We start from the raw sequence: 56944 nt of genomic DNA, 5'->3' as shown, positions 1-56944 counted from the left end.
CCTGGAGCTACTACACGATGAAGGCGTGGACCACGCTGTTCGGGCGCAGCCGGCGCAGCGAGAACGTCTTCAAGGTCGTGTTCTGCTCCTTCACGGTCGTCGGCACGGTGATCTCCTTCGGCTCGGTCATCGACTTCGCCGATGCGATGCTCTTCGCCTGTCTCGTGGTCAACCTCCTGGCGTGCTACCTGCTGTTGCCGGTGGTCCGGCGCGAGCTGCGTGAGTTCCGCGAGGGCCTGCGCTGCGGGGACATCGCGAAGGTCCCGGCCGACGAGCGCGCCGACACGTGAGGGCTTTCACAGAACGCCTCTGAACCGGGGGCTTACCCGCCAGTAGCATTTGTGCCATTCTCTCGGCCATGACCGCAGCGAACGCCCAGATCAGCCAGACGCTCGTCCTGCCCTACCTCAACCACGCCGTACGCATGTATGAGGAGGGGTACGCCTCGCGTGCCGACATCGACGCCGGGATGCGCTTCGGCTGCGGCTACCCGGTCGGGCCCCTGGCCACCATCGACGCGACCGGCGTCGACGTCGTCCGGGACGCGCTGGCCGCGCGGTACGCCGAGACCGGCGACCCGCTGCACAAGCCCGCCGACCTGCTGGAGAAGCTGGTCGCGGAGGGGCGCACGGGCCGGGCCGCCGGTCGCGGGCTCTACACGTACGCCGACGGCGAGGTCGTCGACGACGAGGAGGCCCCGTCGGCCGACAGCGCGCCGCAGCTGCGCCATCAGATCAGCACCGTGGGTGTCGTCGGCACCGGGACGATGGCCTCCGGGATCGTCGAGGTCTTCGCCAAGGCGGGGTACGACGTCGTCTACGTCGGCCGCAGCGATGAGAAGGTCGCCGGTGTGCGCGCCGGCATCGAGAAGTCGCTCGACAAGGCGATCGCGAAGGGCAAGTTCGAGGAGTCGGCGAAGGGCGACGTGCTCGCCCGGCTGACCCCGGCGACCTCCCGCGAGGCGCTCGCCGACGTCGACCTCGTGGTCGAGGCGATCGCCGAGGACCTGGCGGTCAAGACCGAGCTCTTCGCCGACCTGGACCGGATCTGCCGAGCCGGCGCGATCCTGGCCACGACCACCTCCTCGCTGCCGATCACCGCGTGCGCCGACGCCACCTCGCGCCCCGAGGCGGTCATCGGCATGCACTTCTTCAACCCCGCGCCGGTGATGAAGTTGGTCGAGGTCGTCACCACCGACGCGACCGCCGCCGACGTCGACGAGACCGTGCGCGCGCTGTGCAAGGCGGTCGGCAAGGTCGCGGTGTCGTGCGGTGACCGCGCCGGCTTCATCGTCAACGCGCTGCTGTTCCCCTACCTCAACGACGCCGTCAAGCTCGCCGAGGCCGGTGAGCACGACCTCACCACCATCGATGAGGCGATCAAGGCGGAGGCTGGGTTCCCGATGGGGCCGTTCCAGCTGCTCGACGTGGTCGGCAACGACGTGTCCCTGGCGATCCAGAAGGAGCTCTTCGAGGAGTTCAAGGAGCCGGGTCTCGCCCCGGCCGCCACGCTGGAGCAGGTCGTCGCCGAGGGCCGGCTCGGTCGCAAGACGGGCAAGGGCTTCCACGACTACAGCTGAGGGATGTCGGTTGGGTCGGCGGCGGCCGGGGACAATGGGCCCATGACCGCCGCCGACGCCGATCCGGACAACGACCAGCTGCACACCTTCGAGCACGGCGAGCACGGCTCGCGGGTGGTGTTCTGTCACGGCCTGTTCGGCCAGGGGCGCAACTGGTCGACCCTGGGGCGGTCGCTGGCCGAGGACCACCGGGTCACGCTCGTCGACCTGCCCCACCACGGACGCTCGCCGTGGCGCGAGCGCTTCGACTACGTCGACATGGCCGACGAGATCGCCGCACTGTGCGACGCCGACGACCCGGTGACGCTGGTCGGTCACTCCATGGGCGGCAAGGCGGCGATGATCGCCGCGCTGCGCCACCCCGAGCGGATCGCCCGGCTGTGCGTGGTCGACATCGCTCCCGTCGCCTATGCCGGTGGCCGGGGGGAGTTCGAGGGCTTCGTCGAGACGATGCGCGCGATGGACCTCGACGCGCTGCCCGACCGGTCCGCGGCCGACGCGGCGATGGCGGAGACCGTCGAGGACCCGGGCGTGCGGGCGTTCCTGCTGCAGAACCTCCGCCGGGAGGGTAAGGGCTGGCGCTGGCAGATGAACCTGCAGGTCCTCGGCGACCAGCTCGACGACCTCGGCGGGTGGCCCGCCGACCGGCTGGGCGACGTCACGCCGTACGACGCTCCGGTGCTGTGGATCGCCGGGGCCGACTCCCGCTACGTGCGCGACGAGCACGTCGACGCGATGCGTGCGTTGTTCCCCCAGGCACAGCGCGTGCGGGTGAAGAACGCCGGCCACTGGGTGCACTCCGAGCAGCCGGCGGTCTTCGAGCAGGTGCTGCGGCGCTTCCTCGCCGCCTGAACTCAGTCCTCGGCCGGCTTCTCCGGCTGCGCCGGGCGCTCCGAGGGTGCGTCGGTGGCGTCCTCGGCGAAGCCCGCGACGACGTCGCGTAGGGCACCGAGCTGAGCGACGATCGCGTCGCGACGCCGAGCGACCCGGTCGACCTCGGCGCGGAGCGAAGCGAGCTGACGCTCCGCCTCGGCCTGGCCGCTGGCGGTGATGCTCGCGGCCTGGGACTTGGCGGTCGTGACGATCTGCTCGGCCTCGCGGCGCGCTCGGCTCAGGGTCTGCTCGGCTTCGGAGAGCGCGTGGTCGCGCTGTGCGGTGGCCTGGGCCGTGGCCTCGCGGGCGCGCTGCTCGGCGGCGTTGGCGCGGGCCTCGGCGTCGGCGACGAGCTGCTGGGTCTGGGCGAGCGCCGACTCGTGGTGGTCTGCTGCCTCGCGCGCCAGGCGCTCCTTCTCGACGGCCAGCACACGCCGCGCCTCCTGCAGCTCCCGGTCGGCGGAGGCCTGGACCTTCTCGGCCTCGCGCTGCGCGGTGGTGCGCAGCGTGGTGCTCTCCTGCTCGGCCGCCAGGCGCAGCTGCTCGGCCTCGCGCTTGGCCGAGGCCAGCAGGTCCTCGGCCTCGCTGCGGGCCGACGCGCGCTCCTGCTCCACCGCTGCCAGCGCCAGCTGGCGGGTCTCCTCGAGGTCCTTGAGCTGCACGATCCGCATGTCCTCGGCCTCACGCGCCGCGTCGGCGCGCAGCGCCTCGGCCTCGCGGGTGGCCTGCTGGCGGATCTCCTCGGCCTGAGCGCGCGCCTGCACGAGGACCTCGTCGGCCTGCTCCTCGGCGAGCCGCAGCATCTCCGAGGCGCGGCCACCGAGGCCGGCGTACGTCGGGTTCTTGTGCTCGGCGATCTGGGTGCGGGCCTCGGCCAGCTGCTCCTCGAGGGCCCGGACCCGCTGCTGGGCCGCCTCGGTGCTCTCGGCCAGCGCGCGGCGCTCCGCGTCGAAGGCAGCGACCGCCCGGTCGACGGCGGCCTTGTCATAACCGCCGCGACGCGCGACCGGGAACCCGTCGGGCTTGGGCGGCAGGACGGGGGCGTTCTCGCGAGGCGCCGCGGCTCCCGGCTTCACCGCCGGGATGACCTGGGTGGGCTCGTCCGACGCTCCGGACGACGGCTGGTCGTCGAAGATGGACAGGCCGCTGCGGTCGCTCATGGATCCCCTCACCTCACGCGTGGACGTCTGGGACAAAGACTACGGGCGGGTGCGGGCTGTCCCCAGCCCAACACCCGCCCGTTCAGCCGACGTTCAGACTCACACGCCGCGGAAGCGGTTGATCTCCGTCTCGTGCTTGGCGCGCTTCTCGTGGTCGCGGACGCCCAGGCCCTCCTCGGGGGCCAGGCAGAGCACGCCGACCTTGCCCTGGTGGGCGTTCTTGTGGACGTCGAGCGCGGCCTGGCCGACGTCGTCGAGGCGGTAGGTCCGCGACAGGGTGGGGTGGATCTTGCCCTGCATGACCAGGCGGTTGGCCTCCCACGACTCGCGGTAGTTGGCGAAGTGCGAGGAGATGATCCGCTTGAGGTTCATCCACAGGTAGCGGTTGTCGTACTCGTGCATGTAGCCCGAGGTCGAGGCGCAGGTGGTGATGGTGCCGCCCTTGCGGGTCACGTAGACGCTCGCGCCGAAGGTCTCGCGGCCCGGGTGCTCGAAGACGATGTCGATGTCCTCGCCGCCGGTGAGCTCACGGATCTTGGAGCCGAACCGCTTCCACTCGCGCGGGTCCTGCTGCGTGCCCTCGTCGTTCCAGAACTTGTAGCCCTCGGCGTTGCGGTTGATGATCAGCTCCGCGCCCATGCTGCGGCAGATGTCGGCCTTCTCGTCGCTGGAGACCACGCAGATCGGGGTGGCGCCGCCGTTGAGGGCGTACTGCGTCGCGAAGCCGCCCAGGCCGCCGGAGGCGCCCCAGATGAGCACGTTGTCGCCCTGCTTCATGTTGCCGCCGTTGGCGGAGACGAGCTGGCGGTACGCCGTGCAGTTGACCAGGCCGGGGGAGGCGGCCTCCTCCCAGGTGAGGTGGTCGGGCTTGGGCATGAGCTGGTTGGCCTTGACCAGCGCGACGTGCGCCAGTCCGCCGAAGTTGGTCTCGAAGCCCCAGATCCGCTGCTGCGGGTCGAGCATCGTGTCGTTGTGGCCGTCGGAGTCCTCGAGCTCGACCGACAGGCAGTGCGCCACGACCTCCTGGCCCGGCTTCCACTTGGTCACGCCGGGGCCGGTGCGCAGGACGACGCCCGACAGGTCGGAGCCGACCACGTGGTAGGGCAGGTCGTGGCGCTTGGTGAGCGGCGAGAGCCGGCCGTAGCGCTCGAGGAAGCCGAAGGTCGAGACCGGCTCGAAGATCGAGGTCCACACGGTGTTGTAGTTGATCGCCGAGGCCATCACCGCGACGTAGGCCTCGCCGGGCCCGAGCTCGGGGAGCGCGACGTCCTCCACGTGCAGGGACTTGCGCGGGTCCTTGTCGCGGCTCGCGACGCCCTCGAACATGTCGACCTCGTCCTTGTGCACCGTGGCGGCGCGGTAGGACTCGGGCAGGGCCAGGTTGGCGAAGTCCTCGGGGGCGGTGTCGCCCGCCATGATCGCGTCGAGGATCTGCTGCACGGATGTCTCCTGGAGGCTCGGGGCACGGACGTTGCGCGGAATCTACTAGCGAGTAGGGAGGCTGTCAGCCCCGTGTGAGCGAAGTCTCGCCGGGGCACCGTCCCGAGCATGGATTCCGAGATCACCCTGACCGTCGACGGCCGGTCACGGACCCTCACCGTCGATGCCCGCACGACCCTGCTCGACGCGCTGCGCGAGCGGCTGGCCATCGTGGCGCCGAAGAAGGGCTGCGACCACGGGCAGTGCGGCACCTGCACGGTGCTGCTCGACGGCCGTCGCCACCTCACCTGCCTGACGCTCGCCGTGGCGGTGGACGGTGCCGAGGTTGTGACCGCCGACGGCCTGGGCGGAGCGGACGGTTCGGGTGGGGAGGAGCTGCACCCGGTGCAGGAGGCGTTCCTCGAGCACGATGCGTTCCAGTGCGGCTACTGCACCCCGGGCCAGGTCTGCTCGGTCGTCGGGCTGCTCGACGAGGCCGAGGCAGAAGGCGGGGTCGCGGAGCTCGACGACGACACGATCCGGGAGCGGATGAGCGGCAACCTCTGCCGGTGCGGGGCGTACGGCGGGATCCTCGCCGCGATCCGCCAGGTCCAGCAGTCGACCCAGCAGTCCGGGCAGGAGGTGCGCGCATGAGGGAGCTCGCCTACCACCGGGCCACCGACGCGGCCGAGGCGGTCGCACTGGTCACCGCCAACCCGTCCGCCCGGTTCCTCGCCGGAGGCTCCAACCTGGTCGACCACCTGAAGCTGGGCATCACCGAGCCGGAGCTGCTCGTCGATGTCAGTCGGCTGCCGCTGGACCGCGTCGAGGACCTGCCGGACGGGGGCCTGCGGATCGGAGCGAACGTCCGCAACAGCGACCTCGGCGCCCACCCGCGGGTGCGCACCGACTACCCGGTCGTCGCCGAGGCCGTGCTGGCCGGCGCGTCACCGCAGATCCGGCACCAGGCGACCACGGGCGGCAACCTGCTGCAGCGCACCCGGTGCGTCTACTTTCAGGACGCCTCCACCCCGTGCAACAAGCGCGAGCCCGGCTCCGGCTGCTCCGCGATCGGCGGCTACGGCCGCTACAACGCCGTACTCGGCGCGAGCCCCGACTGTGTCACGACGCACCCCTCCGACCTGGCCGTCGCCCTGGCCGCAGTGGACGCGCGCGTCGTGGTCCTCGGCACGGACGGTGAGCGACGTCTGCCGATGTCCGAGCTGCACCGGCTCCCGGGTGATGAGCCGCAGCGCGACACCACGCTGGCGCACGGCGAGCTGATCACCGCGGTCGAGCTCCCGGCCGATCCGGTGGTGCAGGTCTCCGGCTACCACAAGGCACGCGACCGCGCGTCGTTCGCGTTCGCGCTCGTGTCGGTCGCCGCCTGTCTCGACCTGGACGGTGACACCGTGCGCGACGTGCGCATCGCCTGGGGCGGTGTCGCCCACAAGCCGTGGCGGGCGACCCGCGCCGAGGAGGCGCTGCGCGGGACGCGGTTCAGCGAGGACGCGGCACGCGACGCAGCGACGCTCGAGCTCGAGGCCGCCGAGACCGACGAGGAGACGGCCTACAAGGTGCCGATGGTCCGCAACGCCACGGCACTGGTGCTCGGCCGGTTGGCCCGCGCGACCACGGAGGGGGCAGCCTGATGAGCGACCAGGTCCAGCACGCCACCCGCCCCGTCGAGGCGGTCGTCATGGGCACGCCGGTGCGCCGGCTCGACGGCCGCGAGAAGGTCACCGGGCAGGCCCGCTACACCGTCGAGCAGTCGGCGGGCCCGGAGGTGCCGGGCGATCCGCTGCACCTGTGGCTGGTGACGTCCACCATCGCCCGCGGGCGGGTGACCGCGATCGACACCTCGGCCGCGCTCGACCACGCGGGCGTGGTCGCCGTCGTCGACCACACCAACGCACCCCGGCTGGCCGACACCGCCAACGGCGAGCTGGCGATCCTGCAGGACGACCGGGTCCAGTTCCGCGGCCAGATCGTCGCCTGCGTGCTCGCGGAGACCTCCGAGAGTGCCCGGGAGGGTGCCCGGCTCGTGCGGGTCGTCTACGCCGCGGAGCCGCACGAAGCACAGTTCCGGGCCGAGGACGCGACCGACCGTCCCGACGAGGTCAACGGCGGGATGGAGACCGACACCACCGACGGCGACGTCGAGGCCGGACTGGCCGGGGCCGACGTGCGGGTCGAGCAGACCTACGCCACCGCCTACGAGCACAACAACCCGCTCGAGCCGCACGCCACGGTGGCCTGGTGGGAGGAGGCCGACGGCCGGCCCCGGCTCTCGATGTTCGACTCCACCCAGGGCGTCCACTCCGTCGTGAGCACGCTGGCGCCGATGCTGGGCCTCGAGCCGGACCAGGTGCGGGTGCGAGCGCCGTACGTCGGCGGCGGGTTCGGCAGCAAGGGGGAGGCGCACGCCCCGGTGATGGCGGTCTGCCTGGCCGCGCGCACGACGCAGGGTCGCCCCGTACGGCTCGCGGTGACCCGGCAGCAGATGTTCGACCTGACCGGCTACCGCACCGCGACGGTCTCCCGCGTGCGCCTGGGGGCCCGGGCCGACGGCACGCTGCTGGCGATCGACCACCAGGCGCTGTCGCAGACGTCGCGGGCACGCGAGTTCGCCGAGCAGACCGCCGTACCGGCCCGCACGATGTATGCCGCTCCGCATCGCCGTACGTCGCATCGCCTCAGTCGGCTCGACGTGGCCGTGCCTTCGTGGATGCGCGCCCCGGGCGAGATGCCCGGCATGCACGCGCAGGAGGTCGCGATGGACGAGCTCGCCGAGGCGTGCGGGCTGGACCCGATCGAGCTGCGCGTGCGCAACGAGCCCGCGACGGACCCCGAGACCGGCAAGCCCTGGGGCGACCGCCGCCTCGTCGAGTGCCTGCACCGGGGCGCGGAGGCCTTCGGCTGGGCCGAGCGTCCGCGCGAGCCACGGGCGACCGCCGACGGCGAGTGGTGGGTCGGCACCGGGGTCGCGTCGGCGACCTACCCCGCCTCGGTCGCGCCGGGCAACGCCGCGCGCGTGACCGCGTTGGCCGACGGTCGCTACGGCGTGGCCATCGGTGCCGTCGACATCGGCACCGGCGCCCGCACCGTGCTGGCCCAGATCGCCGCCGACGCGCTGGGTTGTCCCGTCGAGGCGATCGACCTCGAGATCGCCGACTCGAGCCTGCCTGCCGCGACGGTCGCCGGCGGCTCCTCGGGCACGACCTCGTGGGGCAGCGCGATCGTCGCGTCCGCCCAGCGGTTCCGCGCCGACCACGGTGACACTCCCGACCCGGGGGTCCACACCGTGGCCGCAGCGGCCGAGGACTCGACCCGCGCCGACTACGCCCACCACTCCTTCGGCGCGGTCTTCGCCGAGGTGCGGGTCCACCGCTACACCGGAGAGATCCGCGTGCCGCGCCTGCACGGGGCGTACGCCGTCGGCCGGGTGCTCAACCCGGCCACGGCCCACTCGCAGCTGGTCGGTGGCCTGGTGATGGGCTTGTCGGCCGCGCTGTTCGAGCAGACCCACCGCGACCCGCGGTTCGGCCACTTCGTGACCCAGGACCTCGCGACCTACCACGTCGCCACCCATGCCGACGTGCTCGACGTGGACGCCACGTGGCTCGACGACGCCGACCTGGTCGCGACGCCGATGGGTGCCCGGGGCATCGGCGAGATCGGCATCGTCGGGACGTCGGCCGCGATCGCCAACGCCGCCTACCACGCCACCGGGGTGCGGGTGCGCTCCATCCCCGTGACGGCCGACCGCTTCATCGACTGAACGGGGAGATGGTGACGGGGGAGGACACGCCGAAGCTCGGCGAGGCCGCTACGAGGGCGAGCCGTCGGTCCGCGATTCTCGGCGCCATCTTCCTGATGGCGACCAGCGCCATCGGGCCGGGGTTCATCACGCAGACCGCGACGTTCACGATCGAGCTGGGCGCCGCGTTCGCCTGCGCGATCGTGCTGTCGATCCTGGTCGACATCGCCGTACAGATGAACGTCTGGCGGGTCGTCGGGGTCGCGGGCCGGCGCGCCCACGAGCTCGCCAACGAGGTCGTGCGCGGAGCCGGCTGGATCCTGGCCGCGCTCGTGCTGGTCGGCGGCCTGGTCTTCAACGTCGGCAACGTCGCGGGCAGCGGACTCGGGCTCGACGCGCTGCTCGGTCTCGACCCGCGCATCGGCGGTGCGATCTCCGCCGCCCTCGCCTGCGGCATCTTCGTGAGCAAGCAGGCCGGCGTGGCGCTCGACCGGCTGGTGGTGGTCCTCGGCCTGGTGATGGTCGTGGCCACCGCGATCATCGCGGTGACGAGTTCACCGCCGGTCGGGGAGGCGCTGCGCAACGTCGTGATGCCCGAGGAGTTCTCCGTCCTCGCCGTCACCACGATCATCGGCGGCACGGTCGGCGGTTACATCACCTATGCGGGCGCCCACCGGTTGCTCGACTCCGGACGCACCGGCGTCGAGAGCGCCCGCGAGATCGGGCGCAGCTCCGTCGTCGGCATCCTCGTGACCGGCGTGATGCGGGTGGTGCTGTTCCTCGCGATCCTCGGGGTCGTGGCGGGCGGCGCGAGCATCGACGAGACCAACCCGGCGGCGAGCGCCTTCGGCGCGGCCATGGGAGAGGTCGGCATGCGCGTCTTCGGCCTGATCCTGTGGGCTGCTGCGCTCACGTCGGTGATCGGGGCGTCGTACACCTCGGTCTCGTTTCACCACCTCCCGCACGCCGGAACGGCGACGCAACCTCCTGACCGTCGGCTTCATCGTCGTGACGACCGTGGCCTACCTGCTCGTGCAGGAGCCGCCGGTGACGTTGCTGGTCTTCGCCGGTGCGTTCAACGGGATCATCCTTCCGCTCGGGTTCGGCGTCCTGCTCTGGATCGCCTGGCGGCGCCGCGACCTGCTGCACGGATACCGCTATCCCGTGTGGCTGCTGGCCGCGGGCGTGGCAGCGTGGGCCTTGACGCTGTATCTCGCCTACAACGCGATCACCCCGCTCGCCGACCTGTGACAAAAGACCTGTGAAGGAGTGCGCCCGATGACGAGCATCGACCTCAACAGCGACGTGGGGGAGTCGTTCGGGCGCTGGCAGCTCGGTGACGACGCGGCCGTGCTGGCCGAGGTCTCCAGCGCCAACGTCGCCTGCGGCTTCCATGCCGGTGATCCCCGCACCCTGCGCCGGACGTGTGCCGTCGCGGCCGAGCACGGCGTGACGATCGGCGCCCAGGTGGGCTACCGCGACCTGGCCGGGTTCGGACGCCGGTTCATCGACGCCGAGCCCGACGAGCTCGCCGCCGACGTGCTCTACCAGATCGGCGCGTTGGAGGCGATGGCACGACCGGCCGGCGTGCAGGTGCGCTACGTCAAGCCGCACGGCGCGCTCTACCACGCGACGGTCGACCGGGTGGACCAGGCGCGGGCGGTCGTCGAGGCCACGCGGGCCTACGACCCGACGATGGCGATCCTCGGCCTGCCCGGCTCGGCGCTGCTGGCCGAGGCGGAGGCAGCGGGCCTGCGCACGGTGCGCGAGGCCTTCGCCGACCGGGCCTACACCCGCGAAGGTCAGCTCGTCTCGCGCCGCGAGCGGGGTGCGGTGCTGAGCGACGCCGACGAGGTGGCGCGCCGGGTCGTGCGGATGGTGACGGACGGCGAGGTCGAGGCCGTGGACGGCTCGGTGGTGAAGGTGGAGGCCGACTCGATCTGTGTGCACGGCGACTCGCCGGGCGCGGTGGAGATGACCGTCCGCACCCGCGCGGCCCTGCGTGAGGCCGGCGTCGAGGTCCGGTCGTTCGCATGAGCGCCCCGACCTTCCTCCCGTACGGCGACGCCGGAGTGCTCGTGGAGGTGGACGACACCGCGGCGGTGCTGCGGTGGTCCGACGCCCTGCAGGCCCACCGACCTGCGGGCGTCGCCGAGATCGTGCCGGCCGCGCGCACCCTCCTGGTCGTGGCCGAGCCCGGCGCCGACCTCACCGAGCTGCGCAGCGCGCTGGGCGCCCTCGACGTACCGAACTCGGGTGCGGTCGAGGACGCGGGACCCGACGCCGAGGTGATCGAGATCCCCGTGCACTACGACGGTCCCGACCTGGCCGACGTCGCGCAGCTGACCGGGCTGAGCGAGGACGAGGTCGTCGCAGCCCACACCGGCGAGCCGTGGCGCGTGGCCTTCGGCGGGTTCGCCCCGGGCTTCGGCTACCTCAGCGGCGGCGACCCGCGTCTGGAGGTGCCGCGCCGCGACGAGCCGCGCACCAGGGTGCCGGCCGGTGCCGTGGGACTGGCCGGGACCTCCAGCGGCGTCTACCCGCGGGAGTCGCCGGGCGGCTGGCAGCTGATCGGCACCACGGACGTCGCGCTGTGGGACCTCGACCGGGACCCGCCCGCGCTGTTGCGGCAGGGCGCGCTCGTGCAGTTCACGGTGGCCCAGAGCCCGGGTGCACAGCGATGACGGTGCGACTGCGGGTCCTCGCCACGGGTCCGCTCGCGCTGGTGCAGGACGAGGGGCGCCCGGGACTGACGGGCGTCGGCGTCGGTCGCTCCGGAGCGGCCGACCGGACGGCGTACGCCCTCGCCAACCGGGTGGTCGCCAACCCGCCGGGTCTCGCTGCTCTCGAGGTCACGCTGGGCGGGTTGGAGGTCGAGGTGCTCGGCGGCAGCCTCACCGTATGTCTGACCGGCGCACCCGCGCCGCTCTTCGTCGATGACGTACCCGCAGGCACCCATGCCCCCGTCACGGTGCCCGAAGGCGGCCATGTGCGGGTCGACCCGCCGCCGGTCGGGCTGCGCTCCTACCTCGCCGTGCGTGGAGGAGTCGACGTCGCGCCGGTGCTCGGCTCGCGCAGCCACGACGTGCTGGCCGCCCTCGGCCCGGCGCCGCTCGCCGAGGGCGACGAGCTGCCGGTCGGCCCGACCCCGCCCGAGCACCCCGCGGTCGACCAGGTCGCGCCCCCGCGCTATGACGACGACCCGGTGGTGCTGCGCGCGGTGCGCGGCCCGCGCGACGGTTGGGTCGAGGACCCCGACGTGCTGGTCGCCACGACCTGGACCGCAACCGAGCGCACCAACCGGATCGGGATGCGGCTGTCGGGAGGAGCCGTCCAGCATGCCGAGGGCGCCGGCGAGCTGCCGAGCGAAGGCGTGTGGCGCGGGGCGATCCAGGTGCCACCGAACGGTGAGCCGGTGGTGTTCCTCGCCGACCACCCGGTCACCGGCGGCTACCCCGTCGTCGGGGTCGTGGTCGACGCCGACGTCGACCGGGCCGCGCAGGTGCGGCCCGGGCAGCAGGTCCGGTTCCGCTGGGTCAGTGGCGCCTGATCAGTGGTCCTGATCAGTGGTCCTGGGCCGGCTCGACCAGCTCGACGAGGACGCCGCCGGCGTCCTTGGGGTGCACGAAGTTGATCCGCGAGTTCGCGGTGCCGCGCCTGGGTGCGTCGTACAGCAGCCGCAGACCCCGCTCGCGCAGGATCGCCGAGACCTGCTCCACGTCGGTGACGCGGTAGGCGAGCTGCTGCAGGCCGGGCCCCGAGCGGTCGAGGAACTTCGCGATGGTCGAGGACTCGTTGAGCGGCGCGAGCAACTGGATGCAGGAGCCGGAGTCGCCGACCTTGACCATCGCCTCGCGGACGCCCTGTTCCTCGTTGGTCTCCTCGTGGGCGACCTCCATGCCGAACGCGTCGCGGTAGAACGCGATCGCCTCGTCGAGGTCGGGCACGGCCACGCCGACGTGGTCGATGCAGAGGAAGAGGTGCTCGGGCACGGAGAGAGGAGCGGTCATGAAGGCATCGTCGTACGCCGCGGGCGCCGGCGGAAGCCCCCTGCCGGGACTGTGACGAGCCCTACACGCGGCGTCGCTGCACCCCCTCCCCAGGGCCCGTACCGGCGGGTAGTGTCACAGCCGCGCTCATCAGTCGAGAACTCCAGGAGGCACCCCCATGTCCGGATCCGTGATCGTCGCCGGAGCACGTACGCCGATCGGTCGGCTGCTGGGCGGACTGAAGGACCAGTCCGCCGCCGACCTCGGTGGTGTCGCCATCAAGGGCGCGCTCGAGAAGGCCGGCATCACCGGCGAGCAGGTCGACTACCTGATCATGGGCCAGGTCATCCAGGCCGGCGCCGGGCAGAACCCCGCCCGCATGGCGGGTCACAAGGGCGGCATCCCGATGCACGTCCCGTCGATCACCATCAACAAGGTCTGCCTGTCGGGCGTCAACGCGATCGCGCTGGCCGACCAGCTGATCCGCGCCGGCGAGCACGACATCATCGTGGCCGGCGGCATGGAGTCGATGACCAACGCCCCGCACTTCCTGCCCAAGTCCCGCGAGGGCGCGAAGTTCGGCGACGTGAAGCTCGTCGACTCGATGGCCTACGACGCGCTGTTCGACCAGTTCACCAGCCAGGCGATGGGTCTGCTGACCGAGGAGTGCAACGCCGCGGCGCAGAACCTCACCCGCGCGGAGCAGGACGAGTTCGCCGCCCAGTCGCACCAGAAGGCTGCCCGCGCCTGGAAGGACGGGGTCTTCAACGACGAGGTCGTGCCGGTCGAGATCGCGACCCGCAAGGGCACGGTGACGGTCTCGGAGGACGAGGGTGTGCGCGGTGACACCACCGCCGAGTCGCTGGGCTCGCTGCGTCCGGCCTTCAGCAAGGAGGGGACCATCACCGCGGGGTCGTCCTCACAGATCTCCGACGGTGCCTGCGCCGTGGTCGTGATGAGCAAGGCCAAGGCCGAGGAGCTCGGCATCGAGTGGCTGGCCGAGATCGGTGCCCACGGCCAGGTCGCCGGCCCCGACTCCACCCTGCAGCTGCAGCCCGCGGCCGCCACGGCCCTGGCCTGCGAGAAGGAGGGCATCAAGCCCACCGACCTCGACCTGGTGGAGTTCAACGAGGCCTTCGCTGCCGTCGGCATCTCCTCGGCCCGCGAGCTCGGGCTCGACGACGCCAAGGTCAACGTCAACGGCGGGGCGATCGCGCTCGGCCACCCGGTCGGCATGTCCGGCGCCCGCATCGTCCTGCACCTCGCCCTGGAGCTGAAGCGGCGCGGCGGCGGGGTCGGCGCCGCCGCGCTGTGCGGTGGTGGCGGGCAGGGCGACGCGCTGATCGTGCGCGTTCCTGCGTGACCCGAGCCGGCTCGGTCCCCGAGCTCGTGACGGCCGCCCGCACCGGACAGGTGCGGGCGGTCGCCCGTCTCATCTCCTTGGTCGAGGACGCCTCGCCGCTGCTGCGCGAGGCGATGGCGGCCCTGGCGCCGTACGCCGGCAACGCCCACGTCGTCGGCATCACCGGGGCCCCCGGCGTCGGGAAGTCGACCACCACGTCGGCGCTGGTGCGCGAGCTGCGCTCTCGCGGGCAGCGGGTCGGGGTGCTCGCCATCGACCCGTCCTCCCCGTTCTCCGGCGGCGCGCTGCTCGGTGACCGGGTGCGCATGGGCGACCACGCCACCGACGCCGGTGTCTACATCCGGTCGATGGCCTCGCGCGGTCACCTCGGCGGGTTGTCGTGGGCGACGCCGCAGGCGCTGCGGGTGCTCGACGCGGCCGGCTACGACACGGTGATCGTCGAGACCGTCGGGGTGGGGCAGAGCGAGGTCGAGGTCGCCGGCCTGGCCGACAGCACGATCGTGCTGCTCGCGCCGGGGATGGGCGACGGGATCCAGGCCGCCAAGGCGGGGATCCTCGAGATCGGCGACCTCTACGTCGTCAACAAGGCCGACCGCGACGGCGCGGCCGCCGTACGCCGTGACCTGCGCTCGATGCTCGCGCTGGCCGATCGCGCCGAGGGCAGCTGGCGCCCGCCGGTGCTCACCGCCGTGGCGACGAAGCACGAGGGCCTCGACGAGGTCGTCGACAAGCTCGAGGCGCACCGCGCCTGGCTGGCGGAGTCGGGTGCGGGGACCGACCGGCGGCGCCGCCGGGCCCGCGAGGAGGTCGCGGCGATCGCCGTCACCGAGCTGCGCAGCCGCTGGGACACCCTGAGCGGCAGCGTCGAGCTCGACACCCTCGCCGAGGACGTGCTCGCCGGCAGGCTCGACCCGTACGCCGCCGCCGACGCCCTGCTGGCCGCCTCGGACTAGTCAGTGGTCGGTCTCAATCCTGGGTGTCGGGCGCCTGCTCGTGGTGGCGGCGACCCTGCGTGCGGCGGTCCTCCTTCATCTGCGCCTCGTGGACGTGGCGGCGCCCGCCCATGAGCGTGTCGCGGATGAGCTTCTCCGCCTCGCGGAACGCGGTGTAGTAGCCGTCGTCGTACTCCTCGACGACCTGGAAGGTCCAGCGGCCCTCGAGCACGTTGCGACCCTTGAGGTCGGTCTCGACCCGGTCGGCGAGCTCGTCGTGGCCGGCCTCGCGCAGCAGCGCGACCGCGTCCCCGACCTGCAGGTCGGCGGTGCCGGTGAGCTGGTGGAAGCTGTAGAGGTGTCCCCGGGCACGCTCGGTGGTCTCCAGTGCCTCGGAGAGCTTGCCGGCCGCCGCCACCGTGGCCTCGTCGGGGCCCTGCTCGAGCTTGTCCTGGACCTCGGCCTCGCCGACGCGCAGGTCGTCGGTTCTCGCATCTGCCATGGCTCCTGCCTTCCCCGCCGGTGCGCCTCCCACGCGTCGGGGCGCGGATTTGCTACAAAGTCGACCGGTGCGTCCGGACCCTCCGGCGCCGGCACCCGATCGAGCAGGAGTTGACGTGAAGAAGCTGGTGCTCCTCGTCGTCGTCCTCTTCGTCGGCTTCTACCTGATGACCCAGCCCGACAGCCTCGCCGACCTCGCGCAGGATGGGCTCGCCAACGCGTGGCAGATGCTGACGCGGCTGTTCGAGTCGGTCATCGACTTCGTCGACGCCCTGGGTTCCTGAGGCACCATGGCGGGCCTGCTGCGCCGCACGTTCGCCGAGCCGCGCATCGGTCGGCACCTCCTGCGCGACGAGGGCGAGGTCATCGTCGACGAGGTGCGCAAGCACTGGGTGGTCTACGTGACCCCCGTCCTCGAAGGTCTCCTGGGGCTGGCCGTGCTGGTCGCGTTCCCGTTCGTCGACATCGACCTGGCGTGGTTCCCGCTCCTGCTCGGCCTCGGCCTGCTCGCGCACGCGGGGTGGCGGGCGCTGAGCCGGCACATGGACCGGTTCGTGGTCACCAACATGCGGGTGTTCCGCGTGCGCGGCGTGCTGGCGCAGACGCTCGCGACGATGCCGCTGGGCCGCATCCTCGACATCACCGTCCACAAACCGCTGACCGGCCGGCTGTGCGGCTACGGGCACTTCGTGTTCGAGTCGGCCGCGCAGGAGCAGGGACTGCGCGACATCTCCCACGTCGGGCGGCCCGACGAGCGCGACCTGGTGATCCAGCGCGTGGTCCAGCGGTCCGGTCTGCGCGGCCCGAGGGTGAACTGAGCCCCCGCGTGGGTAGGGGGCCGACGACGTCCAGGACGGAGGCTCGATGACCACTCTCCCCAGCGTGCTGGCGGCGCTCCCACCCGACCCCCGGGTGGTGGTGGCCGGCAACTTCGCGACCCCGTGGCGGTTGCTCGGCGAGATCGACGCCGCGCTGGCGTCGTACCGGCTGTGGATGCTCAACGCCCAACCCGGCATCCCCACCCGCGAGGGCGTGACCCTGGAGACGCCGTTCGTGGGCGCGGGCATGCGCAAGCAACCGGGGTTGCGGTACTTCCCCGCGCGACTCTCCGTCGTGCCGCGGTTGTTCGAGGTCAGCTGCCCTCCCGACCTCGTCGTCCTGCACGTCGCCCCGCCGCGCGACGGGATGGTGTCGCTCGGCACGGAGGTCAACGTGCTGCCCGCAGCGATCGAGCAGGTGCGCCGGCGTGGCGGCGCCGTCATCGCGCAGGTGAACCCCCAGATGCCCTACACGTACGGCGACGCGCTCGTCCCGCGCTCCGAGATCGACCTGCTCGTCGAGGACGACACCCCGCTCCCGGTGCCGCCGGTGGTCGAGGTGGGGGAGTCGGCCGCGCGCATCGGCGACCTGGTCGCGCGCCGGGTCCAGGACGGCGCGACCCTGCAGGCGGGCATCGGGGCGATCCCCGACGCCGCGCTCGCGGGCCTGCGCGATCGTCGCGGCCTGGGCGTGTGGACCGAGATGTTCTCCGACCGGGTGCTGGAGCTGGAGCTCCTCGGCGCGCTCGACGTCGAGCGCCCGATCGTGAGCTCCTTCGTCTTCGGCTCCGCGGAGCTCTATGCGTGGCTCGACGGCAACGAGCGCGTGATCATGCGGCGTACCGAGGTCACCAACACCCCGGCGCGGATCGCGGCCAACCCGCAGATGACCAGCATCAACAGCGCGTTGCAGGTCGACCTCTTCGGCCAGGCCAACGCCTCCCGCATCCGGGCCCGGATCCACTCCGGGTTCGGTGGCCAGACCGACTTCATCGTGGGCGCGCTGCACAGCGCCGGGGGACAGGCGATGATCGCGCTGCGCTCGTGGCACCCGAAGGCGCAGGTGTCGACGATCGTGCCGCTGGTCGACGAGCCGGTGACGTCGTTCCAGATGCACGCGGTGATCACCGAGAACGGCGCGGCGGAGATGTTCGGCCACGACGAGCGCAGCCAGGCGCGTCACCTCATCGAGCACGCGGCCCACCCCGACGTGCGCGAGGAGCTGTGGGAGGAGGCCCACCACCTGGGCCTGTAAGGAAGGTTCCCGTGAGTGTCGTGGGGCCTCGGGTCAGCTGGCTGGTCGTAGTTCGACCTCGAGGCCGAGTGCGCGTAGTTGTTTGAGGGCTCGTCGTTTGATCTGGTCGGGGTGGCTGAGCTCGCCTGAGCATCCGGCAAGATTGGGGCATGAGCCAGCAGCCGTTCTCCCGTCCCGGTGCGATCGACCTCTCCGCGCTCAAGCGCCCCGCCCCGCCCGCGGGTGGCGCGGCGCCCGCAGGGGGAGGGGGTGGCGGCTCGGCGTACGCCGTGCAGGTGGACGAGCAGAACTTCCAGGAGGTCCTGGAGAGCTCGATGACCGCGCCGGTCGTCCTGGTCTTCTACTCCGCCTCGCGGATGCCCGAGAGCGCGCAGCTCGCCGACGACCTCGAGACGGTCGGCAACGAGCTCGACGGCCGGATCCTGGTCGCGAAGGTCGACATCGACGCCGCGCCGCAGATCGCGCAGGCCATGCAGATCCCGTCGATCCCGCTCGTGGCGCTGGTGCTGCAGGGGCGCCCGCAGCCACTGTTCCAGGACATCGTGCCGCTCGAGGAGCTGCGCACCGCCATGGGCCAGCTCATCCAGCAGATCACCGCCCAGGGCGTGTCCGGGCGACACCAGCCCCGCGGCGCCGCACCGGCCGAGGAGGGCGAGGAGCCCGAGACCGACCCGCGTTTCGCCGCCGCCGAGGACGCGCTCATGGCCGGTGACGCCGACGCCGCCGTGGCGGAGTACCAGCGCCTCGTCGACGCCAACCCGGCAGACGCCGAGGCCGCCGCCCGGCTCGCGATGGCGAAGGTCCTGCAGCGCACCCAGGGCGTCGATCTCAACGCCGCCCGCGAGCAGGCCGCGCAGAACCCCACCGACCTCGCCGCCCAGACCCTCGTCGCCGACCTCGACCTCCTCGGGGGCCACGTCGACGACGCCTTCAACCGGCTCATCGACCTGGTCCGCCGCACGGCCGGCGACGACCGTGACAAGGCCCGCCAGCACCTGCTCGACCTGCTCGCCGCCGTCGGCAACGACGACCCCCGCGTCCTGCGCGCCCGCCAGAACCTCGCTTCCGCCCTGTTTTGACCGAGCAGCGGACCGCGAGGAACGAGCGGTCCGCGTCGCGAGGGCAGGTCGAGTGGCCGCGCCAGCGAGGGACGAGCTGGCGACCGGCTGTATCGAGACCCCGGCCGCGAGGTGCGAGCGGTCCGCGTCGCGAGGGCAGGTCGAGTGGCCGCGCCAGCGAGGGACGAGCTGGCGACCGGCTGTATCGAGACCCCGACCGCGAGGAACGAGCGGTCCGCGTCGCGAGGGCAGGTCGAGTGGCCGCGCCAGCGAGGGACGAGCTGGCGACCGGCTGTATCGAGACTGTGAGTCTTCTCCGTAGCCGCCCTCGGGTGGTGAGGTAGGGCTGGCAACTAGCGGTGTGACCCGTATCGAGACCGGCTTCGTGCCTTTCTCTGGACTTGTCCGCTGCTGGTTGCCGGCCCCGGTCCTCAACGGAGTGATGGCCTGATCAGGAGCTTGACCGTGCGGTGTTCACCCACCGCACGTGTCCCATCACAGTCCTGCTGAATCTCCGCCGAGGACCGGAACCGTCCACGTCCCCGGTTCAAGGAGAACGCAGTGACAAGTGTGCTGAAACTGTCCGAGGTTGTCGATGTCGTCATCGGTGTCGACACCCACGTCCAGACCCATGCCGCCGCAGCCGTCGATGCCCGCACCGGCGGCGTGTTGGCCCAGATCACGATCGAGGCCACCGGCGAGGGCTATGCCGAGCTCGTCGAGTTCGCCGACCAGGTCGCAGAGGAACACGGCGCGCTGCGTGCGTGGGCGATCGAGGGCACCGCCAGCCACGGCCGTGGACTCGCGGTCCACCTCTCCGGCGCTGAGGAGTTCGTCATCGAGCTCGACCGGCCCGAGCGTGCTGCGCGTCGCGGCGGGGTGAAGTCAGACCCGACCGATGCGATCCGGGCCGCCCGCGAAGCCCTGGCACGGGCCCGGCTCGCCACCCCACGTGGTGGCGGCCCCGACCCTGACCATGCTGCGACCCGCCAGGCGTTGGCGACCCGGCTGGCGATCCGCCGCTCCGCGGTTCAAGCCGCTAGTGATGCGCGCCGGCAACTGTTCTCCGCGGTGCTGACCGCACCCGAACCCGTGCGTGCTCGGCTGCGGGGGTTGAAAGCCAAAGCCCTGATCGCGAAGGCTGCGTCGTTGCGCACCACCGCTGCGTGGGCCAACGTCGATGTCGAGACCGCCACGACCGTGGCGTGCTTGAAGACCTGGGCCCAACGCATCCAGGCCCTCACCGCCGAAGCCGAGGCGCACGAACGCCAGATCCGTGCCCTGGTGCGCTCCTGGCGCCCTGACCTGCTCGCCCAACCCGGTGTCGGACCAATCGTGGCCGCGACCGTGCTCTGCGCGTGGGGCTACGCCGGCCGGATCCATTCCGAAGCAGCTTTCGCCAAACTCGCGGGCACCAGCCCGATCGAGGCCACCAGCGGCCAGATCCATACCCGCCACCGGCTCAACCCCTACGGCGACCGACGCCTGAACTGCGCCCTGCACACCATCGCCATCACCCGCCAACGCCACGACCCCGCCACCCGCGCCTACACCGAACGCCGCACCCGCGAAGGCAAGAACCCCCGCGAGATCCGACGCTGCCTCAAGCGCTACATCGCCAGAGACCTCTACCGGCTCCTCGAGAACCCCCGCAAAGGCCTTGACGCAACATAGGAGCGTCCCCGGCCGCGAGGTGCGAGCGGTCCGCGTCGCGAGGGCAGGTCGAGTGGCCGCGCCAGCGAGGGACGAGCTGGCGACCGGCTGTATCGAGACCCCGACCGCGAGGTGCGCTTCGATGGTCGGCGTCTGTAAGGAAGGTTCCCGTGAGTGTCGTGGGGCCTCGGGTCAGCTGGCTGGTCGTAGTTCGACCTCGAGGCCGAGTGCGCGTAGTTGTTTGAGGGCTCGTCGTTTGATCTGGTCGGGGTGGCTGAGCTGGTAGTGATCAGCGCCGAGATCGCGATAGGCGACGTCGTCGGTGAGCATGTGCCAGACCGAGGTCAGGATGGAACGCTCGATCGCGACGATGGCCCGTAGGCGTCCGCGGCGGGCAGCGATGCGGCGATAGCGGGCGGCCAGGTAGGTGTTCTTGCTTTTGGACGCAGCGAGCGCTGCGCTTCCGAGCGCGCCTTTGAGGTAGGAGTCCCCGGGGCGAGTCGTGCCCTGTTTCTTGCGGCCTGCGGACTCGTTCTGGCCCGGCGCGACCCCCGCCCAGGCCGCTAGGTGTGCTGGGGAGGGGAAGTTGCTCATGTCGCCGCCGGTCTCGGCGATGATCACATCGGCCACGATCACCGAGACCCCGGGAATGGTGATCAGCAGGTCGCGGAGATGCCGAAAGGGTTCGATCATCACCTCGATCCGCTCATCGAGGGTGGCGATGGCTTGGTCGTGTTGTTCGATGCGGTCCAGGTGCAGACCGATCATGAACGCGTCGTGATCGCTGAACCGGCCGGTGAGGGCGTCGATGAGCTGGTCTCGCTTGGCGCGCATCGTGCCCAAAGCCAGGTCCGCCAGGACCTCGGGATCACGCTCACCAGCCACGAGGGCTTTGAGCATCCGACGGGCCGAGACACCGTTGAGGTTCGAGGCCACGACCGAGAGCTTGATCCCGGGTGATTCCAGCCGCTTCTCCAACCGGGTGGTCTCACGGACCCGCTCACGGGCGATGATCGTGCGAGTCCGGGTGAGGTCACGAAGTTGTCGAACCTGCGGCGGGGGCACGAACGAAGCACGCACCAGACCGTGCGCGGCCAGGTCGGCCAACCACACAGCATCGGAGACGTCACTCTTGCGACCCGGGATGTTCTTGACGTGGCCGGCGTTGGCCAAGATCAACTCGAACCCGGCGTCCTCGAGCAGGTAGTAGTAGGGCTTCCAGTAGTCGCTGGTGGACTCCATCAGCACGCAACTGACCTGCTCGGCGATCAGGTACTGGCGCAGATCCAAGATCTCGCGAGTCATCGATCCCCAGTCGCTGACCTCGGTGCTCGTGGCGCGAGCACCCGAACCCTGGACACGCACGCACACTTTCGCGCTCTTCTTGCCGATATCGATCCCGGCGCAACGCGAGTGAATGACTTCCATGACATCCCCTAGGACCCGGCGCCGACAACGCCACCAACGCCAGCAATGCCAGTGGCGCTGTCGAGCAGTGATGTGGACAGGCGTGTGCCGCGGGGAGGGCCAGAGGTCAGACGAAGTCTGTAAGACGTGCTCGATGGCGACAATCCGCGGTTCCCGCGGAGACCCTCCGCGCCAAGCTCGATAACAGGCTCCGCCCCGCCCTGCAGGGTCGAGGCAGTGGCGCTAGAGACAAACGGCTGCGGACCGCGACACACCCCCCAGTGTGATCCTCAGCAGTACTCAGCGGAAGACCCCCGCCGACCGGCCCCAACCCCCGCGGAACCTTCCCCCCACGCATCGGTGAGCGAAGCCACCAAAGAGCTGTAAGGAAGGTTCCCGTGAGTGTCGTGGGGCCTCGGGTCAGCTGGCTGGTCGTAGTTCGACCTCGAGGCCGAGTGCGCGTAGTTGTTTGAGGGCTCGTCGTTTGATCTGGTCGGGGTGGCTGAGCTGGTAGTGATCAGCGCCGAGATCGCGATAGGCGACGTCGTCGGTGAGCATGTGCCAGACCGAGGTCAGGATGGAACGCTCGATCGCGACGATGGCCCGTAGGCGTCCGCGGCGGGCAGCGATGCGGCGATAGCGGGCGGCCAGGTAGGTGTTCTTGCTTTTGGACGCAGCGAGCGCTGCGCTTCCGAGCGTGAAGCGCCCCAGGTTTGATGCCGCATCCTTTTGAGTTCGAGAGGATGGCAGCATGCCGAAGAAGATCGATCCCGCGGTCAAGGAGCGGTGCGTGCGGCAGGTGCTGGAGCACTTGCCGGAGTACCCGTCGCTGACCGCGGCCGCCGAGTCCGTTGCCCGACGCGAGGGGCTGGGCAAGGAGACCGTCCGCCGGTGGGTCGTCCAGGCTCAGATCGACGGCGGGCAGCGCCAGGGCGCGACCAGCGAGGAGCTGGCTGAGATCAAGGAGCTGAAGGCCAAGGTCCGCCGGCTCGAGGAGGACAACGAGATCCTCCGACGGGCCTCAATTTTCTTCGCGGGGGAACTCGACCCCCGCAACCGCTGATCGTCGCGTTCATCGACGAGATGCGCACCGAAGGCCACGCGGTCGAGTCGATCTGTCGGGTCCTGCGTGAGCAGGGCTGCCAGATCGCCGCGCGGACCTACCGCGACTGGGCACGCACCAACCGACCCGTTGCCGCCCGCACGGTCACCGACGCCAGCGTCACCAACCTGGTCCGTGACCTGGCCTGGACGGTCGACCACGAGGGCGTACGGCGGATGACCCCGGAGGGTTTGTACGGGCGTCGCAAGATGACCGCGCTCGTCCAGCGCACCAGCCCCGACGCGTCGCCCGGCGCGGTGGACCGGGCGATGAGATCCCTGTCCCTGCAAGGGATCCGACGCTCCAAGGGCATCCGGACCACCATCCCTGCCAAGGACGGCAAACGGGCCGGCGACCTCCTTGATCGGGACTTCACCGCCCCCGCACCGAACCGGACCTGGGTCATGGACTTCACCTACGTCCGCACCTGGGCGGGGTTCGTCTATGTCGCGTTCATCCTCGACGTGTTCGCTCAGAAGATCGTTGCTTGGAACGTCGCACCGACCAAGGCCGTCGAGCTGGTCGACGTCCCGCTGCGGATGGCACTGTGGCAACGCGACCGCGAAGGCCACCCTGTGGTGCCCGGTGAGCTCATTGGTCACGCCGACGCCGGGTCGCAAGGCGGAATCAACCAGTCGTCGCAACACCTTGAGTTTGGAGGTGTTCGAGGATGGCGACCGCGGACTGGAGCAGGAAGACCAGCGATGCGCCCGAGGAGCTTCGCCGGCAGTGGCGTGCTGACCGGGCGCTGCGCCCGGCGATGCGCTCGCCCGGTCGGCCGGACCCGTCCCGTGTGGTGCAACGGCAGTTCTGGCGGCTGATCGCCACCGGCATCACCTCGGCAGAGGCGGCCCTGGCGGTCGGCGTGTCAGTGCCGGTCGGGGCCCGCTGGTTTCGCCACGCTGGCGGCATGCCGCCGATCGCACTGACCGAGCCCACCGGCCGCTACCTGAGCTTCGAGGAACGCGAGGAGATCGCCATCCTGCGCGCCCAGGACAAGGGCGTTCGCGAGATCGCCCGCGCGATCGGCCGTGACCCCGGGACGATCTCGCGGGAGCTGCGCCGCAATGCCGCGACTCGTAGCGGGAAGCAGGAGTACCGGGCCACCGTGGCCCAGTGGAAGGCACAGCAGGCCGCGAAGCGCCCCAAGACCGCGAAGCTCGTCGAGAACCCGCGGCTGCGGGAGTACGTCCGAGACCGGCTCGCAGGCAACGTCCGCCGGCCCGACGGCACGATCGTTCCGGGCCCGACGCCGCCGGCGTGGAAGGGGCTGAACAAGCCGCACCGGGCCGACAGGCGTTGGTCGTTGGCGTGGAGCCCGGAGCAGATCGCGCAGCGGTTGAAGGTCGACTTCCCCGATGATGAGTCCATGCGCATCAGCCACGAGGCGATCTACCAGTCGCTGTTCATCGAGGGCCGTGGTGCGCTCAAGCGCGAGCTGGTCACGTGTCTGCGCACCGGTCGCGCGCTACGACAGCCGCGGGCCAGGTCGCGCAACAAGGCGCAGGGGCACGTGACCGCTGACGTGGTCCTCAGCGAGCGTCCAGCCGAAGCCGCGGACCGTGCCGTCCCTGGTCACTGGGAAGGCGACCTGATCATCGGAACCGGTCGGTCGGCGATCGGGACGATCGTGGAGCGCAGCAGTCGCTCAACGCTCTTGGTGCACCTGCCGCGGGTGGAGGGGTGGGGTGAGAGGCCGTACGTGAAGAACGGACCGGCGCTCGGTGGCTACGGCGCCGTCGCGATGAACGCCGCGCTGACGGCGTCAATGACCAAGCTGCCCGAGCAACTGCGCAAGACCCTGACCTGGGATCGCGGCAAAGAGCTTTCGGGTCACGCGCAGTTCGCGTTGGAGACCGGCACCAAGGTGTTCTTCGCCGACCCCCACTCGCCGTGGCAGCGGCCGACCAACGAGAACACCAACGGCCTGCTGCGCCAGTACTTCCCCAAGGGCACGGACCTGTCCCGCTGGTCCGCTGAGGACCTCGAGGCCGTCGCTCACGCGCTCAACAATCGGCCCCGCAAGATCCTCGGGTGGAAGACACCTGCTGAGGTGTTCGAGGAACAACTACGCTCCCTGCAACAACCCGGTGTTGCATCGACCGGTTGAACCCAAGCAATACACATCGATCGCGTTCACTGAGCACCTCGCCGAGGAAGGGATCCGGCCCTCGATCGGGTCTGTTGCCGATGCCTACGACAACGCCCTGATGGAGTGCGTGATCGGGCTGTACAAGACCGAGTGCGTCCGCACAACGGTCTTCCACGCCGGCCCCTACCGGAGCATCGGAGACGTCGAGTACGCCACCGCTGGATGGGTCGATTGGTACAACAACCGACGCCTGCATGGCTCTCTTGGGATGATGACCCCAGTGGAGTTCGAGCAAGCCCACTACGCGGCCCTCAACCGAGAGCCGCAACCCGTATAGGAGCGGCGGAGAACCTGGGGCGCTTCAAGCGCGCCTTTGAGGTAGGAGTCCCCGGGGCGAGTCGTGCCCTGTTTCTTGCGGCCTGCGGACTCGTTCTGGCCCGGCGCGACCCCCGCCCAGGCCGCTAGGTGTGCTGGGGAGGGGAAGTTGCTCATGTCGCCGCCGGTCTCGGCGATGATCACATCGGCCACGATCACCGAGACCCCGGGAATGGTGATCAGCAGGTCGCGGAGATGCCGAAAGGGTTCGATCATCACCTCGATCCGCTCATCGAGGGTGGCGATGGCTTGGTCGTGTTGTTCGATGCGGTCCAGGTGCAGACCGATCATGAACGCGTCGTGATCGCTGAACCGGCCGGTGAGGGCGTCGATGAGCTGGTCTCGCTTGGCGCGCATCGTGCCCAAAGCCAGGTCCGCCAGGACCTCGGGATCACGCTCACCAGCCACGAGGGCTTTGAGCATCCGACGGGCCGAGACACCGTTGAGGTTCGAGGCCACGACCGAGAGCTTGATCCCGGGTGATTCCAGCCGCTTCTCCAACCGGGTGGTCTCACGGACCCGCTCACGGGCGATGATCGTGCGAGTCCGGGTGAGGTCACGAAGTTGTCGAACCTGCGGCGGGGGCACGAACGAAGCACGCACCAGACCGTGCGCGGCCAGGTCGGCCAACCACACAGCATCGGAGACGTCACTCTTGCGACCCGGGATGTTCTTGACGTGGCCGGCGTTGGCCAAGATCAACTCGAACCCGGCGTCCTCGAGCAGGTAGTAGTAGGGCTTCCAGTAGTCGCTGGTGGACTCCATCAGCACGCAACTGACCTGCTCGGCGATCAGGTACTGGCGCAGATCCAAGATCTCGCGAGTCATCGATCCCCAGTCGCTGACCTCGGTGCTCGTGGCGCGAGCACCCGAACCCTGGACACGCACGCACACTTTCGCGCTCTTCTTGCCGATATCGATCCCGGCGCAACGCGAGTGAATGACTTCCATGACATCCCCTAGGACCCGGCGCCGACAACGCCACCAACGCCAGCAATGCCAGTGGCGCTGTCGAGCAGTGATGTGGACAGGCGTGTGCCGCGGGGAGGGCCAGAGGTCAGACGAAGTCTGTAAGACGTGCTCGATGGCGACAATCCGCGGTTCCCGCGGAGACCCTCCGCGCCAAGCTCGATAACAGGCTCCGCCCCGCCCTGCAGGGTCGAGGCAGTGGCGCTAGAGACAAACGGCTGCGGACCGCGACACACCCCCCAGTGTGATCCTCAGCAGTACTCAGCGGAAGACCCCCGCCGACCGGCCCCAACCCCCGCGGAACCTTCCCCCCACGCATCGGTGAGCGAAGCCACCAAAGAGCTCGATACACCCCTCACTCCGTTCGGGGCACTCGACGACCGGTGCGTCAGCGCCCGGATTCGGTGTAGCCCGGCCCCTCGCCCCGCAGGCTGGCCAACGCCGCCTCGACCCGGCGAGCGGTGAAGTCCGTGGCGCGCTCGCGCACCTCGTCGGGAGCGCAGAACCGGACCGACTTGATCTCGCGCTCCTGACGGACGACCTGCTCGAGGACATCGGTGTCGTGGACGCCGCCGTCGAAGACCAGGCAGACAGCGTCGTCCCAGCCGCCCCAGGCCGGCAGCCAGTCGGTGAGCAGCAGCCGGTCGACGGCGAGGTCGAGCGCGAGCTCCTCGCTGACCTCGCGGGCGACTGCGAGCCGAGGGGACTCACCGACCTCCACGACCCCGCCGGGCAGGTCCCAGTCGGTCTTGTAGGTCAGCTGACACATCAGCACGCGCTCGTCGGGGTCGCGGATGAGCAGCTGGGCGATCGCCCGCTTGCGCGGCAGGAACGAGTTCAGCAGGCCGCGGAAGCCGCCGGACTCCGAGAGGGGGACGTCGGTCTCCAGGCGGGCGAGGACGACGCGGTCGGCGCGATCGGTCGGACCGGCCGTGCCCTCGTGGATGCCGCGCATGATGCCCTCGCGGTGGAGTCCCGCCCAGGTGGCGATGCGCAGCGAGACCTCGTCGTCGGGGTCCACCAGAGCCTCGACGCGCGCCTGCTTGAGGTCGCCGAGCGCCCGCTCGACCTCGCGGCGTACGGCGCCGGCGGCCTCGTTGAACGGGGCGCGGGTCAGGTCGGCCGACCAGCTCACCCGGGCGACGCCGTTGCCGATCGGGTCGAGCCAGACGCGATGATCACTCACGTCCTCGAGCCTACGGTGCAGGGTCTGCCGGGGTCAGCCAGAGCGTGGCCAGCGGCGGCAGGACGAGGTCGGCGTACGCCGGCTGGCCCGCGTGTTCACCGGGGTGCGCGACAACCTCGCCGAGGTTGCCGACGCCTGAGCCTGCGTAGATCTCGGCGTCGGTGTTGAGTACCTCGGTCCAGCGACCCGCGCTCGGCAGTCCCAGGCGGTAGCCGTGGTGCGGGATCGCGGAGAAGTTGGTGACGCAGACGAGGGGAGCGCCGTTGTCGCCCCAGCGCACGAAGGCGAACACGTTGCGCGAGGCGTCGTTGGCGTCCAGCCAGCTGAAGCCCTCCGGCTCGTGGTCGCGGCTCCACAGCGCCGGGGTCGCGGCGTAGCGGGTGTTGAGGTCGCGGACCAGGTCGCGCATGCCGCGGTGCTCGGGGTGGTCGAGCAGCCACCAGTCGAGCTCGCCGGCCTCCGCCCACTCCGACTCCTGGCCAATCTCGCCGCCCATGAACAGCAGCTGCTTGCCCGGGTGGCCCCACATGAAGCCGAGGTAGGCGCGCAGGTTGGCCAGCTGCTGCCACCGGTCGCCGGGCATCTTGCGCAGCAGGGAGCCCTTGCCATGCACGACCTCGTCGTGGCTCAGCGGCAGGACGTAGTTCTCCGACCACGCATAGACCAGCGAGAAGGTCATCTGTCCGTGGACGTGGCTGCGGTGGACCGGGTCGGCACGCAGGTAGCCCAGGCTGTCGTGCATCCAGCCCATGTTCCACTTCAGCCCGAAGCCGAGGCCGTCGGCGCTCGTCGGCTTCGTGACGCCGGGCCACGAGGTCGACTCCTCGGCGATCGTGACGGCACCGGGCACGCGCTTGTAGACGGTGGCGTTCATCTCCTGCAGGAAGTGCACCGCCTCGAGGTTCTCCCGCCCGCCGTGGACGTTGGGCGTCCACTCGCCGGGCTCGCGCGAGTAGTCGAGGTAGAGCATCGAGGCGACCGCGTCGACGCGCAGGCCGTCGACGTGGAAGACCTCCAGCCAGTACAGCGCGTTGGCGACGAGGAAGTTGCGCACCTCGCGGCGGCCGAAGTTGAAGATGAGCGTGCCCCACTCGGGGTGCTCGCCGCGGGTGGGGTTGGGATCCTCGTAGAGCGGTGTGCCGTCGAAGCGCGCGAGGGCGAACTCGTCCTTGGGGAAGTGCGCGGGCACCCAGTCGACGATGACACCGATGCCGGCTTGGTGGAGCCGGTCGATCAGCAGTCGCAGCCCGTCGGGGTCGCCGAAGCGCGCGGTCGGCGCGAAGTACGACGTCACCTGGTAGCCCCACGACCCACCGAACGGGTGCTCCATGACGGGCATGAACTCCACGTGGGTGAAGCCCATCTCGGTGACGTACGCCGTCAGCTCGTCGGCCAGCTGCTCGTAGGTGCGGTCGCGGCGCCAGGACCCGAGGTGCACCTCGTAGACCGACATCGGGCGGTCGTGGTGCGAGGCCGACGCACGCTGCGTCATCCACGCGTCGTCGCCCCAGGTGTACTCGGACTCGAAGACGACCGAGGCGGTCTCCGGCGGCACCTGGGTGGCGTAGGCCATCGGGTCGGCCTTGTCGCGCCAGACTCCGTCGGCGCCGAGGATGGCGTACTTGTAGCGCGCGCCCTTCCCGACGTCGGGGACGAAGAGCTCCCACACGCCGGAGGTGCCGAGCTGGCGCATCGGGTGCTCGCGGCCGTCCCAGCCGTTGAAGTCCGCCTTGACGCGTACGCCGCGCGCCGCCGGCGCCCACACGGCGAAGGAGGTGCCGACCACGGGACCGGCCGGTCCGTCGTAGCGCCGCACGTGCGCACCGAGCACGGTCCACAGCTGCTCGTGGCGGCCCTCGTTGACCAGGTGCAGGTCGACCTCGCCGAGTGTGGGCAGGAAGCGGTAGGGGTCGTCGACGGTGTGCGCACCGGAGCCGTAGTCGACCTCCAGCCGGTAGTCGGGGACGGTCTCGGCCTCGATCGTCGCGACCCACACGCCGGCGTGCTCATGGGCCATCGGGACGCTCGTGCCGTCGTGCACCACGGCGACGGAGTGGGCGGACGGCCGCAGGGCACGGATCGTCACGCCGCCGTCGTGCGGGTGGGCGCCGAGGACGCCATGGGGACCGCGGTGCTCACCGGCCGCGAGCGCCTCGAGCTCCTCGTGGGGGACCTGCACGGGCTCAGGCATCGTCGTCCTTCCGCTCGGCGAGCGCGGCGATCCGCTCCAGGGCCGCCATCGGGATGCCGACCCAGGTGGGCCGGTTGCGGGCTTCGTAGATCGCCTCGTAGACCGCCTTGTCGGCCTCGTAGGCGGCGAGCAGCAGCTGCGCCTCCGGGGGGAGGGGGACGGAGAAGCCGGCCGCCGCGGCGTACGCACCGAGGAAGGTGCCCCGGTTGCGCTCGGCCCACTCCTGGGCGCGGTACTCGAGCTGCTGGCGTCCCTCCTCGGTGCCGGGCGCCATGTCGGCGACGACGGCGTGGGCGGCGTAGTCGAACGACCGCAGCATGCCGGCGACGTCGCGCCAGGGGGAGTCGGGCAGGACCCGCTCGGCCAGTGCCTTGGCGGGCTCGCCCTCGAAGTCGACGACCTTCCAGCCGAAGACGGTGCGCAGGGTCTGACCGAGGTGCAGGTCGCCGTGGACCCGGTGGGCGGTCAATGGCTGGTCGAGCTCGCGGACGCGACCCAGCACGGAGTGGATCGCCGGGGCGACCTTGGTGAGGTAGGGCACGGCGGCGGCCGCCGCGTCGAGGCGCTCGGCCATCGCGTCGGCCAGGCGGCCGAGCTCGTCGGCATCCCACGTCTCGGTCTCGAAGTGCGCCGCCAACGTGGCGTGGACCTCCGCCAGCGCCTCGCCGAGCCGGGCCGACTCCGCGGCGAAGTCGCCACCGACCTCATCGGCGTGCAGGTCGGCCTCGGCGAACAGGTCGCGCACGCTCGCGCAGGCCAGGTCCCAGCCGTCGGTCGCGGTGCGCAGGAACTGCTGGAGCATCGCCAGGTGGACGGGCTCGCCGGTGCGCGTCGAGGTGGCCTCGATCCAGCCGTAGAGGTGGGCGATGTGCGGGCACTGGGCCTCGGTCAGCACCCTGTGGATGTCGATGTCGGGGTTCCGGCCGGGGGAGAGCTTGCGGAAGATCTTGAGCAGGCTGTCCTCGCCGAAGGCGATCGAGGTGTTGGACTGCTCGCCGGTGAACGGGCTGGAGTGCACGTCGGTGTCGAGGTCGTGACCGGGGAGCCGGTGGAATCCGATGCGGTCGACGGTCTGCTCGTCGGCGAACCCCTGCAGCAGCTGGGCGCAAGCCTGCCGGTCGTGGGCGGCGTCGTAGGCGTGGACCCAGCCCAGGTCCGGGTCCTCCCACCATCCGACGAACGCGTGGTCGAGCGCGGGGTCGGAGTCGGCGACCAGGCTCAGTGGGAGCTGGTACTGCTCCCACTCGGCGCTCGCGCCCTCGCGGCCGTCGCCGTACGTCACGGTGACCACGTCGATCGCGACCGATCGCTCACCCTCGAGGACGGCCAGGCGGGTCACGTCGGTGACCTCGAACGGACGACCCTTGCCGCCGAACCAGCGGGCGCCGGCGAGGTAGCCGCCGATCTGGTCCTCACGGGTGTGTCGTTGCGGGGTCTGTGTCATCAGTCGATCCCTCCAGCGGGGATGCCGTACGTCGGGTCGGGGGCGTCGTCGGTCGGGATGCGGAACCAGTAGAAGCCGTAGGCGCCGAGCGTCAGGAGGTAGGGCAGCTCACCGATCGCGGGGAAGCGCACGCCGCCGAGCAGCTCGATCGGGACGCGCCCCTCGAACCGGCGCAGGTCCAGCTCGACCGGCTGCGGGAACCGCGAGAGGTTGTTGACGCACAACACGATGTCCTCGGTCCCATCGGGTGCGACGTGGTGACGGATGTAGGACAGGACGCTGGGGTTCGAGCCGCCCAGGTCGGTGAAGTCGCCGAGGCCGAAGGCCGGGTGGTCGCGCCGGGCGTGGATCATCCGCCGGGTCCAGTGCAGCAGCGAGGACGGGTTGTCCAGCTCGGTCTCGACGTTGACGCGCTGGTAGCCGAACACCGGGTCCTGGTTGACCGGCAGGTGCAGCTTGCCGGGCGTCGCCTTCGAGAATCCGGCGTTGCGGTCGGGCGTCCACTGCATCGGCGTACGCACGCCGTCGCGGTCGCCGAGCCAGATGTTGTCGCCCATGCCGATCTCGTCGCCGTAGTAGAGCACCGGCGAGCCCGGCAGCGACAGCAGCAGCGCGGTGAAGAGCTCCATCTGGTTGATGTCGTTGTCGAGCAGCGGGGCCAGGCGCCGGCGGATGCCGATGTTGGCCTTCATGCGCGGGTCCTTGGCGTACTCGCCCCACATGTAGTCGCGGTCCTCGTCGGTGACCATCTCGAGGGTCAGCTCGTCGTGGTTGCGCAGGAAGATGCCCCACTGGCAGCCCGAGGGGATGGCCGGGGTCTGCGCCATGATCTCGGAGATCGGGAAGCGCGACTCGCGGCGTACGCCCATGAAGATGCGCGGCATCACCGGGAAGTGGAAGGCCATGTGGCACTCGTCGCCGCCGACCTCGAAGTCACCGAAGTACTCCACGACGTCGGCCGGCCATTGGTTGGCCTCGCACAGGAGCACCCGGCCCGGGTAGTGCTCGTCGACGTAGCGACGGACCTTCTTGAGGAACTCGTGGGTCTCGGGGAGGTTCTCGCCGTTGGTGCCGGGACGCTCGTAGAGGTAGGGCACCGCGTCGAGGCGGAACCCGTCGATGCCCATGTCGAGCCAGAACGACAGCGCCTCGAGCATCGCGTCGTGGACCTTGGGGTTGTCGAAGTTCAGGTCCGGCTGGTGATGGAAGAACCGGTGCCAGAAGTACTGCTGGCGCACCGGGTCCCAGGTCCAGTTCGACGGCTCGGTGTCGACGAAGATGATCCGTGCCTCGGAGTAGAGCTCGTCGGTGTCGGACCAGACGTAGAAGTCGCCGTACTCGCCCTCGGGGTCGGTGCGCGAGGCCTGGAACCACGGGTGCTGGTCGCTGGTGTGGTTCATGACGAAGTCGATGATCACGCGGATGCCGCGGCTGTGAGCGGCGTCGAGGAAGGCCTGGAAGTCGTCGATCGTGCCGACCTCCGGCAGGACGCCCGTGTAGTCGGCGACGTCGTAGCCGCCGTCACGCAGGGGGGAGGTGAAGAACGGCGGCACCCACAGGCAGTCGACGCCGAGCCACTGCAGGTAGTCGAGCTTCTCCGTCAGCCCGACGAAGTCACCGACGCCGTCGCCGTCGGAGTCGTAGAAGGTGCGGACGAGGACCTCGTAGAAGACGGCGGTCTTGAACCACTCGGGCTCCTCGCCCAGCACCTGACTCCCACCGCCCTGGCCGACCGGGCCTTCCTTGCCGATCGAGCCTTCCTTGCCGATCGAGCTTGTCGAGATCAACGGGTCCTCCTGACCGTCAGGACGTGGGCGGGCTCGTGGTGGGGATCGAGGCGCACGTAGTTGTGCGCGCTCCAGTGCCAGGTCTGGCCACTGAGCTCGTCATGGACGGCGAAGCCCTCGTCCCACTCCATGCCCAGCGCCGGAAGGTCGAGGTGGACGGTGGTCTCGCGAGTCGCGTGCGGGTCGACGTTGACCACGACGATCACGGTGTCGCGCTCGTCGCTGGTGTCACCCAGGTCGGTCTTGCTGAACACCAGGATCGCGTCGTCGTCACTGCCGTGGACGTGCAGGTTGCGCAGCTGCTGCAGCGCCGGGTGCGCACGCCGGATCTCGTTGAGGCGGCGCAGGTACGGCGCGAGGGAGCGACCCTCGGCCTCGGCGGACTCCCAGTCGCGGATGCGGATCTGGTACTTCTCCGAGTCGAGGTACTCCTCGCTGCCGGGACGGACCGCCACGTGCTCGAAGAGCTCGTAGCCGGCGTACACGCCCCAGCTCGGCGACGCGGTCGCGGCCAGCACCGCGCGCAGCTTGAACGCCGCCGGACCGCCGTACTGCAGGGAGGCGTGGAGGATGTCGGGGGTGTTGACGAACAGGTTCGGCCGCAGCACGTGCGCGGTCTCCTGCGACAGCTCGGTGAGGTAGTCGCCGAGCTCCTGCTTGCCGGTGCGCCAGGTGAAGTAGGTGTAGGACTGGTGGAACCCCACGGTGCCCAGGGCGCGCATCATCGGGGGCTTCGTGAACGCCTCGGACAAGAAGACCACGTCGGGGTCAGTGCCCCGGATCTCGGCGAGCAATCGCTCCCAGAAGGCCACCGGCTTGGTGTGCGGGTTGTCGACGCGGAAGATGCGCACGCCGTGGTCCATCCACAGCCGCACCACCCGCAGCACCTCGGCGTAGATCCCCTCGGGGTCGTTGTCGAAGTTGATGGGATAGATGTCCTGGTACTTCTTCGGCGGGTTCTCCGCGTAGGCGATCGAGCCGTCGGCGCGCGTGGTGAACCACTCGGGGTTGGACTTCACCCAGGGGTGGTCGGGTGCTGCCTGGAGCGCGAGGTCGAGGGCGATCTCGAGGCCCAGGTCTCCGGCCCGCGCGACGAAGGCGTCGAAGTCGTCGAACGTGCCGAGGTCGGGGTGGATGGCGTCGTGGCCCCCCTCGTCGGAGCCGATCGCCCAGGGCGAGCCCACGTCGTCGGGGCCCGGGGTGAGGGTGTTGTTGGGGCCCTTGCGGTTGACCTTGCCGATCGGGTGGATCGGGGGGAGGTAGACGACGTCGAAGCCCATCGCGGCCACGCCGTGGAGGCGCTCGGCCGCGGTGCGGAAGGTGCCGCTGACCGTCTTCCCGGTGGTCGGGTCGACGTACGCCCCCTCGGAGCGGGGGAAGAACTCGTACCAGGAGCCGACCAGCGCGCGGGAGCGGTCGGCGAAGAGCGGGTAGGGACCCTCGGTGCTGAGCAGGTCGCGCAGCGGGTGCGCGTGCAGGACGGCGGTCAGCGCGGGGTCGGCCCAGGCGCTCAGCCGGGCCCCGGGCGGGCGCGTGGTGTCGCGCAGCGCCTTGGCGGCGTCGGTGACGGTACGCCGGTCGCGGCCGCGCTTGGGCAGGCTGTCGGCGACGCGGTCCAGCAGGAGTGCGCCCTCGGTGAACATCAGCTCGACGTCGATGCCGGCGGGGACCTTGATGCCGGCGTCGTGGTCCCAGGTGGCCAGCGGGTCGCTCCAGGCGCGGATGGTGAAGCTCCACGGACCGACCTCGTCGCAGACGACCGTCGCCGCCCAGCGGTCGACGTCGTCACCCTCGACGCGCTGCATCCGCACCGGCGCCCGGTCCTTGCCGTCGGGTCCGGTCAGCACGACGTCGGCGTCGAGCTGGTCGTGTCCCTCCCGGAAGACCAGTGCGCTGACGGTGAAGGGTTCGCCGACGGCGGCTTTCGCGGGGTACCTGCCCAGCTCGACCACCGGGGCCACGTCCATGACGGGGATGCGTCCGACCATGACGCCCATCCTGCCCGGGCCGATCGCGGGCAAACGCGGCCGGCGCTCCGACTTGGACCGATCCAACGAATCTGGGTTACGGTCCTCCGGTGCGTGCCATCCGTCGCTTCACCGTCCGTCCCGTCCTGCCCGAGCCGGTCGCCGCGCTCGGTGAGCTCGCCGGGAACCTCCGCTGGTCGTGGCACCCCGAGACGCAGGACGTCTTCGCTGCGGTCGACCCCGAGCGGTGGGAGTCCACCGGCCGCGACCCGGTCCGACTGCTGGGCGAGGTGGGCTCGGCGCGGCTGGAGGAGCTGAGCACCGACGCGGCGTTCCTCGAGCGACTCGACGCGGCCGCCGCCGACCTGCGCCACTACCTGGACGCGCCGCGCTGGTACCAGCGCACCGTCGGCGAGGACGGCCCGCAGGGCATCGCCTACTTCTCGCCGGAGTACGGCATCACCGCGGTCCTGCCGCAGTACTCCGGGGGCCTGGGGATCCTGGCCGGTGACCACCTCAAGACCGCCAGCGACCTCGGCGTACCCCTCATCGGGGTCGGGCTGCTCTACCGGCACGGCTACTTCCGCCAGTCGCTGTCGCGCGAGGGGTGGCAGCAGGAGCGCTACCCGGTCCTCGACCCCGACGGGCTGCCGCTGACGCTGCTGCGCGAGGTCTCGACCGGCTCGACCGACCCGGGGGAGCCGGTGCGCATCGAGATCGGCATGGCCGGCGGCCAGACGCTGGCCGCCCGGGTCTTCCTCGCGCGGGTGGGCCGCGTGCCGCTGCTGCTGCTCGACACCGACCTCGAGGAGAACCCGGCTGAGCTGCGCGAGGTGACCGACCGGTTGTACGGCGGCACGACCGAGCACCGCATCCGCCAGGAGATCCTGCTGGGCATCGGCGGCGTCCGCGCCGTGCGCGCGTACTGCCGCATCACCGGCGCCCCGGCGCCGGAGGTGTTCCATACCAACGAGGGCCACGCCGGCTTCCTCGGCCTGGAGCGCATCCGTGAGCTGACCGTTGCCGAGAGTGGACCCGGGCTCAGCTTCGAGGCGGCCGTCGAGGTTGCCCGTGCCGGCACGGTGTTCACCACCCACACGCCGGTCCCGGCCGGCATCGACCGGTTCTCCCGCGACCTCGTCGCGCAGTACTTCGCCGACGGCGAGGGACCCGTGCCCGGTGTCCCCGCCGACCGCCTTCTCGCGCTCGGTGCCGAGGACTACGACGGCGGCGACCCGGGCGTGTTCAACATGGCGGTCATGGGCTTCCGCCTCGCCCAGCGCGCCAACGGCGTCTCGCAGCTGCACGGTGAGGTCAGCCGCGGGATGTTCTCCGGTCTGTGGCCGGCCTTCGACGAGACCGAGGTCCCGATCGGCTCGATCACCAACGGCGTGCACGCGCCCACCTGGGTCGCGCGCGAGGTGCTGGAGCTCGTCGCCCGCGAGGGCGCCGACCTCGACGCGGGCGGACCCGACGCCTGGGACGTCGTGGACCGGGTCCCCGGCGACGTCGTCTGGTCGCTGAAGCGTCAGCTGCGCGAGCGTCTCGTGCACGACGTACGCCGTCGGCTGGCCAAGTCGTGGAGCGAGCGAGGCGCGACACCGGCCGAGCTGGGCTGGGTCGACGACGTCCTCGACCCCGACGTGCTCACCATCGGCTTCGCCCGGCGCGTGCCCTCCTACAAGCGGCTCACCTTGATGCTGCGCGACCCCGAGCGGCTGCGCGCGTTGCTGCTGCACCCCGAGCGCCCCGTCCAGCTGGTCATCGCCGGCAAGGCCCACCCGGCCGACGAGGGCGGCAAGCGGTTGATCCAGGAGATCGTGCGCTTCGCCGACGCCGAGGACGTCCGTCACCGGATCGTCTTCCTGCCGAACTACGACATCGCCATGGCGCAGCCGCTCTACCCGGGTTGCGACGTGTGGCTCAACAACCCGCTGCGCCCCTACGAGGCCTGCGGCACCTCGGGGATGAAGGCTGCGCTCAATGGCGGACTGAACCTCTCGATCCTCGACGGCTGGTGGGACGAGTGGTACGACGGTGAGAACGGCTGGGCGATCCCGTCGGCGGATGGGGTCGAGGACCCCGACCGGCGTGACGACCTCGAGGCGACGGCGCTCTACGAGCTGATCGAGAACGAGGTCGCGCCGCGCTTCTACGACACCAGCCACGACGGCCTGCCGCTGCGCTGGATCGAGATGGTGCGGCACACGCTGAAGTCGCTCGGCCCCAAGGTGCTGGCGACCCGGATGCTGCGCGACTACGTCCGCGACCTCTACGTCCCGGCGGCCCGGTCGGCCAGGGACATCAACCACGACTTCGCCGGTGCTGTCGAGCTCGCGGGCTGGAAGAGCCGGGTGCGCTCGGCGTGGGACGGCGTCCGCATCGACCACGTCGACTCCGCCGGCGTCAGCGACGTCGCCCAGGTGGGCGACCAGCTGTCCGTGACGGCGTACGTCTCGCTGGGGGAGTTGGCCCCCGAGGACGTCGAGGTGCAGGTCGTCCATGGGCGGGTCCGGGGGACGGAGGACACCCTCGCCGACCCGGTCGTCGCGCCGCTGGAGCACGCGGAGGCCTACGAGGGCGGTCGGCACCGGTACGCCGCGACCGTTCCACTCGACCGCGCCGGACCGTTCGGCTACACCGTCCGGGTGCTGCCGCGGCACGCGAGGCTCACCGCTCCCGCTGAGCTGGGCTGCGTCACCTGGGCGGAATGAGCCTGTTTGATCAGCTGTCCTGATACGTTCCTGCGGTGACTGACGCCCCCGTTGCCGTCGCCCCGGAGCTGCTGCGGTTCGCCGTGGTGGCCGCGTTCGTGCCGACGGCCGAGCTCGCGCCGCTCGCGCGCGCGGCCGACGAGCTCGGCTACGACGCGCTGTGTCTGGGTGACCACGTCGTCGACCTCGAGACCATCGAGACGCCGTACCCCTACAGCTCCTCGGGCGAGCGCCGCTGGGACACCGCGATGGAGTGGCCCGACCCCTGGGTCATGGCCGGCAACCTCGCCGCGGTCACGCAGCGGTTGTCGTTCTTCACATCGATCTATGTGACGGCCATGCGCAACCCGTACGTCGTGGCGAAGGCGGTCGGCACCGCGGCGGTGGTCAGCGGCGGGCGGGTGAAGCTCGGCGTCGGGGTGGGGTGGTGCCGCGAGGAGTTCGAGCTCCTGGAGGCGGACTTCTCCACGCGTGGCAAGCGCACCGACGAGGCGCTCGCGCTGCTACGCCGGTTGTGGACCGAGCCGTGGGTGAGCAGCGAGGGGCCGTTCTACCCAGCACCGCGGTTGACGATGCGGCCGATGCCGCCGGTCGAGGTGCCGATCCTCGTCGGTGGGCTGTCGGACGTCGCCATCCGTCGGGCAGCGCGTCACGACGGATGGATCAGCGACATCATGCCGACCGACGACGCGATCGCGGTGGCCGGTCGACTCGCCGCCCTACGCGACGCGGACGCGCCGCGCGCAGAGGTCGTGGTCGCGCTCAACGACGCGCTCGTGGCGGATGACTTCGCGCGCGCCGCCGTCGGCGGCGTCACCGAGGTGATGACCCAGCCCTGGTACTACTACCACGGTCGCGACGCGAGCCTCGAGCAGAAGATCGACGGGCTCGAGCGCTTCAAGCGCGACGTCCTGGACCCGCTGCGCGGGTGACCTGCTCACTCCCGCCGGGGGAGGTTGCGGTCGGTGAGGAGGACGGAGCCGGCGCGGCGGCGTACGGGGTCGCCGTGGCGGGTGGTGAAGCGGTAGCTGCGTCCGGGTGTGACGTGGGGCCGTTCGTGCGGCAGGTCGTGAGTACGGCGCGGTGGCTGGTCGGGGAGTGGGTGGAGGAACTCGCGCAGGAGCTGCTCGAGGCGGGACTCGCTGTCCGGGGCGCTGGTGGGGACGGTGATGACGAGCTTGCCGTGGTGGACCAGTCGGTGACATGGCCCGCAGAGTCCGATGAGGTTGTCCAGGTCGGTCGCACCGCCGGCGGACCACCAGGTGAGGTGGTGGATCTCCTCGACCGGAAGCTCGCATGCGGGTGTGGCGCATCGGTTGGCTTGGTGGGCCTCGACGGCCTTGCGTTGCCGCAGTGTTGCGACCCGGCGGGTGCGTCCGACGTTGAGCACCCCGGAGTCGGGTGCGACGCCGGCGGTGGTCACGACCGTGACCTGTCCCAGGCAGGCGAGGTAGCCGACGAGTGCGGGCCCGATCGGGCCGTACCCCTCCAGTCGCGCGACAGGCGCGAACGGGTCCGTGTCCGCTGGCGCAGGTTGGCTCTGTGCCGCACCGCCCTGCGTCGCACCGTTCTGGGCTGCGGCTGCTGCGGCACCGAAGACGTCGGCAGGGACGGTGACGGTCAGGTGTGGCCGCACGCCTTTATCGGCGGGCAGGACACCGGCGTCGAGGATTCCGGTGAGCAGCGCCGACAGTCCGGCGCACCGACGCTCGGAGGCACTGCGCTCATCGCCCGCCTCCCTGGGTTTGGTCAGTGAGTCGAGGACGGCTTTGAGCTGGGCGCCGGTGGTGGCGCCGAGGAACCCGGTGACGTTGTAGCCGTCGCCGCAGCGGACGAGTTTGAGGTCTTCTTTGTCCATGCCGTCGAGCCACGCTTGGTCGAGCTCGTCAGGATGGAGTCGGGCGCGCATCTCGCGCACCACGCTCATCAACCCACCGGGCTCATGGGTCACGGCGTAGTCGACCAACGCTTCCTCGGCAGCCAGCATCTTCTCGACCCCGATGTGTTTAAGGCCGAAGGCGAACACGTTGAGGTGCTCGGTGCGCAACCGACCCGCTGCTGCCGCGGTAGCGACCTTGCTCATCACAGACGTCACCCGAGTGGTGCGCCGCAACCGCGCGGTCTCGGCGGCATCGATGCGCAGCTCCCGCCGCGCCCACGTGGTGACGGTGGAAGCGCCCTCGTCCTCGAAGCCGTTGGTCTCGACCAGCTCCGCGATCCCGGCGACCCGCAGCACGTCGAGCACGTCCCGCCCGGTCTGCGCCGCCCGCAGAATGTCCGTGGTCGGAGCTAGCGTGTCCAGCAGGTCAGCGACCTCACGCAACACCCTCGCGGCGACCTCACGATCCACAACAGCGCGGTCGACCACGCCGGCGGTGTCGGTGATGGAGGAGGGATCCATTCATTCATTGTAATCGATAGTATGTTCGAGCGCAAGGCTTGGGTCTAAATTCGTTCGCGGGAAGTTCCGGCTCGCGGGAGGCTGTCGTCATGGAGCTGGCCGAGATCTTCCCGCCGCTGGGACTGCACATCACCTGTGGAGACCTGGCCCTGGTCGGCATCACCGACGACCTCCTTCCTCGGCTCGGGGAGGCCGCGGCCGCGGGGATCCACGACCCGGAGGCGATGCCGTTCCTGGTGCCGTGGACCGACGCACCGGCCGAGGAGCTGCCCACACGGATCGCGACCTACCAGTGGAGCGTGCGCGCAGCGTTCGCGCCGGAGTCCTGGGCCCTTGAGCTGGCGGTCCTGTGGCGCGGCGAGGTGATCGGGATCCAAGCGGTCGCGGCACGGGACTTCGCCGTCTGCGGCTCGGTGTCGACCGGGTCGTGGCTGGGACGAGCCCACCAGGGCCAGGGGATCGGCACGCGGATGCGACAGGTGGCGTGCGCCTTCGCCTTCGACCACCTCGGCGCTCGCCAGGTGACCTCGTCGGCCTTCGCCGACAACGCTGCCTCGCTGCGGGTCAGCGAGAAGGTCGGCTACCGGCTCAACGGGACATCGTTGCGTGAGCGGCGCGCGGGGGAGTGCGCCGTCGAGCAGCACCTGCTCTTGCTACCCGACGACCTCGTGCGCCCGCCCGAGCCCCTCGTCGTGACCGGTGTCGAGCCGGTGCGGCGGCTCTTGGGATTGGCGCGCGATCGGATGAACCCCCCTCAGCGGTCGGGGTAGGGATCGTCCACGCTGTCGCCCCCGGAGACCGTCTGCCAGGTGCCGTTCGTGCAGCTGGGGCACGGGGGCAGGTGCTGGGTGGACATGACGTCGAGCTCGTATCCGCACTGGGTGCATCGGTAGGTGCCGGCGGAGACGTCGCTTCCGGCGGGGACGGGATCGGCCACGGTGACCTCCTTGTCGGGGATGTCTGCGGCGTACCCGATCTCGCGCGGATCAATTGCCCTGACGCGCACCTGCCCGGGCCACGATCGCGCGAGGACGGTCTGTCAGACCTGCCGGAGCACCAGCACGGACCGCCCGTCGAGCGCGATCCGCTCCCCGGCCTTGACCTGCTCGCCGACGACGAGATCGGGGTCCGTGGACAGCACGACCTCGCCAGCCTCGATCCAGGGGTTGTCGGGCAGCTGCAGGCGCACCGGGTCCGAACCGGCGTGCAGCCAGATCATGAAGGAGCGGTCGCGCAACACCTCGCCGCGCGGGCCCGGGGCCCGCAGCGGGTCGCCGGAGACGAACGCACCCAGCGTGTGCAACTCGTGGTCGTGCCAGTCCTCGACGGTCATCTCGCGGCCCTCGGGGTGGACCCAGGCGAGGTCCTTGGGTCCGTCGGCGGCGGTCGGGCGGCCCTCGAGGAAGTGCCGTTGGCGCAGGGCGGGGTGCTCGCGCCGGAGCCGCAACGCGGTCTTGGTCAGCTCGTAGAGGTCCAGCCACGCGTCATCGGGGCGCCAGTCCATCCAGGACACTTCGTTGTCCTGGCCGTAGGCGTTGTTGTTGCCGCGCTGGGTGCGGCCCCGCTCGTCGCCGGCGGTGAGCATCGGGACTCCGGTCGACAGGCACAGGGTGAGCATGAGGTTGGCGGCCTGGCGCTTGCGCAGCGCGACGATCGCCGGATCGTCGGTCTCGCCCTCGACGCCGCAGTTCCACGACCGGTTGTTGTCGGTGCCGTCACGGTTGTCCTCGCCGTTGGCCTCGTTGTGCTTGGCGTCGTACGAGACCAGGTCACGCAGGGTGAAGCCGTCGTGGGCGGTGACGAAGTTGACCGAGGCGTACGGCGAGCGCCCATCGTCGGCGTACAGGTCGCTGGAGCCGGAGAACCGCGACGCCACGGTGCGTACGCCGTTCGACCTCGCCCGCCAGAAGTCGCGCATCGTGTCGCGGTACTGGTCGTTCCACTCCACCCACGGCGGGGGGAAGCGCCCCACGGAGTAGCCGTCCATGCTCGCGTCCCACGGCTCCGCGATCAGCTTCACGTGCCGCAGGACGGGGTCCTGTCCGATCGCGGTGAGGAAGTGGCTGCGCATGTCGAGGTCGTGCCAGGTGCGGGTCAGCGCCGGGGTGAGGTCGAAGCGGAAACCGTCGACGTGCATCTCGGTGACCCAGTAGCGCAGCGAGTCGAGCACCATCCGCAGCGTCTGGGTCCGGGAGGTGTTGACGGTGTTGCCGCACCCGGTGACGTCCCAGTAGGCGTCGTTGCCGCGCTCGGACTCCTCGGGGTCCACCCGCTTGTAGTAGTAGAGGTCGTCGAGCCCGCGGAAGCTCAGTGTCGGACCGAACGCACCTCCTTCCGCCGTGTGGTTGTAGACCACATCGAGGATGACCTCGAGGCCGGCGTCGTGCAGGGCCTTGACCATCTGCTTGAACTCGCGCACCTGCTGGCCGGCGTCGCCCGAGGACGAGTAGGCGTTGTGGGGGGCGAAGAACCCGATGGAGTTGTAGCCCCAGTAGTTGACCAGCCCGCGCTCGGCGAGGTCGGGCTCGCTGACGAACTGGTGCACCGGAAGCAACTCGACGGTCGTGATACCGAGGTCGCGCAGGTAGTCCACGACGGCCGGCGTCGCCAGTCCGGCGTACGTGCCCCGCAGGTGCTCGGGCACGCGGTCGTGCAGCTGGGTGAACCCCTTCGCGTGCAGCTCGTAGATCACCGTGTCGGCCCAGCGCGTCCACGGCCGGCGCTCGTCGCCCCAGTCGAAGTCGTCGTGGACCACGACGCTGCGCGGCATCGAGGGCGCGGAGTCGAGCTCGCTGCGCGTGTGCCGCTTGCGCCGGCGGACCTCGTCGGTGTCGTCGACGTCGGGCAGGACGTAGTCGAAGATCTCCGGACCCGGTCGCACCTCTCCGGCGATCGCCTTGGCGTAGGGGTCGAGGAGCAGCTTCGCGGGGTTGAAGCGCCGGCCGCGGTCGGGGTCCCACACGCCGTTGGTGCGGAACCCATAGCGCTGACCGATCGGTACGCCGGGCACGGCGCCGTGCCAGATGCCGAGCGTGTATTCCGTCAACCGCAGGCGGCGCTCGTGCTCCACGCCGTGCTCGTCGACGTCGAACAGGCAGACCTCGACCTGCGTCGCATCCGGGGCGTGGACCGCGAAGTTCGTCGCCTCCGCTCGCCAGGTCGCACCGAGAGGCTGGTGCTTCCCGGGCCAGACCGCTGCCGTCGTGGGTCCCTCCATCCCACGATTGTCGCGGACACTAGGGTCGGGCCGCACAGGCGGGTAGTCGATCTTCAAGGAGCAGACATGGGCGAGTTCGTACGTCTCGAGGTGGCTGACGGGGTCGGCACGATCCGGCTGGACCGGCCGAAGATGAACGCCCTCGACTCCCAGGTGCAGCGCGAGATCCGCGACGCGGCGCAGGAGGCGACCGAGCGCGACGACGTACGCGCCGTGGTGATCTACGGCGGCGAGCGGGTCTTCGCCGCGGGTGCCGACATCAAGGAGATGGCCGACCTCTCCTACACGGACATGGTCGCGCAGTCGCGCGTGCTGCAGGGCTGCTTCAGCGCCGTGGCCCGGATCCCCAAGCCGGTCGTCGCTGCCATCACCGGCTACGCGCTCGGCGGCGGGTGCGAGCTCGCCCTCTGCGCCGATGTGCGCATCGCCGCCGACGACGCCACACTCGGCCAGCCCGAGATCCTGCTGGGCATCATCCCGGGCGCCGGCGGCACGCAGCGGCTCACCCGCCTGGTCGGCCCGAGCAAGGCCAAGGACCTCATCTTCACCGGCCGGTTCGTCAAGGCCGAGGAGGCGCTGGCGATCGGGCTCGTCGACAAGCTCGTCCCGGCAGCGGACGTGTACGCCGAGGCGGTGCGCTGGGCCTCGCAGTTCAGCAACGCGGCGGCGTACGCGCTGCGGGCCGCCAAGGAGGCCATCGACACGGGCCTCGAGGTGGACCTGGCGACCGGGTTGGAGATCGAGCGCCAGCAGTTCGCTGCGCTCTTCGCCACCGAGGACCGCACGATCGGAATGCGCTCCTTCATGGAGAGCGGCCCGGGCAAGGCGCAGTTCCTCGGCCGCTGATCTGGTTAGGTTTGTCCCATGAGCCCTGCGAAGCCTGACGAGCCCGAGCGCAAGAGCCGCTTCGGACGCCGCAAGCCCGAGCAGGGCGCGGCGTCCACGCCCGCTCCCACGCCTGCTCCCACGCCTGCCCCTGCGCCCGGTCCAGCCCCTGGCGCCGACGGACCGCGGGTCCCGCCGCCGGCGACCCGTCCACCCGGGGTCCGCACCGCCGGGGAGATCGCCGATGCCGACCGGTCGAAGGCGGAGCCTGCCGCCGGGCCCGCCACCGGGCCTGCGGCCACGCCCGCGACGGAGCCCGCCGCGAGCACGCAGAAGCCCGCGATGCCGAAGGCCGCGACCGCGCCCGTGAAGGACAAGCCCGCCAAGGAGAAGCCGGTCAAGGACAAGTCGGCCAAGGACAAGGCGTCCGGGCGGAGCACCGCGACGGTCGTCCGCACGCGCATCGCCGCGATCGTGTGGGCGATCGCCGTCATCTGCGCGCTCGTGCTGGCCGTCGCGGCGCTGCTCGTCGCGCTGCAGGCCAACCAGGACAACGCCGCCGTGAGTGCGGTGCTCGAGGGCGCCGACGTCCTCGACCTGGGCATCTTCAGCCGTGACAACGGCGTCTTCACCTTCACCGGCGCCGACGCCGAGACCCGCAGCGCGCTGGTCAACTGGGGTCTGGGCGCCGTGGCCTACCTGGTGCTCGGCAAGCTGCTGGACCGGATCATCCGCCCCTGATCCGGACTCGGCAGTAGCTTCTTCCCGGATTGCGCTCCGCGGGGGCGTCCGGAGTGGTGAAGTGTGTTCGCTGCCGCGCGCGGAGGGCGTGGCGGCAGCGATCCATATCCATGTCCTGGGAGGGAACCCGTATGTCCATCTCCACCCTGTCGCGGCGCGTCGCGTCGCTGTCCGTGGTCGGCCTCGTTGCCGGCGGCCTGGGCGTCGTCGGCCTCGCCTCGCCGGCGACCGCCGCTGAGCAGACCTACACCTGCACCGTGCTCGGCAACCCGCAGGAGTTCAAGGTCAACATGTCCGTCAAGCCCGCGCAGGTCGCGGCCGGCAAGACCGTCCAGGCCCGCCTGAACGTCAAGCTCACCGTCCCGGAGAACCTCGCAAACGCCATGCGCGGTCTGCTCGGTGCCAAGGAGGTTGACGGGACCGCTGACGCGACCACCAAGGTCGGCAAGGCGGCCCCGGGCACGACGACGATCACGATCCCCAAGACCCCCACCGGTACGGCGGGCCCGATCACGCTCGCGGGCACCGGTCCGCTGGGCGCCGTCGCGGCCGGCAAGCCGGGCCAGGCCGTCGCGGTGCAGGCCGAGGTGGTCACGGTGCGGATGAACCTCTACACCGCCGAGGGCGTCCCCGCGCCCTTCGAGATCCCGTGCGAGCTGAACGGCACCAACACCCGGGTCGGTGCGGTGACCACAGCCAAGGCCGCATCGCGGACGGCGGTGCAGGCGACGTACCTCGCGCGGTCGAAGCAGATCCGAGCCGTGGCGAGCGTGAAGGCCGGCCAGGGCGTCACCGCGACCGGCAAGGCGCGCTTCGTGCTCAAGCAGGGCAACAAGTTCGTCGCCGCGCGCACGGTGAAGCTGACGAAGAAGAGCAAGGCGACCGCCACCTTCAAGGGTGTCACCGCGCCCGGTGCCTACACGGTCGTGGTCCGCTACACCGGCTCGAAGCAGGTCAAGGCCTCGCAGGGCCGCAAGGTCGTCCGGGTGCGCTGACCCGCAAGGTCCCGACGCCCCCACGACCGCCCGGCCGGAGCTCCGGCCGGGCGGTCGTGTCACAGCCTGTGACACGCCTGTGACGGACCGCACCTGGGACGGCCGTTCTCTCGGGTCGGACCTACGAGTAACCTCGCCTCGAACCGAGTGGACAGGAGGGGCCCTCCCCGGGCCAAGACCACCATGAACATTGTCGTCTGCGTGAAGTACGTACCCGACGCGACTGCCGACCGGCAGTTCGAGTCCGACAACACCGTTGACCGGGTCGGCGTCGACGGGCTGCTCTCCGAGCTCGACGAGTACGCCGTCGAGCAGGCCCTGCAGCTGCGGGAGAAGCGCGAGGGCGAGGAGATCGAGATCACCGCCCTGACCGTCGGCCCCGAGAAGGCGGTCGACGCGATCCGCAAGGCGCTGCAGATGGGCGCCGACAAGGGCGTCCACGTGGTCGACGACGCGATCGCCGGCTCCGACTCGGTGGCGACCTCGCTGGTGCTCGCCAAGGCGATCGAGAAGATCAGCGCCGAGAAGAAGGTCGACCTCGTCATGTCCGGCATGGCCTCGACCGACGCCTCGATGAGCGTCGTCCCGGCGATGCTGGCCGAGCGCCTCGACCTGCCCCAGGTGACGTTCGCGTCCGTGGTCGAGAGCCAGGGTGAGGTCTTCCGCGTGCGCCGCGACGGCGACAGCGCGACCGAGATCATCGAGGGTCGGCTGCCGATGGTCCTCAGCGTCACCGACCAGACCGGTGAGGCGCGCTACCCGTCCTTCAAGGGGATCATGGCGGCGAAGAAGAAGCCGCTGGAGACCTGGTCGCTGTCCGACATCGGCGTCGAGGCCGACCAGGTCGGCCTGTCCGCCTCCTGGACGGCCGTCGAGGGCACCGAGGCCCGCCCGCCCCGCACCCAGGGCGAGATCGTCACCGACGAGGACGGCAGCGGCGCCAAGGCGCTCGTCGACTTCCTCGCGTCGAAGAAGTTCATCTGAAGCCGAGGAGACCTGCGCTATGTCTGAGATCCTGGTCCTCGTCGACCACGTCGACGGTGCCGTCCGCAAGCCCACCCTCGAGCTCCTCACGCTGGCCCGCCGCCTGGGCGAGCCGTCGGCCGTCTTCATCGGCGACGCCTCCCAAGGCGCCGAGACGCTGGCCAAGCACGGGGCCGAGAAGATCTACGTCGTCGACGACGCCGAGATCAAGCCGTACCTCGTCGCGCCCAAGGCCGAGGTCCTCCAGCAGCTGGTGGAGAAGACCAGCGCCGCTGCGGTCCTGATCCCCAGCTCCGCCGAGGGCAAGGAGATCGCCGGTCGCCTGGCGATCAAGATCAACTCCGGCGTCATCACCGACGCCGTCGACATCACCGCCGACGGCGACACCCCGGTGGCGACCCAGTCGGTCTTCGCCGGCAACTTCACCGTCACCGGCAAGGTCACCAAGGGCACCCCGATCATCACGGTCAAGCCGAACTCGGCCGCTCCGGAGGAGGTCGGCGCCGCCGGCACCCAGGAGCAGGTCAGCGTCACGATCTCCGACGCCGCCAAGAGCGCCAAGGTGATCAAGGCCGAGCCGCGCAAGGCGACCGGTCGCCCCGAGCTCACCGAGGCCGCGATCGTGGTGTCCGGTGGTCGTGGCACCGGTGGCGACTTCGCCCCGGTCGAGGGCTTCGCCGACTCGCTCGGTGCCGCCGTCGGTGCGTCCCGCGCCGCGGTCGACTCGGGCTGGATGCCGCACGCCTTCCAGGTCGGCCAGACCGGCAAGACGGTCTCGCCGCAGCTCTACGTCGCGGCGGGCATCTCCGGCGCCATCCAGCACCGGGCCGGCATGCAGACGTCCAAGACGATCGTGGCGATCAACAAGGACGAGGAGGCCCCGCTCTTCGAGCTGGTCGACTTCGGTGTCGTGGGCGACCTGCACCAGGTCCTCCCCGCGGCCACCGAGGCCGTCACGGCGCGCAAGGGCTGAGCACCAGCTGAGCAGCGACCCGCACCTCGACCAGACCGCCGGCGTCCGTCCCCCCGTGGGACGGGTGCCGGCGGTCTGGCTCGTCCTGGGCGGGATCGTCTCGGTCCAGCTCGGCGCCGCGGTGGCCAAGGACCTCTTCACGGAGATCTCGCCGACCGCGATGGTGTGGCTGCGGCTGACCACCTCGGCCGTGGTGCTGCTCGTCCTCGTCCGGCCCCGGCTGCGCGGCCGCACCCGCGCCGACTGGGCGGTCGTGCTCGCCTACGGCGTCGCGATGCTCAGCATGAACTGGGCGATCTACCTCTCCTTCGCACGCATCCCGCTGGGGGTCGCCGTCGCGATCGAGTTCCTCGGCCCGCTGCTGCTGGCGGTCGCCATGTCGCGGCGTGCCCGCGACCTGGTGTGGGTCGCGCTCGCAGGCGTCGGCGTCGCCCTGCTGGGAGTGGAGCGCGCCGACCTCGACCCCGTGGGCGTCGGCTTCGCGCTGCTCGCCGGTGCCGCCTGGGCGGCGTACATCCTGCTCAGCGCGCGCACCGGTCGCCGCTGGGAGGGCCTCACCGGGCTGGCCGGGGCGTCCCTGGTCGGCGCCGTGGTGCTGGCCGGTCCCGCCGTCGCCTCGGCCGGGTCGGACCTGCTCGACTGGCGGATCATCGGTCTCGGCGTGCTGATCGGCGTGCTGTCGTCGGTGATCCCCTACAGCTGTGAGCTGATCGCTCTGCGGGTGCTGCCCGAGCGCGTCTTCTCGGTGCTGATGAGTCTGGAGCCGGCGGCAGCCGCACTGGCCGCGGTCGTGGTGCTCCAGGAGTTCCTCACGCCGTGGCAGGTCGTCGCCGTGGCCTGCGTGGTGGCAGCCAGCATCGGGGCGACCCGCAGCGCCGCGCCGGTCCGCGAGGTCCACCCGTGACCCGCTCGCGCGCCCTGCTCGTCACAGCCCTCGTGCCGCTGCTGCCCGCGCTGACGCTGACCGTCCTCGCCATCCGCCCGCTGGCAGCCGAGCCGCTGGTGCTGCTGACGACCTTCGTGCCGTTCGCCCCGGCGCTCTACGTGCTCGCGCTGCTGCTCGCCCTCGCCGCCCTGGCGAGCGCCACCCACCCCCGGGACCGCCGTACGCCGTTCTTGGTCGCCGTGGTCCTCGTGGCTCCGCTCGCGCTCCACGGGTGGTGGGCGGCGCAGGAGTGGCGCGGCGCGGACGAGCCGGCCCACGCCCCGCTGACGGCGATGACACTCAACCTCCACTTCGGGCTCGCGGACGCCGAGCGGGTCGTCGAGCTCGTCGAGGCCAACGACGTCGACGTGCTCGCCCTCGTCGAGGTGACGCCGGCCGCCCGCCAGCGGCTGGAGGCGGCCGGCCTGCTGCAGCGGCTCGGCTACCTCACCGGCGAGCCCGCGCCCGGCGCGACCGGGACGATGCTGTTCTCCCGCTATCCGATCGGCGACGTCGGGCGGGTGCCGACGGTGCACGACTCCTGGTCGGCGTCGGTCGCCACGCCCCGGCAGGGACCGGTGAGCGTGTTGGCCGTGCATACGGTGCGCCCGCAGGACGGCGTCGAGCGCTGGCACGCCGACCACGACGCCGTGCGCGACGCCGCGACCGCGCTCGCGGAGTCGGGACCGGTGCTGGTGCTCGGCGACCTCAACGCCACACCCGACCACGCCGTGCTGGATGCGCACGCCGACGCGGGGCTGCGGCGGGCCGCGCGGGTCGCGGGCAGCGGCTTCCAGCCGACCTGGCCCGCGGAGGGGATCGTGAAGGTGCTCGGGATCACCGTCCCGTCGCTGATCACGATCGACCACGTGCTGCTCGGCCCCGGGCTGACAGCCTCGTCGACGGCGACCGCGAGCGTCGCCGGGACCGACCACCGGGCCCTGGTCGCCCGGGTGGGACGGACCCCGGTCCGGGCGCCGTAGGCTGGGGGCGTCATGGAGGCTGTCTATCTCGACCACGCGGCGACCACGCCGATGGTCCCCGAGGCCGTCGCAGCGCTCACCGAGCAGCTGACGCGCACGGGCAACGCCTCGTCGCTGCACGGCGCGGGGCGCGCGGCGCGTCGCGTCGTCGAGGAGTCGCGCGAGCGGATCGCTGCCGCCCTGGGTGCGCATCCCGGCGAGGTCGTGTTCACCTCCGGCGGCACCGAGGCCGACAACCTGGCCCTCAAGGGGCTCTTCTGGCGTGCCCGCGCCGCCGACCCGCGGCGCACCCGCGTCCTGGCCAGCGCCGTCGAGCACCACGCGGTGCTCGACCCGGCGCAGTGGCTCGCCGACCACGAGGGTGCGCAGGTCGAGTGGCTCCCCGTCGACGAGCGCGGACGGCTGCGCCTCGACGCGCTGGCCGACTGCCTGGCCCAGGACCCCGCGTCGGTCGCACTCGTCACGGTGATGGCGGCCAACAACGAGGTCGGTACGGTCCAGCCCGTGCGCGAGGTCGTCGCGCTGGCCCACGAGCACGGCATCCCGGTGCACGTCGACGCGGTGCAGGCGGCCGGCCACCTCGGCGTCGACTTCGCGGGCTGGGGCGTCGACGCCCTCACCGTCACCGCGCACAAGCTCGGCGGGCCGTACGGCGTGGGCGCGCTCCTGCTGCGCCGCGAGCTCGATGCGACCGCGCTGCTCCACGGGGGCGGGCAGGAGCGCGACGTCCGCTCCGGCACGCTCGACCCGCCTGCGATCGCGGCCTTCGCCGCCGCCCTGGGCGTGGCGGAGGCACGGCGTACGGCGGAGACCGCGCGGCTGGAGGCCCTGCGCTCACGCCTGGTCGAGCAGGTCGCGCGACTCGTGCCCGATGTGCGCGTCAACGGCGACCCCGATCCCGCCGGGCGGCTCCCGCACATCGCGCACCTGAGCTTCCCCGGGTGCGAGGGCGACTCGCTGCTCATGCTCCTCGACGCGCGCCAGATCGCCTGCTCCACCGGGTCGGCCTGCTCGGCCGGCGTCCCGCAGGCGTCCCACGTGCTGCTCGCAATGGGGCGCGACGAGGCCGAGGCGCGCAGCTCGCTGCGGTTCTCGCTGGGCCACACCAGCACGGAGGCCGACGTCGACCGGGTGCTCGCCGAGATCGGGCCCGCGGTGGAGCGTGCCCGGGCCGCAGGCGCACTGTCGGCACGGCGGGCCGTGCGATGACAGGCCCGAAGCGCGTCGTCGCCGCGATGTCGGGCGGGGTCGACTCCGCCGTGGCCGCAGCGCGGGCGAAGGAGGACGGCCACGACGTGACCGGCATCCACCTGGCGCTGTCGCGCAACCCGAAGTCCTACCGCAGCGGCGCGCGCGGGTGCTGCACGATCGAGGACGCCAACGACGCGCGGCGGGCCGCCGACGTCATCGGGATCCCGTTCTACGTCTGGGACCTCAGCGACCGGTTCCACGACGACGTCGTGGAGGACTTCCTCGACGAGTACGCCGCCGGCCGCACCCCGAACCCGTGCCTGCGGTGCAACGAAAAGATCAAGTTCGCCGCTGTCCTCGAGCGCGCCCAGGCGCTCGGCTTCGACGCAGTCGTGACCGGTCACTACGCGCGCCTGGAGCCCGCGCCCGGGCCGGGCGGCGTACCCACGTTGCACCGCGCGCAGGACATGGCCAAGGACCAGTCCTACGTGCTCGGCGTGCTGACCGCCGAGCAGCTGGCCGGCGCGATGTTCCCGCTCGGCGACACCACGAAGGATCTCGTGCGGGCCGAGGCGGCTGAGCGCGGGTTGACGGTGGCCGACAAGCCCGACAGCCACGACATCTGCTTCATCAGCGACGGCGACACCGGCGGCTGGCTGGCCGAGAAGCTGGGGGAGCGGGCGCCCAACGACGGTGGGGCGATCGTCGACGGGGCGACCGGGGAGGAGCTCGGGCGCCACGACGGCACCTACCGCTACACGATCGGCCAGCGCAGGGGGCTGCGGCTGGGCCGTCCCGCGCCCGACGGCAAGCCGCGCTTCGTCCTCGACATCGAGCCGGTCTCCGGCACCGTGACGGTCGGGCCCCGGGAGGCGCTCACCGTCGACCGGGTCGCCGCCGACCGGATCCGCTGGTGCGGCCCCGCCCTGACCGCGCCGCTCGACGGCACGGTGCAGCTGCGCGCCCACGGCGCCGAGCACCGGGCGCGGGTCACGGTGGACGGTGACACGCTCGTCGTCGAGCTGCAGGACCCGGCGAGCGGGGTCGCTCCGGGCCAGGCGGTCGTCGTGTACGACGGCACGCGCGTCGTGGGCTCGGCGACGATCACCGGGACCGGTCGCTGATGGCCGCGGCGTCGGGCATCGGGTCACACCCCGGGGAGGACGAGCGCGCGTACGCCGAGGCGCTGCGCGTGGTGGTCGGCGAACTGAGCGACGGGCACGTGCCGTACCTCCCCGAGGTCCCCGGCCGCGGACCGCACGCCACGATGACCGGACGCGCGACCGCCGTGTGGGCCGAGCTCGGTGCCGACCTGCAGCCGGTCGGCTGGCGCCTGACCGGCGGCGGCACCGGCGTCGACCAACGCCGCGCCCGGTCGCTGCTCGGACAGGACCTCGACCGCCTCGAGGAGGCGACGCAGGGGTATGCGGGCCGGCTCAAGGTGCAGGTGTGCGGTCCGTGGACGCTCGCGGCGACGGTCGAGCGGCCCCGCGGCGACCGCGTGCTGGGCGACCACGGCGCGCGTCGCGACCTGGCCGCCGCGCTCGCCGAGGGGATCGGCGCGCACGTCGCCGACCTGCGGCGCCGGGTCCCGGCCGCCGAGGTCGTCGTCCAGGTCGACGAGCCGGCACTGCCCGCGGTCCTCGCCGCCCAGGTGCCGACCGCGTCCGGCTTCTCGCGGCACCGTCGCGTCGACCCGCCGGAGGCGAGTGCCGCCCTGGAGCTGGTGCTCGGGGCGATCACCGCCGCCGGCGCCGAGCCGTGGGTGCACTCCTGCGCCGCGGACGTGCCGGTCGACCTGCTCGTGGGAGCCGGCGCGCGCGGGGTCCTGGTCGATCTCGACGTCCTGGCCCCCACGGCGTACGACAGACTGGCCCGGACCCTCGAGGATGGCGGGACGGTCGGGCTCGGGGTCGTTCCCGGGGTCGGCTCCGGTGCGCCGCAGCCGGGTCAGCTGATCGAGCGGGTGCTGCGGTTCACCGAGATGCTCGGCCTCGACCCCGAGGAGGTCGGATCCGGGCTGCTGCTCACCCCGGCGTGCGGCCTTGCAGGCCGGCCGGGCGAGGAGGCGGCCGGCGTGCTGCGGGCGTGTCGCGAGGCGGCTGCCGACCTCCCCTGAGGACGCGCGATTCGTGCACGTTTGTGCAGTGCACAGGGGTGCAGCCGACAGGTGTTGTTTCCGTCGCCGGCACGGGCCAACCTGGTGTCGCAACGGTGTTATGACAGGGGCACTGTTCCGCAGGTCCGGGTCGCGGTGGAGAGGACTGGCTCCATCGCGACCCGGACTTCTGTGTGTCGGGGTGTCTCTCGGCCGTACGGGTGAGGCCGGCTGCCGGTGGCGTGCTATTCAATGGGCCCATGGTCGATGCGCCCGAGGTCCCGCCCGCGCCCCCCGAGGTCCGCGAGGAGCACCAGCAGCTGGTCGAGGACGTCGAAGAGGCACGCTGGCGCTACTACGTCCTCGACTCCCCGACGCTCGACGACGCCGACTTCGACCGGCGGATGCGTCGTCTGGAGGAGCTCGAGGAGGCCTACCCCGACCTGCGCACCCCCGACTCCCCGACGCAGAAGGTCGGCGGTGCCGTCTCGACGGAGTTCACCCCGGTCGAGCACCTCGAGCCGATGCAGAGCCTCGACAACGCCTTCTCCCACGAGGAGCTCGAGAGCTGGGCGGCGCGGATCGCCCGCGAGGGCGTGAGTGACCCGGCGTACCTCTGCGAGCCCAAGGTCGACGGACTGGCGATCAACCTGCTCTACGAGAAGGGGCGCCTGGTGCGCGCCGCGACCCGCGGCGACGGCCGGGTGGGGGAGGACGTCACCCCCAACGTGAAGACGATCGACACGATCCCGCACCGCCTGCAGGCCAGCGACGACTACCCGGTCCCCGACCTGATCGAGGTGCGCGGCGAGGTCTTCTTGCCCGTCGAGGCGTTCGAGCGGCTCAACGTCGCGATGACCGAGGCCGGCAAGCCGGTCTTCGCCAACCCGCGCAACGCTGCGGCCGGCTCGCTGCGCCAGAAGGACCCCCGGGTCACGGCGACCCGTGCGCTCGGCATGGTCTGCCACGGGATCGGGGCGCGGCAGGGCTTCGAGCCGAGCGCGCAGTCCGACGCCTACGCCGCGCTCGCCGCCTGGGGTCTGCCGGTCTCCTCGCGGGTGCGCGTGGTGCGCGGGCTCGACGAGGTGCAGAAGTTCATCGAGACCTATGCCGAGCAGCGCCACTCGGTCGAGCACGAGATCGACGGCGCGGTGGTCAAGGTCGACGACGTCGGGCTGCAGCGCCGCCTGGGCTCGACCAGCCGGGCGCCCCGGTGGGCGATCGCGTTCAAATACCCGCCCGAGGAGGTCAACGCCAAGCTGCTGCGGATCGAGGTCAACGTCGGCCGCACCGGCCGCGTGACGCCGTACGCCGTGATGGAGCCGACGCGGGTGGCCGGCTCGACGGTCGAGAACGCCACGCTCCACAACGCCCACGAGGTCAAGCGCAAGGACGTCCGTCCCGGCGACACCGTGGTGCTGCGCAAGGCGGGCGACGTGATCCCCGAGGTCGTCGGTCCGGTGCTGCCGCTGCGCCCCGAGGGCCTGGAGGAGTGGGTGATGCCGACCCACTGCCCCGCGTGCGGGACGGAGCTCGCCCAGCAGAAGGAGGGCGACAAGGACCTGCGCTGCCCCAACCACGAGGAGTGCCCGGCGCAGGTGCGCGAGCGGGTCTTCCACGTCGCGGGCCGCGGTGCCTTCGACATCGAGGGCCTTGGCTACGAGGCCGCGAGCGCGCTGCTCGACGCCGGGGTCATCCGCAACGAGGGTGACGTCTTCGACCTCGACGACGACAAGCTCCTGCGCACCGAGCTCTTCACCCGGGCGGCGACCAAGAAGGAGCGCGAGGGTGGGGGAGGCGACCGGGTGCTGTCGGCCAACGGTCGCCGCCTGCTCGACCACCTCGACAAGGCCAAGTCCGTGCCGTTGTGGCGGGTCCTGGTGGCGCTGTCGATCCGCCACGTCGGCCCGACCGCCGCGCGGGCGCTCGCGACGAAGTTCGGGTCGATGGAGGCGATCGTCGAGGCCGACGAGGCCGCGCTCGCCGACACCGAGGGCGTCGGACCGACCATTGCCGCCTCGGTACGGGCGTGGCTGGACGGCGACGGGTCGCCGTGGCACCGCGAGATCGTCGAGAAGTGGCGCGCCGCTGGCGTGACGATGGCCGACGAGCGCGACGCCTCGATCACCCCGACGCTGGAGGGGCTGACGGTCGTCGTCACCGGCTCGCTCGACGACTTCACCCGTGACTCGGTCAAGGAGGCGATCATCGTCCGCGGCGGCAAGGCGTCGGGTTCGGTGTCGAAGAAGACCGACTACGTCGTGGTGGGCGACTCCCCGGGCTCCAAGGCGACGAAGGCCGAGGAGCTCGGTCTGCGCATCCTCGACGAGGCGGAGTTCAAGCAGCTGCTCGCGGGTGGGCCCGAGGCGCTGGCCTGAGCGCCCGTCGGGTCAGTCGGAGAGCCTGCGCGCGATGCTGATCGCGCGCGCGGCGAGGTGGTCGAGCGCCGCGTGGTCGTCGTCGTCCAGCTGCGTCGTGCTGCCGGTGACCTTGCCGACGCCGTAGGGGTTGCCGTCGGTGAACTTCAGCGGGTCGGTGTAGCCCGGCGCGACGACGATGCCGCCGAGGTGCATGAAGGTCGTGTGCAGCGCGAGCAGCGTCGACTCCTGGCCGCCGTGCTGGGTCTGCGTCGAGGTGAACGCGGTGTAGACCTTGTCGGCGAGTTTGCCCTGCGCCCACAGGGGCCCGAGCGTGTCGATGAACGCCTGCAGCTGGCTGGTCACGTGGCCGTAGCGCGTCGGTGAGCCCATGATCACGACGTCGGCCCAGACCAGGTCGTCGGGATCGGCCACCGGGCGGTCCTCGACGACCTTGCGGTGGGCGATCCACTCCTCGCGGGACTCGATGGCCTCGCGCGGAGCGGTCTCCGCGACGTGGCGCAGCCGGACCTCCGCGCCGGTCCCTTCGGCCGCGGCGGCGATCCGTTCCGCCATCGCGTGGGTGGTGCCGGTCGAGGAGTAGTAGACGATCGCGACGTTGGTCATGGCCGACCGCTACCCGGGCCCCCGGAGACGGAAACGACGGGCCCTAGGATGAGCGACGGTCCGCACGCCGTCCCCGACCCCAGGAGTGCCTGCGCATGTCCGACATCACCCGTGACGAGGTGGCCCACCTGGCCGACCTCGCGCGGATCGACCTCTCCGAGGCCGAGATCGACAAGTTGGCCCCGCAGCTCGCGGTCATCCTCGAGGCGATCGAGTCGATCGCCGACGTGGCGACCGACGACATCGCGCCGACCTCGCACGCCGTGCCGCTGACCAACGTCTTCCGCGAGGACGTCGTCCGGCCGGGCCTCACCGCCGCCGAGGCGCTCGCGGGCGCGCCGGCGACCGAGGACCAGCGCTTCGCCGTGCCGCGGATCCTGGGGGAGGAGTGAGCATGGCGGACCAGACTTCTGACCTGACTGCCTCGGACCTGACCCGGCGCACCGCCGCCGAGCTCGCCGACGCACTCGCCGCCGGTGAGACCACCTCGGTGGAGCTGACCACCGCCCACCTCGAGCGGATCGCCGTCGTCGACGCCGCGGTCCACTCCTTCCTGCACGTCGACGCCGAGGGCGCGCTTGCGGCCGCGGAGGAGTCCGACGCGCGTCGCGCGCGCGGCGAGGCCGCGTCCCGCCTCGACGGCGTACCGATCGCGGTCAAGGACGTCCTGACCACCAAGGGCATGCCCACCACCTGTGGGTCGAAGATCCTCGAGGGCTGGGTCCCGCCGTACGACGCCACCGTGGTGCAGCGTCTGCGCGCCGCCGGTCTGCCCATGCTCGGCAAGACCAACATGGACGAGTTCGCGATGGGCTCCTCCACCGAGCACTCCGCCTACGGCCCGACCCGCAACCCCTGGGACCTCGACCGGATCCCGGGCGGCTCCGGCGGCGGTTCGGCGGCGGCCGTCTCCGCCTTCGAGGCCCCGCTCGCGCTCGGCACCGACACCGGCGGCTCCATCCGGCAGCCCGCCGCGGTCACCGGCTCGGTCGGGGTGAAGCCGACGTACGGCGGGGTGTCGCGCTACGGGCTC

The 56944-nt window shown here is 71.2% G+C and carries 48 protein-coding genes, 4 pseudogenes and 1 other annotated feature (2 of these 53 running past the window's edge); of the genes and pseudogenes, 36 read left to right on the top strand and 16 right to left on the bottom strand.

From position 1 onward, the window contains the following. The 3 genes and pseudogenes from J2S59_RS18145 to J2S59_RS18135 form a co-directional block, all read left to right on the top strand. Positions 1 to 290 (top strand): annotated as a pseudogene (locus tag J2S59_RS18145) (alanine/glycine:cation symporter family protein) (it extends 1181 nt beyond the left edge of the window). Positions 291 to 358: 68 nt separating this feature from the next. Then, the gene (locus J2S59_RS18140) at positions 359 to 1579 is read left to right on the top strand and encodes a 3-hydroxyacyl-CoA dehydrogenase family protein (RefSeq protein WP_068124515.1); all 1221 of its coding nucleotides are present in this window, start codon (positions 359 to 361) and stop codon (positions 1577 to 1579) included. 42 nt (positions 1580 to 1621) lie between these two features. Beyond that, the gene (locus J2S59_RS18135; RefSeq protein ID WP_306825366.1) at positions 1622 to 2431 is read left to right on the top strand and encodes an alpha/beta fold hydrolase; all 810 of its coding nucleotides are present in this window, start codon (positions 1622 to 1624) and stop codon (positions 2429 to 2431) included. Between the two features lie 2 nt (positions 2432 to 2433). Here the strand turns inward: J2S59_RS18135 and J2S59_RS18130 are convergent, their stop codons facing one another. Both J2S59_RS18130 and ccrA read right to left on the bottom strand, forming a co-directional pair. Next, a complete protein-coding gene (locus J2S59_RS18130) occupies positions 2434 to 3612 on the bottom strand; it encodes a coiled-coil domain-containing protein (protein WP_068120540.1) in 1179 nt (392 codons plus the stop codon). A gap of 99 nt (positions 3613 to 3711) precedes the next feature. Next, complete coding sequence (gene ccrA / locus J2S59_RS18125) at positions 3712 to 5052, bottom strand: crotonyl-CoA carboxylase/reductase (protein ID WP_068120538.1); 1341 nt, start codon at positions 5050 to 5052, stop codon at positions 3712 to 3714. Positions 5053 to 5160: 108 nt separating this feature from the next. Between ccrA and J2S59_RS18120 the strand changes: the two genes are divergently transcribed. From J2S59_RS18120 to J2S59_RS18090, 7 genes are all read left to right on the top strand, one after another. Then, the gene (locus tag J2S59_RS18120; protein ID WP_068120536.1) at positions 5161 to 5685 is read left to right on the top strand and encodes a (2Fe-2S)-binding protein; all 525 of its coding nucleotides are present in this window, start codon (positions 5161 to 5163) and stop codon (positions 5683 to 5685) included. Continuing rightward, positions 5682 to 6683, top strand: a complete 1002-nt coding sequence (locus tag J2S59_RS18115; protein ID WP_068120532.1) for an FAD binding domain-containing protein — start codon at positions 5682 to 5684, stop codon at positions 6681 to 6683. Before J2S59_RS18120 ends, J2S59_RS18115 begins: the two co-directional genes overlap by 4 nt. Continuing rightward, positions 6683 to 8812 (top strand): xanthine dehydrogenase family protein molybdopterin-binding subunit, encoded by a 2130-nt coding sequence (locus J2S59_RS18110; protein WP_068120529.1) that lies wholly within the window; start codon positions 6683 to 6685, stop codon positions 8810 to 8812. The genes J2S59_RS18115 and J2S59_RS18110 overlap by 1 nt, the downstream gene beginning before the upstream one ends. A gap of 95 nt (positions 8813 to 8907) precedes the next feature. Further along, a complete protein-coding gene (locus tag J2S59_RS18105) occupies positions 8908 to 10056 on the top strand; it encodes an NRAMP family divalent metal transporter (protein WP_306825365.1) in 1149 nt (382 codons plus the stop codon). A 13-nt stretch (positions 10057 to 10069) separates the two neighbouring features. Next, positions 10070 to 10828, top strand: coding sequence for a LamB/YcsF family protein (locus J2S59_RS18100; RefSeq protein WP_068124105.1), 759 nt, complete (start codon positions 10070 to 10072; stop codon positions 10826 to 10828). Beyond that, the gene (gene pxpB / locus J2S59_RS18095) at positions 10825 to 11475 is read left to right on the top strand and encodes a 5-oxoprolinase subunit PxpB (protein ID WP_068124107.1); all 651 of its coding nucleotides are present in this window, start codon (positions 10825 to 10827) and stop codon (positions 11473 to 11475) included. The genes J2S59_RS18100 and pxpB overlap by 4 nt, the downstream gene beginning before the upstream one ends. After that, positions 11472 to 12341 carry a 5-oxoprolinase subunit C family protein gene (locus tag J2S59_RS18090; protein ID WP_068124109.1) on the top strand — a complete coding sequence of 290 codons (870 nt, stop codon included), beginning with the start codon at positions 11472 to 11474 and terminating at the stop codon, positions 12339 to 12341. The genes pxpB and J2S59_RS18090 overlap by 4 nt, the downstream gene beginning before the upstream one ends. Positions 12342 to 12354: 13 nt before the next feature. Here J2S59_RS18090 and mce read toward each other — a convergent pair whose 3' ends face one another. Then, entirely contained in the window at positions 12355 to 12801 is a 447-nt protein-coding gene (mce, locus tag J2S59_RS18085; protein ID WP_068124111.1) for a methylmalonyl-CoA epimerase, read from the bottom strand. A 157-nt stretch (positions 12802 to 12958) separates the two neighbouring features. Between mce and J2S59_RS18080 the strand changes: the two genes are divergently transcribed. Together J2S59_RS18080 and meaB are read left to right on the top strand one after the other, a co-directional pair. After that, on the top strand, positions 12959 to 14143 hold the full coding sequence (locus J2S59_RS18080) for an acetyl-CoA C-acetyltransferase (RefSeq protein ID WP_306825364.1): 1185 nt from the start codon (positions 12959 to 12961) through the stop codon (positions 14141 to 14143). Then, positions 14140 to 15096 (top strand): methylmalonyl Co-A mutase-associated GTPase MeaB, encoded by a 957-nt coding sequence (gene meaB / locus J2S59_RS18075; protein WP_068120842.1) that lies wholly within the window; start codon positions 14140 to 14142, stop codon positions 15094 to 15096. Before J2S59_RS18080 ends, meaB begins: the two co-directional genes overlap by 4 nt. Positions 15097 to 15109: 13 nt before the next feature. Here meaB and J2S59_RS18070 read toward each other — a convergent pair whose 3' ends face one another. Next, entirely contained in the window at positions 15110 to 15577 is a 468-nt protein-coding gene (locus tag J2S59_RS18070) for a hypothetical protein (RefSeq protein ID WP_246360322.1), read from the bottom strand. A gap of 115 nt (positions 15578 to 15692) precedes the next feature. On the opposite strand from J2S59_RS18070, the gene J2S59_RS18065 reads away from it, so the two are divergent. From J2S59_RS18065 to J2S59_RS18045, 5 genes are all read left to right on the top strand, one after another. Further along, positions 15693 to 15860 (top strand): hypothetical protein, encoded by a 168-nt coding sequence (locus tag J2S59_RS18065; RefSeq protein ID WP_181641963.1) that lies wholly within the window; start codon positions 15693 to 15695, stop codon positions 15858 to 15860. Positions 15861 to 15866: 6 nt separating this feature from the next. Next, positions 15867 to 16394 carry a PH domain-containing protein gene (locus tag J2S59_RS18060; protein WP_068120845.1) on the top strand — a complete coding sequence of 176 codons (528 nt, stop codon included), beginning with the start codon at positions 15867 to 15869 and terminating at the stop codon, positions 16392 to 16394. 46 nt (positions 16395 to 16440) lie between these two features. Further along, positions 16441 to 17649, top strand: coding sequence for an acetyl-CoA hydrolase/transferase family protein (locus J2S59_RS18055; protein ID WP_068120846.1), 1209 nt, complete (start codon positions 16441 to 16443; stop codon positions 17647 to 17649). Positions 17650 to 17798: 149 nt separating this feature from the next. After that, positions 17799 to 18728 (top strand): co-chaperone YbbN, encoded by a 930-nt coding sequence (locus J2S59_RS18050; protein ID WP_068120848.1) that lies wholly within the window; start codon positions 17799 to 17801, stop codon positions 18726 to 18728. A gap of 540 nt (positions 18729 to 19268) precedes the next feature. Next, complete coding sequence (locus J2S59_RS18045; protein WP_068122266.1) at positions 19269 to 20381, top strand: transposase; 1113 nt, start codon at positions 19269 to 19271, stop codon at positions 20379 to 20381. Between the two features lie 171 nt (positions 20382 to 20552). Here the strand turns inward: J2S59_RS18045 and J2S59_RS18040 are convergent, their stop codons facing one another. Next, complete coding sequence (locus tag J2S59_RS18040) at positions 20553 to 21788, bottom strand: IS110 family RNA-guided transposase (protein WP_306824840.1); 1236 nt, start codon at positions 21786 to 21788, stop codon at positions 20553 to 20555. A gap of 399 nt (positions 21789 to 22187) precedes the next feature. Further along, positions 22188 to 22547, bottom strand: coding sequence for a hypothetical protein (locus J2S59_RS18035; RefSeq protein WP_306825363.1), 360 nt, complete (start codon positions 22545 to 22547; stop codon positions 22188 to 22190). Between J2S59_RS18035 and J2S59_RS18030 the strand changes: the two are divergent. The 3 genes and pseudogenes from J2S59_RS18030 to J2S59_RS18020 form a co-directional block, all read left to right on the top strand. Then, a pseudogene (locus J2S59_RS18030) lies at positions 22519 to 23495 on the top strand (IS3 family transposase); the annotation flags it as partial. The gene J2S59_RS18035 and the pseudogene J2S59_RS18030 sit on opposite strands and share 29 nt — an antisense overlap. Beyond that, positions 22788 to 22922: a sequence feature (AL1L pseudoknot), on the top strand. Its footprint overlaps the pseudogene before it by 135 nt. Positions 23496 to 23629: 134 nt before the next feature. Next, complete coding sequence (locus J2S59_RS18025) at positions 23630 to 24979, top strand: IS30 family transposase (RefSeq protein ID WP_438361595.1); 1350 nt, start codon at positions 23630 to 23632, stop codon at positions 24977 to 24979. Position 24980: 1 nt separating this feature from the next. Further along, positions 24981 to 25298 (top strand): annotated as a pseudogene (locus J2S59_RS18020) (transposase); the annotation flags it as partial. On the opposite strand, the pseudogene J2S59_RS18015 reads toward J2S59_RS18020, so the two are convergent. From J2S59_RS18015 to J2S59_RS17990, 6 genes and pseudogenes are all read right to left on the bottom strand, one after another. Then, positions 25277 to 26287 (bottom strand): annotated as a pseudogene (locus tag J2S59_RS18015) (IS110 family RNA-guided transposase); the annotation flags it as partial. The pseudogenes J2S59_RS18020 and J2S59_RS18015 overlap by 22 nt on opposite strands. Before the next feature lie 406 nt (positions 26288 to 26693). Further along, positions 26694 to 27491, bottom strand: a complete 798-nt coding sequence (locus J2S59_RS18010; RefSeq protein ID WP_068123550.1) for an NUDIX domain-containing protein — start codon at positions 27489 to 27491, stop codon at positions 26694 to 26696. Between the two features lie 10 nt (positions 27492 to 27501). Continuing rightward, positions 27502 to 29682: a 1,4-alpha-glucan branching protein GlgB gene (gene glgB, locus J2S59_RS18005; RefSeq protein WP_068123552.1), complete on the bottom strand. Its 2181-nt coding sequence runs from the start codon at positions 29680 to 29682 to the stop codon at positions 27502 to 27504. Continuing rightward, positions 29675 to 31126 (bottom strand): maltokinase N-terminal cap-like domain-containing protein, encoded by a 1452-nt coding sequence (locus J2S59_RS18000; protein WP_068123556.1) that lies wholly within the window; start codon positions 31124 to 31126, stop codon positions 29675 to 29677. The genes glgB and J2S59_RS18000 overlap by 8 nt, the downstream gene beginning before the upstream one ends. Beyond that, on the bottom strand, positions 31126 to 32877 hold the full coding sequence (treS, locus tag J2S59_RS17995; protein WP_068123565.1) for a maltose alpha-D-glucosyltransferase: 1752 nt from the start codon (positions 32875 to 32877) through the stop codon (positions 31126 to 31128). Before treS ends, J2S59_RS18000 begins: the two co-directional genes overlap by 1 nt. A 32-nt stretch (positions 32878 to 32909) precedes the next feature. Then, entirely contained in the window at positions 32910 to 34901 is a 1992-nt protein-coding gene (locus J2S59_RS17990; RefSeq protein ID WP_068123559.1) for an alpha-1,4-glucan--maltose-1-phosphate maltosyltransferase, read from the bottom strand. A gap of 89 nt (positions 34902 to 34990) precedes the next feature. Between J2S59_RS17990 and glgP the strand changes: the two genes are divergently transcribed. After that, positions 34991 to 37594, top strand: a complete 2604-nt coding sequence (glgP, locus tag J2S59_RS17985; protein WP_068123562.1) for an alpha-glucan family phosphorylase — start codon at positions 34991 to 34993, stop codon at positions 37592 to 37594. Positions 37595 to 37629: 35 nt separating this feature from the next. Beyond that, the gene (locus J2S59_RS17980) at positions 37630 to 38526 is read left to right on the top strand and encodes a TIGR03619 family F420-dependent LLM class oxidoreductase (protein ID WP_306825361.1); all 897 of its coding nucleotides are present in this window, start codon (positions 37630 to 37632) and stop codon (positions 38524 to 38526) included. A 5-nt stretch (positions 38527 to 38531) separates the two neighbouring features. On the opposite strand, the gene J2S59_RS17975 is transcribed toward J2S59_RS17980, so the two are convergent. Next, a complete protein-coding gene (locus J2S59_RS17975; protein WP_306825360.1) occupies positions 38532 to 39995 on the bottom strand; it encodes an HNH endonuclease signature motif containing protein in 1464 nt (487 codons plus the stop codon). An 89-nt stretch (positions 39996 to 40084) separates the two neighbouring features. On the opposite strand from J2S59_RS17975, the gene J2S59_RS17970 reads away from it, so the two are divergent. After that, entirely contained in the window at positions 40085 to 40765 is a 681-nt protein-coding gene (locus J2S59_RS17970) for a GNAT family N-acetyltransferase (protein WP_068124178.1), read from the top strand. Here the strand turns inward: J2S59_RS17970 and J2S59_RS17965 are convergent. Next, positions 40750 to 40932, bottom strand: coding sequence for a zinc ribbon-containing protein (locus tag J2S59_RS17965; RefSeq protein WP_068124185.1), 183 nt, complete (start codon positions 40930 to 40932; stop codon positions 40750 to 40752). The two genes, J2S59_RS17970 and J2S59_RS17965, sit on opposite strands and share 16 nt — an antisense overlap. Before the next feature lie 102 nt (positions 40933 to 41034). After that, a complete protein-coding gene (gene glgX / locus J2S59_RS17960) occupies positions 41035 to 43212 on the bottom strand; it encodes a glycogen debranching protein GlgX (protein ID WP_068124176.1) in 2178 nt (725 codons plus the stop codon). A 66-nt stretch (positions 43213 to 43278) separates the two neighbouring features. Here glgX and J2S59_RS17955 point away from each other — a divergent pair, with 66 nt between their 5' ends. The 11 genes from J2S59_RS17955 to ligA all read left to right on the top strand — a co-directional run bounded on the left by J2S59_RS17955 (position 43279) and on the right by ligA (position 55305). Beyond that, positions 43279 to 44058, top strand: a complete 780-nt coding sequence (locus tag J2S59_RS17955; protein WP_068124175.1) for an enoyl-CoA hydratase/isomerase family protein — start codon at positions 43279 to 43281, stop codon at positions 44056 to 44058. An 18-nt stretch (positions 44059 to 44076) separates the two neighbouring features. Then, complete coding sequence (locus J2S59_RS17950) at positions 44077 to 44778, top strand: hypothetical protein (RefSeq protein ID WP_246360577.1); 702 nt, start codon at positions 44077 to 44079, stop codon at positions 44776 to 44778. A gap of 131 nt (positions 44779 to 44909) precedes the next feature. Next, positions 44910 to 45773: a DUF6801 domain-containing protein gene (locus J2S59_RS17945; RefSeq protein ID WP_306825359.1), complete on the top strand. Its 864-nt coding sequence runs from the start codon at positions 44910 to 44912 to the stop codon at positions 45771 to 45773. Between the two features lie 201 nt (positions 45774 to 45974). Then, the gene (locus J2S59_RS17940) at positions 45975 to 46757 is read left to right on the top strand and encodes an electron transfer flavoprotein subunit beta/FixA family protein (RefSeq protein WP_246360197.1); all 783 of its coding nucleotides are present in this window, start codon (positions 45975 to 45977) and stop codon (positions 46755 to 46757) included. A gap of 19 nt (positions 46758 to 46776) precedes the next feature. Next, a complete protein-coding gene (locus J2S59_RS17935; protein ID WP_068119150.1) occupies positions 46777 to 47730 on the top strand; it encodes an electron transfer flavoprotein subunit alpha/FixB family protein in 954 nt (317 codons plus the stop codon). Positions 47731 to 47785: 55 nt separating this feature from the next. Further along, positions 47786 to 48634 carry an EamA family transporter gene (locus J2S59_RS17930; RefSeq protein ID WP_246360198.1) on the top strand — a complete coding sequence of 283 codons (849 nt, stop codon included), beginning with the start codon at positions 47786 to 47788 and terminating at the stop codon, positions 48632 to 48634. Beyond that, a complete protein-coding gene (locus J2S59_RS17925; protein ID WP_068119153.1) occupies positions 48631 to 49638 on the top strand; it encodes an endonuclease/exonuclease/phosphatase family protein in 1008 nt (335 codons plus the stop codon). The genes J2S59_RS17930 and J2S59_RS17925 overlap by 4 nt, the downstream gene beginning before the upstream one ends. Before the next feature lie 12 nt (positions 49639 to 49650). Continuing rightward, entirely contained in the window at positions 49651 to 50847 is a 1197-nt protein-coding gene (locus J2S59_RS17920) for a cysteine desulfurase family protein (RefSeq protein WP_068119156.1), read from the top strand. Then, positions 50844 to 51953 (top strand): tRNA 2-thiouridine(34) synthase MnmA, encoded by a 1110-nt coding sequence (mnmA, locus tag J2S59_RS17915; protein ID WP_068119159.1) that lies wholly within the window; start codon positions 50844 to 50846, stop codon positions 51951 to 51953. Before J2S59_RS17920 ends, mnmA begins: the two co-directional genes overlap by 4 nt. After that, positions 51953 to 52948 (top strand): uroporphyrinogen decarboxylase/cobalamine-independent methonine synthase family protein, encoded by a 996-nt coding sequence (locus J2S59_RS17910; RefSeq protein WP_068119163.1) that lies wholly within the window; start codon positions 51953 to 51955, stop codon positions 52946 to 52948. The genes mnmA and J2S59_RS17910 overlap by 1 nt, the downstream gene beginning before the upstream one ends. Before the next feature lie 239 nt (positions 52949 to 53187). Then, the gene (ligA, locus tag J2S59_RS17905; RefSeq protein ID WP_306825358.1) at positions 53188 to 55305 is read left to right on the top strand and encodes an NAD-dependent DNA ligase LigA; all 2118 of its coding nucleotides are present in this window, start codon (positions 53188 to 53190) and stop codon (positions 55303 to 55305) included. A 12-nt stretch (positions 55306 to 55317) separates the two neighbouring features. On the opposite strand, the gene wrbA is transcribed toward ligA, so the two are convergent. Continuing rightward, positions 55318 to 55911, bottom strand: coding sequence for an NAD(P)H:quinone oxidoreductase (gene wrbA / locus J2S59_RS17900; RefSeq protein ID WP_068121389.1), 594 nt, complete (start codon positions 55909 to 55911; stop codon positions 55318 to 55320). Between the two features lie 95 nt (positions 55912 to 56006). Here wrbA and gatC point away from each other — a divergent pair, with 95 nt between their 5' ends. Then, positions 56007 to 56303: an Asp-tRNA(Asn)/Glu-tRNA(Gln) amidotransferase subunit GatC gene (gene gatC / locus J2S59_RS17895; RefSeq protein ID WP_068121391.1), complete on the top strand. Its 297-nt coding sequence runs from the start codon at positions 56007 to 56009 to the stop codon at positions 56301 to 56303. A gap of 2 nt (positions 56304 to 56305) precedes the next feature. Beyond that, on the top strand, positions 56306 to 56944 hold the 5' portion of the coding sequence (gatA, locus tag J2S59_RS17890; RefSeq protein WP_306825357.1) for an Asp-tRNA(Asn)/Glu-tRNA(Gln) amidotransferase subunit GatA. The gene runs 912 nt beyond the window's last position; the window shows 639 of its 1551 coding nt (coding positions 1–639); it begins with the start codon at positions 56306 to 56308; its stop codon lies off the right edge, out of view.

Source organism: Nocardioides massiliensis (genome assembly GCF_030811215.1).
Classification (GTDB): Bacteria; Actinomycetota; Actinomycetes; order Propionibacteriales; family Nocardioidaceae; genus Nocardioides_A; species Nocardioides_A massiliensis.
This window is presented reverse-complemented; position numbering and strand designations above follow the sequence as displayed.

Coding starts and splice junctions, on each gene's coding strand:
- J2S59_RS18140 (WP_068124515.1), top strand. CDS start 359: ATGACCGCAGCGAACGCCCAGATCAGCCAGACGCTCGTCCTGCCCTAC.
- J2S59_RS18135 (WP_306825366.1), top strand. CDS start 1,622: ATGACCGCCGCCGACGCCGATCCGGACAACGACCAGCTGCACACCTTC.
- J2S59_RS18130 (WP_068120540.1), bottom strand. CDS start 3,612: ATGAGCGACCGCAGCGGCCTGTCCATCTTCGACGACCAGCCGTCGTCC.
- J2S59_RS18120 (WP_068120536.1), top strand. CDS start 5,161: ATGGATTCCGAGATCACCCTGACCGTCGACGGCCGGTCACGGACCCTC.
- J2S59_RS18115 (WP_068120532.1), top strand. CDS start 5,682: ATGAGGGAGCTCGCCTACCACCGGGCCACCGACGCGGCCGAGGCGGTC.
- J2S59_RS18110 (WP_068120529.1), top strand. CDS start 6,683: ATGAGCGACCAGGTCCAGCACGCCACCCGCCCCGTCGAGGCGGTCGTC.
- J2S59_RS18105 (WP_306825365.1), top strand. CDS start 8,908: ATGGCGACCAGCGCCATCGGGCCGGGGTTCATCACGCAGACCGCGACG.
- J2S59_RS18100 (WP_068124105.1), top strand. CDS start 10,070: ATGACGAGCATCGACCTCAACAGCGACGTGGGGGAGTCGTTCGGGCGC.
- pxpB (WP_068124107.1), top strand. CDS start 10,825: ATGAGCGCCCCGACCTTCCTCCCGTACGGCGACGCCGGAGTGCTCGTG.
- J2S59_RS18090 (WP_068124109.1), top strand. CDS start 11,472: ATGACGGTGCGACTGCGGGTCCTCGCCACGGGTCCGCTCGCGCTGGTG.
- mce (WP_068124111.1), bottom strand. CDS start 12,801: ATGACCGCTCCTCTCTCCGTGCCCGAGCACCTCTTCCTCTGCATCGAC.
- J2S59_RS18080 (WP_306825364.1), top strand. CDS start 12,959: ATGTCCGGATCCGTGATCGTCGCCGGAGCACGTACGCCGATCGGTCGG.
- J2S59_RS18070 (WP_246360322.1), bottom strand. CDS start 15,577: ATGGCAGATGCGAGAACCGACGACCTGCGCGTCGGCGAGGCCGAGGTC.
- J2S59_RS18060 (WP_068120845.1), top strand. CDS start 15,867: ATGGCGGGCCTGCTGCGCCGCACGTTCGCCGAGCCGCGCATCGGTCGG.
- J2S59_RS18055 (WP_068120846.1), top strand. CDS start 16,441: ATGACCACTCTCCCCAGCGTGCTGGCGGCGCTCCCACCCGACCCCCGG.
- J2S59_RS18050 (WP_068120848.1), top strand. CDS start 17,799: ATGAGCCAGCAGCCGTTCTCCCGTCCCGGTGCGATCGACCTCTCCGCG.
- J2S59_RS18040 (WP_306824840.1), bottom strand. CDS start 21,788: ATGGAAGTCATTCACTCGCGTTGCGCCGGGATCGATATCGGCAAGAAG.
- J2S59_RS18025 (WP_438361595.1), top strand. CDS start 23,630: ATGCGCTCGCCCGGTCGGCCGGACCCGTCCCGTGTGGTGCAACGGCAG.
- glgB (WP_068123552.1), bottom strand. CDS start 29,682: ATGCCTGAGCCCGTGCAGGTCCCCCACGAGGAGCTCGAGGCGCTCGCG.
- J2S59_RS18000 (WP_068123556.1), bottom strand. CDS start 31,126: ATGACACAGACCCCGCAACGACACACCCGTGAGGACCAGATCGGCGGC.
- J2S59_RS17990 (WP_068123559.1), bottom strand. CDS start 34,901: ATGGTCGGACGCATCCCCGTCATGGACGTGGCCCCGGTGGTCGAGCTG.
- J2S59_RS17975 (WP_306825360.1), bottom strand. CDS start 39,995: ATGGATCCCTCCTCCATCACCGACACCGCCGGCGTGGTCGACCGCGCT.
- J2S59_RS17970 (WP_068124178.1), top strand. CDS start 40,085: ATGGAGCTGGCCGAGATCTTCCCGCCGCTGGGACTGCACATCACCTGT.
- glgX (WP_068124176.1), bottom strand. CDS start 43,212: ATGGAGGGACCCACGACGGCAGCGGTCTGGCCCGGGAAGCACCAGCCT.
- J2S59_RS17955 (WP_068124175.1), top strand. CDS start 43,279: ATGGGCGAGTTCGTACGTCTCGAGGTGGCTGACGGGGTCGGCACGATC.
- J2S59_RS17950 (WP_246360577.1), top strand. CDS start 44,077: ATGAGCCCTGCGAAGCCTGACGAGCCCGAGCGCAAGAGCCGCTTCGGA.
- J2S59_RS17945 (WP_306825359.1), top strand. CDS start 44,910: ATGTCCATCTCCACCCTGTCGCGGCGCGTCGCGTCGCTGTCCGTGGTC.
- J2S59_RS17935 (WP_068119150.1), top strand. CDS start 46,777: ATGTCTGAGATCCTGGTCCTCGTCGACCACGTCGACGGTGCCGTCCGC.
- J2S59_RS17920 (WP_068119156.1), top strand. CDS start 49,651: ATGGAGGCTGTCTATCTCGACCACGCGGCGACCACGCCGATGGTCCCC.
- mnmA (WP_068119159.1), top strand. CDS start 50,844: ATGACAGGCCCGAAGCGCGTCGTCGCCGCGATGTCGGGCGGGGTCGAC.
- J2S59_RS17910 (WP_068119163.1), top strand. CDS start 51,953: ATGGCCGCGGCGTCGGGCATCGGGTCACACCCCGGGGAGGACGAGCGC.
- ligA (WP_306825358.1), top strand. CDS start 53,188: ATGGTCGATGCGCCCGAGGTCCCGCCCGCGCCCCCCGAGGTCCGCGAG.
- wrbA (WP_068121389.1), bottom strand. CDS start 55,911: ATGACCAACGTCGCGATCGTCTACTACTCCTCGACCGGCACCACCCAC.
- gatC (WP_068121391.1), top strand. CDS start 56,007: ATGTCCGACATCACCCGTGACGAGGTGGCCCACCTGGCCGACCTCGCG.